Here is a 55,876-nt window from a genome sequence, read left to right as displayed (position 1 = left end):
CGGTAAATGGATATGACTCTGGCAATTGCTCGGTGCCAAAGATTTGATTCACAGCTTCGTTAATTTTTGGCGCATTACGGCGGGTGGTGTTCTGATTTAATGCGGCCGCGTTCATTTCCTTTACCAAGAAAACCTGCGCATCATTAAACAATCTCGGATCTGCGCGACGGAATCGGTAAATCGATTGCTTCGGATCCCCTACGATAAAGACGGTAGGCTTAGACTCATCCTGACCATAACCCTCTAACCATGCCCGCAGAATCTGCCACTGCAAAGGATTGGTGTCCTGGAACTCATCCACCAAAATATGTTTGTACTTCGCGTCTAGCCTCGACTGCAAGTAGGCTGCATTAGCAGCGTCCGCCATTAACTGACTGACACCAATCTCTAGGTCATCAAAGTCCCGCACGCGCATAGATTCTTTAGTCGTATTCACGTGATCCAACATTGCGGTACTCATTGCAAACCATGCTTCATTCAGAGCATAGGCTTCTTGCTCCTTTTTCCAAGCAACAAATTCCAGGAAAGCTGTTGCCCAAGCTTGCTTATAAGTGACATGCTCTAGTTCGCGATCTTGCTCACCCTCTTTTTTGAGATATTTCTTGAGATCACCGGCAACTTTGTCATTCGAGGTGCGATTGGTGTCGTCTTGAGTCAAAAATACGGACTGCAATATTGATGCAATTTCCATCACATCCCCACCGCTAGCCTTGAGATTGATGGCGATTTGAATAATCGGCGCATAGGCCATTTCAGTAGCGCTGCTATTACTAAAGCAGCGATGTAAAAACTCTAAGTCTGCTTTGACGTTGATGGCGTTCCAAATATTATTGAGAGGATTGTCAATCTTCAGTCTGGGCAAATCCGCTTTGAGTTTCTCAATAGGGGTAGTGCCATGCGCTTTACAAGCTTGCGAGAAGAATGTCCAAGCCCCTCTTTGCTTAAAGAGGCTGTAATTGCTCATCAGGAACTTCTGAGTTTCACTTGCGCCAAGCGCCCTTAATAAGGTGTCGTAATGCGCTTGAATGCCTTCGGGTAAATTACCCCACCAATCATCTAGACACTCATCTTGCAAACGCTTTGCATCTTCCCGCAAGCTAAAGCCCGGCTGTATGCCAGTTGAGATTGGCGATGCACCTAAGAGCCTGCCAAACCAACCATGAAAGGTATCAATCACAATGCCTTGGGGGCTTGCCAGAACCTTGGCATAGAGGGATTTAGCGGTAGGTAGCAATGCCTTTGCCGCATCAGCACTCAGGCCGCGCTCAGTTAAATGCCCAGTCAGTTGCTCATCACTCGATTGAGAAAATTCCTCTAAAAGGCGATAAAGGCGATCACGCATCTCTTGCGCAGCTTTACGAGTAAAAGTGAGCGCGAGGATTTCTTGAGGTTTTGCCCCTGCTAACAGCAAGCGGACCATGCGAGTAACTAACAGCCAAGTCTTGCCACTGCCTGCGCAAGCAGACACGATCACTGAGCGATTGGGATCGCAAGCAATATCGACTGGGAACGTAGATTTACTCACCACATCCCCTTTCTGCAAATACCCCTAGCTTCGCAATACTGGCAAACGCTATCCGGTGCGAATGCTTTAAGCGGCTTTCCGGACCAGAGTGATTGAACATCCTCGGTGATTTGTTCAGAAAATTCTTGCATGAGTTCTGGCATTTCTGAAATGACTACAGAACGCTCAGCTTCATCCCCACCTTTTTTTACGTCAGCCTTTAAAGCTACCCACTCGGCTGCATTGACTGCGCGCCCAGGGATTTTTTTACTCTCATTAGAAGCTCTGGCATAGATTAATAGCTGCGGATCATCCAGAACTACCTCGGATCGCCACTCAACTTTAGTGAGACTCTGGTTCTTATAGTCAATCACTGATGCAGCCTTAGGATCATGAATGCTCACATCAAAGCGATCCGCAAAACCCTCAATACGAATATGACGCTCACTTCCATCTACATCAGTGAATGGCAGATCAAAGCCGACCTTCACTTCAGCATCGTAGAACTGCCAACCTTGAGCCTCACGATCTAACTGCCACTGAATAAAACTCGGGATTTGCTTTTGCCAATCCCTCAAGACACCTAAGACTCTAGCGTCACCTTCAATTAAGCGCTTGAAGACCTGCTCGGAAATCAGTGTTAACTGATCTTGCATCCAAGCTCGGCGCAGTTCTGGATCGGCTGTGATTGGTGAGGCGGATTTTTGCGCCTCGCTTTTCATAGCGTGATAGAAATTACGCAAGATTTTATGGAGCGTTTGTCCAGCTAGCGAGGCATCAAAGCCTTCTTCAAAGCCTTTGAGTTTACGTAGACCCAACAGACTGCGAACGTAATATCTATATGGACAGTCACGTAATGCTTTGTAAGCACTCGGACTCATCGAGACTGGCATTGGCAGATCTGAATCTAATCTTGCGATCGCCATTTGTGATGGAGCTGAAGTTGCACTGCGAGGTGCAAATAATGCACTGGCATTTTGCGCCTGCCAATTCGGTAAATCTATTTGGAGCCTCTGAATCCATGCCGAAGGCCTCAGCGGCTCCCCACTCTTGCTCTTGCTTTGCCAAAGTAGATCAACGCTGGGGAACGAGATGAGCAGTTGAGAGAGATCTCGCGCCTGCTGAATAAACTGCGCCTCAATACTGGATCCACCCAAGAGTCGATTTAAAGCATCCGAGAAAAATAATGGCGGCTCAGAAAATGCAGGTAGTTGCTGTTCATCACAACCCACCATAACTACAGATTCAAATTCTCTAAAGCGGGTAGAACTCAACGGTAGGATGCTCAGGCTGGCTGCAGCGCTAACACCCTTCTCTTCATACGACGATTCTTCAATGACTGTTTTTAATAAGCTGAGCCATTCATTAAGGCGCATCGCAATTTGCTGATGCTCGACATCAAAATCAAATGTTTCCAAGAGCTCAAGCAATTGTTTGCCAGCAGAATCTTTTTCTAAGCCCTGAGTCATTCCCATTTGAATCAGGTCATCCATCAGATATTGATGGGCTAGAGCGCAATTGATTTTGACTCCACGCCAACGATTGAGGCGACCACGAATGGATTGCAGTAACTCTAGTAAAAGCGGATTAGGTGCAGCAGAGCCATGTGCGACCGATCCCTCGATCGCCATATGAAAAGTTTCCCAGCCAGATTTAGCCTGGCTAGCAATCAAAATATCTTCGAGCTGCGCCACCAATCCATTTAAAGATTCTGCGTCACGCGTACTGTTGGAGTTAAGACACTTTCCAAGATCTAAGAATGGATTTTGCAAAAACTCCAATAGATCAGCTGCACTCGGACCCTCAGATGGTGCGCGCAATAACTCGAGCCAACTATTGAGCGCTGCAGCTGCTCTGGTGGTGGATAACTTCCAGCCCGTTTCATCTTGAATCTTGAGAGATGGGCCTAGACGTGCCAGCAATGCACGCGCCCTTCTGGCCACGAGACGATCTTGCGCTACCAGGGCGATATTGGTTTTGCCATCTATTAACTGCTGCTCAATGGTTTTAGCTGTTGCCCATGCCAACTCTTCAAATCGCTTAGCGGCAATCAGATTCCAATGCCCTGGATTGGCATTACTGATATTGGCTTGGATGGTTTGTAGCTTTTGCTCTTCAGGAATCTGGGGACTTAATGCCTCTGCCCAGAGTGCTACTGACTCCCAGTTCATCGTCACTTCAACTGCTGGTGCGAACTGTGCATAGTCCGCTAAATATCCCTGAATAAGCTGCTTATCAATCGGAGTGGGGTCTGCAGTCTCCACCCAAATCAAAGGTCTTGTATGTAAAGGTTTTGTACTTACTTTTGAAATTTTCTTAGCAGCCTCAAGATGGGCTGCCATAGCAAATTGCTTTCTAAATGCGGGATCACTTGGGCTGGTGATGTATCTCCAAAATGTCAGCAGCACTTGCGCTTCTTGATCCACTACTTTTCTTGCAAGTGCTGGATATGCCTGCCCAATGGTGCGATCCAATAATGGTTCAAGAGTCTCAATCCAAGATTGCGTATTTTGAGCAATAAGCTCTTCTTGATTTGAGATTAATCGATGTAGCTCTTTTTGAAGGCTGGGCGCTATAGAGTTCGATAAGGTATCGCAGGCTGCGATGATGGCCTGCGCCAATCCCCACGAACCTGCCTCGGTTTCTGCTTTGAACCAGGATTGCAACTGCTTATGTTTGCGCAGTGTCGCGTAAACAGATAACCAACGCTCTAGATCGGTTTGCTTTTTGGGGAACTTCCAGGCGCCTGGCGCTGCTTCAAGCCAGTCGTTAAAACTCATGACTTGCGGCAGGAAGGCAATATGACTTGGTAGATCTTTAGGTCGATACTTTTCTAGGGCAGCTCTCACCCCCAATAATGGGCCTGCGGTACTTAGCACCACTAAGGGGCGCTGATTTGTTTGCATTGCACAATTCCAGATACCCTCGGCGAGCGACTTCAGAGCACTGGCATTGGGCGCTATTGCCCAAGCATATGGCTGTTTTTGCTCATTTAGGGTTGGAAATGGATGCGGCATTGAGGGTGGTTCTGGGGCTGGTTTTTTAGAATTTAGGCAGAAAGTGTGGCTTATTGCTAATATAAGCGTTGTAGTGCAATAACTATATAAAACTAAATAAGACTAATTAAGGAATTTTCATGAGTGCCGGCATCAAATATGTAACTGACGCTTCTTTCGAGCAAGACGTTCTCAAGTCCGATAAACCTGTTCTCCTCGACTTCTGGGCTGAGTGGTGTGGTCCTTGCAAGATGATCGGCCCTATCCTTGAAGAGCTGGCTGGTGAATACGGCGACAAGATCCAAATCGCTAAGATGAACGTGGATGAGAACCAAGGCGTTCCTGCCCAGTTCAATATTCGTGGCATCCCTACATTGATCCTCTTTAAGAACGGCACTGTTGCTGCTCAAAAAGTAGGCGCTTTGGCCAAATCCCAGTTGACTGCGTTTATTGATAGTCATCTGTAAATAGTCCTTGATCACAGGTTCACTGGGTGAGCCTGTGGTTTTCAGCGGTTTTTAGTGTAGTATCTATTTCAACGCACTTTCAGTGCCCCGATTTTCGGCAATATTCCCAGCAATTTTCCCTCCCCCTCTTTTTTAGCAAACTCCCCAAAATTCTGTTTTTCCAATCTGTCTGATGTCCATCTAGACAGCGATACCCCAAAACACATCTACATCCTTATTTACACCCGAGAACCACATGCAATTATCTGAACTCAAAGTACTCCACGTATCCGCTCTGCTTGAAATGGCAGCCAGCCTGGAGATTGAAAATACACAACGTATGCGCAAACAAGAGTTGATGTTTGCCATCCTCAAGAAGCGCGCTAAAGAAGGTGAATCTGTTTTCGGTGACGGTACTTTGGAAGTGCTGCCTGATGGCTTTGGTTTCTTACGCTCCCCAGATGCCTCTTACATGGCTTCTCCGGACGATATCTATATCTCCCCTGCACAGATCCGCCGCTTCAACCTGCACACTGGTGACAGCGTTGAAGGCGAGGTTCGCACCCCTAAAGATGGCGAGCGCTACTTTGCATTGGTGAAAGTAGACAAGATCAACGGTTTGGCTCCTGAAGCCTTGAAGAACCGCATCATGTTCGAGAACTTAACGCCTTTGCACCCAAATCGCGTTGTTCAATTAGAGCGTGACATCAAAGCCGAAGAGAATTTAACTGGCCGCATCATCGACATGATCTCCCCGATTGGCTATGGCCAGCGTGGCTTGATCGTGTCTTCACCTAAATCCGGTAAGACCGTGATGATGCAGCACATTGCTCATGCGATTTCTGCAAACAATCCAGATGCGATCTTGATCGTGCTGTTGGTTGATGAGCGTCCTGAAGAAGTTACTGAAATGCAGCGCTCTGTTCGCGGCGAAGTCGTTGCCTCTACATTTGATGAGCCAGCCGTGCGTCACGTGCAAGTTGCCGAGATGGTGATTGAAAAGGCCAAGCGTTTAGTTGAGATGAAAAAAGACGTCATCATCTTGCTTGACTCGATTACCCGTCTTGCTCGTGCCTACAACACTGTTATCCCTTCATCTGGAAAAGTACTCTCTGGTGGTGTGGATGCAAACGCATTGCAACGTCCAAAGCGCTTCTTCGGCGCTGCACGTAACGTTGAAGAAGGTGGCTCGCTCACCATCATCGCTACTGCCTTGATTGAAACTGGTAGCCGCATGGATGACCTCATCTACGAAGAGTTCAAAGGTACCGGCAACATGGAAGTTCACCTTGAGCGTCGTTTGGCTGAGCGTCGTGTTTACCCATCGATTAACCTCAACAAGTCTGGCACCCGCCGTGAAGAGTTGCTGGTTAAAGCTGAAAACCTCCAGAAAATCTGGGTTTTACGTAAATTATTGGCCGATATGGACGATATTGAGGCGATGAACTTTATCGTTGATAAGCTCAAATCCACCAAAAATAACGGTGAATTCTTCGATTTAATGCGTAAGGGTGGCTAATTTAGACTCAGAGAGACGGTAAAAGTGCGCTTTGTTGTTGATTTCATGGCATAATTTCGCCTTTACCGCTTTAATAATTTGCATTTAACTTGGGTAAGTATTTGGGTCTTTGGACTTAAACGGCTGCCTGCTAATAGGACTTAATAATGAAACCTGGCATTCACCCCGAATATCGTGAAATCGTCTTTGTAGACGTTTCTAACAACTTCAGCTTCAAGACTCGCTCCACTATGTCTACTAAAGAGACAATCAAGTGGGAAGATGGCAATGAATATCCATTGGCCAAGATCGAGACTTCATCTGAGTCACACCCTTTCTACACTGGTACCCAGAAGATTATGGATACTGCCGGTCGTGTTGAGAAATTCCGTCAGAAGTTCGGTACTAAAGCTGTTGCTAAAGCAACTGGCGATGGCGCTGCTAAAACAGCTGAGAAAAAAGCTGCTGCTGCAGAAGCTAAAGCTGCTGAAAAGCCAGCTAAGAAGAAGTAATAGGCTTAATCTACAAAGGGGCTGGGGTTTGGATATTCACTATTCACCCTCCCCTGCGAGATAATCAAGGCAGCGTTTGCTGCCTTTTTTATTGCTAGTTTTTTATGGTCAAACTCACCGCCGCCGCCACCACTTCCATCCCACGCATCATTATTTTTGCGTTGACTTTGGTCTATGGTTTTGCCGGCCTCTTTGCGCGTGACCCCTGGAAGAATGAAGATGCCATCGGATTTGGTGGCATGTGGACTTTGCAACATGGCAAAGCACTCGACTGGATCGTTCCGCATCTATCTGGGCGCGATATCTCGCTTGGCGCACCCTTTCCTTACTGGTTAGGCGCCACCCTCATGGATCTATTTGGTCCATTGATTGGTATGGCAAATGCTGCGCGCCTTTATGCCGCAGTTTGCTTCTTCGCTTCTGCATTAGCCATTTGGTACGCAACTTATCTATTAGGTCGTCGTCAAGAAGTTCAACCGATGGTCTTAGCAGTTGGTGGTCAGCCTGGCCGTAAAAACTATGGCATGACTTTAGCTGATGGTGCGCTATTGATTTTCTTAGCATGCGTCGGTCTTGCACAGCGCGCTCATGAGACTACGCCAATGATGGCCCAACTGATGGGCATCAGCATTGTTTTGTACGGCACAGTGCGCGGCCTAGATAAACCATGGCAAGGTGGCTTATGGACTGGTCTGGGCATTGCGATCGTTGCGCTTTCGAGCAATCTCACACTCAGCCTCATCATCGTCAGCTCCACCATCATTGCAGTCATTGCTAGCAATGCAAAGTTACGCTTTCGCTGGACTTTAACCAGCACGGTTTTAGGTCTCATTGGTTTTGCGATTTGGCCAGCGCTTTGGTATTTCGGCGGCCTCACTCCAGAGTGGCGTCATATCGCTGAAGAAGGCTGGCGCAATATGCCAGAGATGCGCGCAACGCCTTCCATTGAATCTCTCGGATTTTTAAGTGTCAACTTCTGGGCTTATGCCTGGCCAGTTTGGCCATTAGCCATCATCTCCCTCGCCCATTGGGGTCGAGTGAAAGAAGCGGGTCAATGGCGTGCACCCCACCTTTGCATTCCGCTCAGCTTATTTATTGGTTGCTTGATTTATGTTCTATTCAGACTAGAAGCCAATGAGCATGACCTGATCATTTTGATTCCAAGCCTGTCGATCATTGCTGCATTTAGTTTGCCGATCCTCAAACGTAGTCTCATTAGCTTCATCGATTGGTTTGCGATGTTTAGCTTCACCATGATCGCTTTGGCCATTTGGATCATTTGGTTAGCTAAAGTAAGCGGCTATCCAGAATCTACTGCTGCTAATTTGGCGAGACTCTTGCCAGGTTTTCAGGCACAGTTTGACTACATTGGTTTTGTTGTTGCCCTCATCATTACTGGCATCTGGTTGGCCATCGTACGCTGGAGAACTTCACGCGCTCCAAAAGAAATCTGGCGTTGCCTCATCATCTCCGCCTCTGGTACTACCTTGATGTGGGTCTTATTAATGACGCTTTGGTTGCCAACGATTAATTACGCTAAGACCTATCGCTATGTGTCCGATCGTCTGGTGCAAATTATTGCCAACACGCCAGGATGCATTGATACCAGCAATCTGGGTTCTGCACAGTTAGCCTCATTTAGCTACTTCACTAAACTGCCTTTGCGTGATGATCCTAACTGCAATCTCATGCTGACTCATAGTTCTTTAGAGGCTAAGGCATACGCTAGCCTCAATAAAAAGAAAATTGAATTGCTTTGGGAAGATCGCCGAGCATCTGACCGTGATGAGCGTCTGCGCCTCTATCAAATTACCCCTGCTGGTAAAGAATAAATCGTGCTGCACTTTAAGTTATCGCGTTTGCGCGAGGATATCCCCTCCCTATTAAAACTTGCTGGACCATTGCTGATTGGCCAGCTGGCAGTGATTACCTTTGGCGTTTTAGATACCGCCATGACAGCGCGCTACTCCGCTGATGACCTAGCTGCTCTTGCAATGGCATCCGCTATCTTTATCAGCATCTACGTTGGTCTGACTGGCGTAATCTCCGCCCTCGCCCCAATCGCTGGCCAACTTTTTGGTGCGAAACGTTTTAGTGAGATTGGCGAAGAAGTGCGTCAAGCAACTTGGCTAGCGGTGGGCCTCACCTTATTGGGTGGCGCCATTCTGCTCAATGCGGATCACCTTCTGCAAATCTCTCAAGTCACGCCCGATATTGAAGGCAAAGCTAAGTTGTATCTCAATATCCTTGCTATTGGTTTACCAGCCAGTATGGCCATGCGTGTGCTCATGGCGCTACACAATGCGGTTTCAAGGCCAACAGTAATTACCGTGGTGCAGCTGATTGGTTTAGGCTTAAAGCTGCCACTCAATCTTCTATTCATTTATGGCGGCCTGGGTATTGAAGGCATGGGTGGGCCAGGTTGTGCCGTGGCCACTGTCATCATCAATTGGTTCTGGCTCATCATCACTCTGGGCTTTGTGCTCTTTGATGGTTTCTACAAGCCATTTAAGATCTTTGGGCGTTTTAGCTGGCCTGACTGGCATCGTATCTGGACTTTACTCAAATTAGGCGCACCCATTGGCTTTAGTTATTTGATTGAAGTAACCTCCTTCACCTTTATGTCGCTCTTCATTGCGCGCCTTGGCACTACCGCTTTAGCTGGTCACCAAATTGTGGCCAATATGGGGACAGTGATTTATATGGTGCCCTTATCCCTATCCATTGCAACCATGACGCTCGTCTCTCAATCGATTGGAGCCAACAAGCAAGAACGTGCTGAAGAGATTGGTTGGTCATCAGTTTTCTTCACAACCACTTTATGCATCACGATTGGTATTGCAGTGTGGATTTTCCGGGTTCAACTCCTAGATCTCTACGATCCACCCGCAGAAGTGAAAGTGTTTTCGATTCCGCTATTTTTGTTTATCGCTTTTTATCAAGTGTTTGATGCCTTGCAGATTACTGCGGCATTTATTCTGCGGGCGTACCGCATCGCCTTCTGGCCGATGGTGATTTATGCCGGCTCACTTTGGGGCGTTGGCTTAGGCGGTGGCTACTTGATGGGATTCAATGTCTTTGGCAACACGCCAGAGTTTTTACAAGGCGCTAATGGCTTTTGGGCTGGCAACAGCATGAGCCTAGGATTAGCCGCACTGCTTTTGCTCTACCTCTTTAGAAAAACAGCGGCGCGTTTTGAGAAAACGCATCCGCCGGTTGAGGTTTAGTCGGGATTCAATTCCAGCAATACGATTTACTGAATCGGCTTAAATCCATTGGGCGGCATTGATGGTTTGCCTTGTGGAATGTTGTATCCATTGTTGTTTGCGCCATTGCCGCCAAAGTTTTGAGTTGGATAACTAGGCACCTGATTACCTTTGGAATACATACACTGCTGATAGGCGATATTGTATTGCGCCTGCGCCTGATTTTGCTTACCAGAAGAGTTCATGGCACCCATAGCGGCGCCACCAAGTAAACCAATACCTGCGCCTGTGCCAATGTTCTGACTACTTCCGCCCTGAATGACTGCACCAGCTGCCGCTCCTAGAGCTGCACCAATGGCTGCACTAGTTGCACCCTCTTTGAGGGCTGCATTACTAGTGTCCTTAATCGCATTTGCAGCGAACTCACGACATTGCTGATCTTCTTGCTGAAAGACTTCAAACGGCTTACCTTCACGCGGCATGATGGCGACGGTTGGACCGGTTGGCGCAGAGACACAGGCTACTAAAGAGCTGATAAGCGCCAATGTCAGTACGGTACGTTTCATATTGATTCCTTAAGTCGGGTGAATATCTTAATTTTGGATGCGTTGTCTTGTGGGTGCGCTGCCCGATGGTGGCATTGCTGGCTGAGTCTGCCACCCAGATGCGCAACTTTGCACATATGGAAAATATTGCCCACTCGCTTCACAGTAATACCAAACTGGAGGCTGAGGTTGGGAAGCCAAAACCATGGGTTGCTGTGGTGCTGCATAAGTAACTACCGGCGGGCTTGCATAAACCACGGGTGGAGCATAGTAGCCGGCCGCATAGGGATAGCCATAGCCAGCGCCGTAATATCCACCACGCCAACCTGGACCCCAGCCACCACCCCATCCGGGACCGTAAGCTGCTGGTCGCCAACCGGCACCATAGCCACCGCCGTAACCACCCCCAACAGAGACTGCCCAACCCACATTACCCGCTTGAGCAGCTAGCGGAGCAAGGGTAAGTAGGCCTGCCGCCGCAAAGAGCGTCAGAACTGCTTTAGACACAGCTGATTTGTACTGCTTTTGGCTTGTTTTCATAGTGGACCCCATTAATTGGTCGCCTCCTACTACCTTTAACGCTTCACCCAAATCCAGGCTGACAAGATTTGGGCTTTAATTAGAATATTTATCACTTCAGTTTTTTGACTTACTGTTCTAATTTTGCGCCTGATTTGTAAATCACTCTACCCCATTTATTAGTCTCAGCCTGAATCAACTTAGAAAGCTCTTGCGGGCTTCCTGGAGCGGGATCTAAGCCGCTAGCCAGCAACTTGTTTCTGACATCAGGCTGATTGAGGGTTTGGCGCGTTAAGGCATTTAAGCGCTTTTGAACACTTAGAGGAAGATTCGCTGGCGCCATGAGCGAGAACCACGATGTTGCCTCAAATCCAGGCAAGCCTTGCTCAGCCATTGTCGGAATCTCTGGAGCTGCTGGAGAGCGTTTTAAGGTGGTTACTGCCAAAGCCTGCACCTCCCCCGCCTTAATCAAAGGGAGAGATGAAGACAGATTATCAAAGAGCATAGAAATCCGGCCACTAATGAGGTCCGGTAAAGATTGGGCTCTGCCTTTGTAAGGAATGTGGCGAATCTGTACTCCAGTCATTTCTTTAAATAGTTCGCCAGACATGTGTAAAGAAGTGCCAACACCTGAGGACCCAAAAGTAAGCTCATTGGGTTTTGCTTTAGCCAGCTCAATCAGTTCATGCAGATTAGTCACGCCTAGTTTCTTATTCACTACCAGTACATTAGGCGTGCTCGCCAAGAAGCTAATGGGCGTGAAATCATTAATCGGATGAAAGGACATCTTGTCATAGAGCGCGCCATTGATAGCATGGATACCCACTGTGCCAATGAGGAGCGTGTAGCCATCTGACTCACTCTTTGCAACAAGGTCGGCACCGATATTGCCGCCATAGCCGGGACGGTTTTCTACGAGGACTGGCACGCCTAAACTTTGTTGCCAACTCTCGGCCAGCACGCGTGCCAAGATATCAGGGGCTCCACCAGGAGTAAATGTCACCACAATCCGAATCGCTTGTTTAGGCCAGGCGGTATTGGGTTTGGCAGTTTGAGATTGAGCGGTGTTGGCCAGGCCTAAGCAAACTAGTAAAACTGCTAGACCCTTAAGCACCCTAGAGGTGATCGACTTGAGATCACTCACGTGAACTTAAAAACCAAAACGCGTGCGCAACCAGATCCATCCGTCATATTTAACGGGATCATCAGCACAAGGGCCAATGCCGCATTCCAAAAGTGTGGAAGCGAGGTTAGCAAAGACCAGAACAATAAATAGAATGATTAATGTATTGGAAAACAGTGAGCGAGAACGCACATCACGATTCGGCAGCATCAACAGAATCGCAAGGCCAGCCAATAAGCCAACGTATCCTACGTAGGCCCAAGTATAAAAATGTAACTCGAGAAACGTTTTTCCAAATCCTTTGTCACCCGGAAGAATATGCAAGAAAACTTGGCGCAAGGAAACCATCATCCCCGTTAAGCCGCCGATGATGCCCCAGCCGTAGTGAGATGAATGCGCACCACAACGAATATTGAGAACCAGTGCAAAACCGATAATCACAAAACCCATGCGCTGCATGAGGCACAGTGGGCAAGGCAACTCACCGAAATAGAATTGGTCCACAAAGGCATAAGACAACATGCCAATGATCCCAGCCAAAGCAAATTGATTGCCTAGGGCAGCTAATGAAGGAAAAGAATGTTTACTCACGTTCTTTACAAACTGATTTTGAGATGGTCCGTAGCATGAATGCGGAACCAGAACATGAGGATGCCAACAGTAATAGCAAGTGCTACGAGAGCTGCAAGGCGCTTCTCAAACCAAACTAGGACAAGGCCGATAAAGGCTGTCAGGAAAGGTAGGAACATGTACATAAATGAATTCTATCGCAGGTCGTTCTAGAAGCTAAAAACAAGCGGTTTAAAGGGTCTTTTGTATAGAATGCAGTCATGAAGACCACCCCACCCTGCATCGACTTCCAACTCGATGGGCCCATCGCCCGCATTACCTTCAATAATCCTGCGGCACGCAATGCCTTGACCTGGCCGATGTATGAGGAACTCAAACGTATTTGCGATGACTTAGCAAGTAAACCAGAAATCCGAGTGGCGATTTTTAGGGGTGCTGGTGATAAAGCCTTTGTATCCGGTAGCGACATCCAGCAATTTGTAGATCTCCAAGAGAATGAAGCATATGAAGTTGCAGTGGATGCGATTTTTCACTCTTTGCAACATCTGCCTATTCCAACCATTGCGCTGATTGAAGGATTGGCTGTTGGCAGTGGCTTACTCATTGCCACCGCATGCGATTTCAGAATATCGACTGATGATGCGCGCTTTGGTATTCCGGTAGCAAAGACTTTGGGCAATTGTCTATCACCAAGCAATCTGTCATGGATAGCAAACCATTTAGGTGTACCGATGGTGAAACGGATGTTGCTCACTGCGGAGCTGATCAAGGCACCTGAATTACTGAATTCAGGCTACCTGTATCAAACTACTACTCCTGAGGGTATTGCGGAAGCAACGGAATCCTTGGCAGTCAAATTAGCATCACTTGCCCCGATTACTCAGAAGGCAAGTAAAGTGACTTTAGCTCGTTTAATGGAAAGTAATTTACCGGATTGCACTGAACTCATGAGAGAGACTTACAACAGCGTCGACTTCAAAGAAGGGGTTAATGCCTTCCTTGAAGGACGCTCGCCAAAGTGGATTGGCAAGTAGTTTTTTAAGAATGTTTGTGTGTATTAAACAATCTTAATTTTGAGTGGCGTCAGACCTTCGACGCTTCCCTCAAGTACATCACCTTTTTTCACAGGACCAACACCTGCGGGCGTGCCAGACATAATCAAATCGCCTGGCTCGAGGGTGAACAAAGTTGATAAGTAAGCGATGGTGTCAGGGATATTCCAAATCAACTGATTTAAGTTGCCCTCTTGGCGCACTTCACCATTAACCAGTAGCTTTACTACGCCCTTGTTCGGATGTCCGAACTGCGCAGCTGGAGTAATCGCTGCACAAGGAGCAGATTGATCAAACGCTTTACCAGTATCCCAGGGGCGCCCCATTTTCTTGGCTTCGCCTTGCAGGTCACGACGAGTCATATCGAGACCAACACCGTAACCATAAACATGCTCTAGCGCTTTATCCGCTGGAATATTAACGCCACCTTTACCGATAGCAACGACCATCTCGATTTCGTGATGAACATCATTCGATAGGTTTGGATATTGCATATCTTTGCCATCAGCCACGATGGAGTTGGCTGGCTTCATGAAAAAGAATGGTGGCTCACGATCAGGATCATGACCCATCTCACGCGCGTGATCAGCATAGTTGCGACCAACGCAATAAATACGGTTTACAGCAAAACGGCGGGCATCACCCACTACAGGAAGTGATGGGACGATTGGTGGATCAATAACGTATGCAGTGCTCATAAATAGCCTTTCTGATGGATGTCTGATTTTTTTAATAATTATTATGTGAATTAATTATGACATTACTTGGGTCAATGTCATTTATGCCCACTACTTCTGAGCTTGAGCAGCAAAATGCTCAGGGCCAAAGCAAAGGTCAAGGCATTGGCCAAGATCAAGGGCCACTTTTCAATAATTAGGCCGTAAATAAGCCATAAGCCGACGCCTACAGTAAATAAGCTATACATACCCAAGGAGATTCCAGAAAGATCTCGGGTGCGCCAAGATTGAATGGCCTGAGGCAGAAAAGCAATCGTCGTCAAAAAAGCTGCGCAATAGCCAATGATCTCAATCTGATGTGGCTGTAAATTCATCTGCTAATCTGACGGCTTATTACTAGTGCTTCATATTGGATTTGCGTGATTCAATCTCTTTATTGATCGCTGCAAGGGTTTTTGCATCAGGCGTTTTCCAATTACCACCCGCTTTATTGGCCATATAGGCTACGGCATCTGAAAACGTTTCAATAGTCATATTCGGATTGCCACCTTTAGCAGGCATCCCCCTCACACCAACATAAGCGTGCGCTGTTAGAGTCACTTGACCCTCCGCAATCAAAGGAGCCCACTTGGTCTTGTCACCAAACTTAGGGGCATTGAGAACACCAGAAGCATGGCAAGCTGCGCATACTTGCTTGTAAGTGTTTTCACCTGGCTCGGCAAATGCTCCGAAACTAAGGGTTGATGCAGCAATAAAAATAAGAGGGCGAAAAGATAAATTCATAAGAGCACCAATGAGGGGTTAATTGTCATTCATGACAATTTATCTCAATTTTGCATTGAGTGCCTAATTGGGCGCTAGGCTAAGCCGAAGTAGCTCGCAACCCTATAAGTGATAAAGGCTGCCAGATAGGCCAAGCCAAAAAGATAGCTCAGCATGATGACCGGGATCTTCCATCCGCCCGTCTCTCTTTTAACGGCAGCAATCGTTGAGAGGCACTGGGGAGCAAAGACAAACCAAGCTAACAGCGATAAGGCCGTAGCCAGACTCCAGCCTGTAGAGATCAGGGGTACCAAAGCATCGGCAGCATCAACACCCGAACTAGATAGCGCATAGACGGTTGCCAAAGAGCTCACAACCACTTCTCGTGCCGCCATACCGGGAACCAAAGCAATACTGATTTGCCAGTTAAAGCCAATTGGCTCGAAGACTACTGCTAACGCTTGGCCCATCATTCCAGCAATACTGTATTGAATGGCTGAGCCAGTCGCATTTTCGGGAGGAAGTGGAAAACTCGAGAGCGCCCATAGACAGACCGTCATGATCAGAATAATTCCACCAACGCGGCGTAAGAAAATTTCAGCGCGCTGCCAAAGACCAATCGCCAAGTTACCTAAGCGTGGCAAGTGATAGCTCGGCAACTCCATCATTAATGCATTGAGCTGAAACTTTTCACTAGTAAAGCGTTTAAGTATCCAAGCTACTGCCATAGCACCAGCAATGCCTGCAACATAGAGCAGGAATAAAACCAGGCCCTGCAAATCCAATCCCGCCCATAATTTACGCTCAGGAATAAAAGCTGAAATTAACAAGGCATATACAGGTAGACGCGCCGAACAAGTCATCATGGGTGCAATCAAGATCGTTACTAAACGATCGCGTGCATTGGAGATGCTTCTGGTTGCCATGATTCCAGGAATGGCACAAGCAAAGCTAGATAAGAGGGGAATAAAGGATCTACCCGATAGACCAACCCGCCCCATCAATCGATCTAACAAATAAGCGGCTCGCGGAAGATAACCGGACTCTTCTAAAATGAGGATGAAGAAATACAGAATCAAAATCTGTGGCAAGAAAATCAATACTCCGCCAGCGCCGGCCAGAATTCCGTCTACCAATAGGCTACGTAACCAGTTATTGGGAAGCATTTGAGTTAATAAAGCACCCAACCACTCCACTCCAGCTTTAATAAGCTCCATAGGAAAGGTGGCCCAACTAAATACCGCCTGGAAAATGAAGAAGAGCACTGTAGCGAGAATGAGCGGGCCAAAAACAGGATGTAACAATACCGAATCCAGACGATCACTCATATGATCTGGAATGATTTGATCTAAACCGAGATTCTGTAGGATACGCTGGACCTGCAAGTTGTCAGACTCGGTATGAGCCGAGTGATCGACAGAAGTTTCAATGCCCTCATCTATATTGCTCGAACTTAAAGCGGATAAGTTTTTCCAATCGAGCTCACTCAAAAAGTGTTTAAGCTCATCAGCGCCATTGGCATGAATACCTACCGTTGCAATAACAGGAAGACCCAACTCTTGAGAGAAGGCTGCTGCATCGACATTCAAACCTTGGCGCTGAGCAACATCCACCATATTGAGTACCACAACACAGGGCAAGCCTAAGCGCCTTGCAGATAGGACTAAACGCAAATTGCGTCTGAGGTTCATCGCATTGAGAACACAGAGTACGAGGTCAGGACGCTTTTCACCTTGGGCCTTGCCATGAAGCACGTTACAAGTGACTCGCTCATCCAAAGAGCGCGGGTACAAACTATAAGCACCCGGAAGATCCAGAATGCGAATGACTTTTTCAGATTCGAGTGTTAGGCGCCCTTCTTTTCTCTCGACAGTTACACCAGAATAATTGGCGACTTTTTGACGACTACCGGTCAGCAAATTAAAGAGTGCTGTTTTTCCGCAGTTGGGATTACCCAGCAATGCGACTAGGGGCTCACTTGGATAGAAATGGATCTGCGCTTCGGACATACTTAAAGAATTTCTACCTCAACTAATCGCGCTTCAGATTCTCTTAAGGCAAATGTCGATGATCCAACTCGAATCAATATAGGGCCCTGGCCTAACAATCCCTTGCGTAAGACCTCTACCTGCTCGCCAGGAAGAAAGCCAATATCCTCTAATTGACCACGAATATCCTCACGTTGATCACCTGAAGTGGCGATCTTGCTAACACGGGCTCTGACGCCCGGGAGGATTTCTTCAAGATTCATGTCTGGATTGATGGAATGGGTATATCAATTATATCCCCACATGAGAATGAATATCATTCTCTAGGAGTGGCTCATGGGCTTAATCATCGCCTAATTACTAGACCGCCATCTTGATTTAAAACAAAAAGAGTCGAGTTAATCTCGTCAGGGAACGGAATATCCGTTATTACGCAGAATCTGCTTAGCAACAGATCCTTGCAGGTAGTCATACAGCGCGATAGCAATGGGTGCTGGGTCTCGCTTTAAAACCATGCGCTGTTTAATCGGAGCATACAAATTATCTGGCAAGGCGATATATTGAATTTGTTGAGATAGCTCTGAAGACTTTGCTAGAGATAAGGCGGTAATGCCAACCTTAGCAGCTCCGGTACTCACGTAGACAGCGGCAATGGAAATATTTTCTGCAAATATCACCCTACTCTGCAGCTCATCCCATAAACCGATGGCCTGAAGATATTGGACAGAGGCTCTGCCATAGGGGGCCAAATCTGGATTGGCGATTGCAATCTTCTTAGCGGCTCTCAGCAAAGACTGAATGCTATCTGGATCTGAACTTAAGCGAAGACCGGCTGATGTATTTGTTATCAAGGCCAAATGTCCAGATGCATACACCACTCCACGATCACGAGTTAATCCCGCTTCAACCAATCTCAATGGATAAGCCTCATCTGCGGAAATGAATAGCTCATAGGGCGCACCATGTTTCATCTGGCTTGAAAGGTTGCCTGATGACCCATAAACAACGCGAATACTTTTGCTTTGAGGGTTATTCTGACTAAAGCCCTTAAAGATCTCTTCGAAAGCAGGCTTCAGATTGCTTGCCACTGCGACAGTGACTGATTGCGCATAGGCAATAGAACTCAGAAAACTCCAAGCCAGAAACCCCAATACGCAAATACTTTTGATCATGGGGCTAGTTTATAACCAACCGGCAATCTGCTTATTAAGACCAATCGATTTATAGCCCGGGGTTTCACCAGAGAGTGCGCGAATCTTTCGAATGAGCTTAGCAAGCTCTCTATTGGTGCTGAGCTCTTCGCCCATAGCCAGGAAAAAGATTTCGTCTTTTAACTGAATAAAGTCGAGGCCATTCTCAATTGCCACACTTTTGACGCCCATACCTGCGTCTACTTTCTTGGCCAAGATTGCCATCGCAATTGCAGAGTGCGTGAACTCCTCATTCTCATAGCCCTTAATACGGTGATGATCAATACCTTCTTTAGTTAGGATGGTATCAAGCAGGAGACGCGTACCGGAACCTTTTTGACGATTAATAAAGCGAATCTTGGGACGCAACAGGTCCTTGGGGCTATTAATATTTTGGGGGTTGCCTTTAGCGACCATCAAGCCTTGAACGCGCTTCATCACCGGAAAGATTTGCATCCCCTCTTTTTTTAGTCGCCTTGCAATAATTTGTGAGCTTTGCTGATCTGAAACATGGAAGCCTGCAATATCCACTTCATAGTTGAATAGACGCTCAAGCGCTTCACCAGATCCTGCTGTCATTAATTCAAAACCACCGATATCTAATACCGATTTATGAATTATGGGATCACTGCTACTAGCAAGTCGCCACTGTTTTTTTGCCTTCACCCTAAATTGAGCAAAGCCCTCTTCTAAATGAGACAGGCTAGTCTGCCCCAGGCGCATTGTTTTTTGATCAAAATCATCGGTAAATTGAATTAGGTACCTGGCATATTCAGAGAGCTGGGATCCATGCCCTCTAACCCGATCCATCAATTTAAAGCCTAAGGCCTCCTCAACATCGTTGAGCTTTTGCCAAACGTTTCTGTAGGAGAGGCCCATCTTCTTACAGGCGGACATCAAGGTTTTTCCGTGCTCGATGTCTTTTAAGAGGCTGGTTAGCCAGACCAGGTCGACAACAGCCGGATCTTTGGCGTTCTTGTTACCAAAAATAAGGGTGGGTCGGATCTGAATTCTCATATGTAATTTTTTGCATATTGATGTTTTGTAATATGACAGATATTAACCGAACACCCTTAAGGAAGCGAACTCAGATGAAATTCTCATTTACCCGTTTACTGGCATCTGCCATTACCGCCCTAGCGCTTTTAAGCAACTCTGCTTATTCGCAAGAGAAAAGCATTGTTGTGTCATCCACTACATCCACTGAGCAATCCGGTCTCTTTGGATTTATCTTGCCAATCTTCAAAATGAAAACCGGTATCGAGGTCAAAGTGGTTGCCGTTGGAACTGGCCAAGCTTTGGATATTGGCCGTCGTGGCGACGCTGATGTGGTGTTTGTTCATGACAAACCTGCTGAAGAGAAGTTTGTAGCTGAGGGCTTCTCCACAAAACGTTACGAAGTGATGTACAACGACTTTGTATTAATTGGACCTAAAGCAGATCCAGCGAAAATTGGTGGTGGCAAGGATATCAAAGTAGCGTTTCAGAAAATTGCAGCTGCTCAAGCACCATTCGTATCACGCGGTGATAAGAGCGGTACGCATGCTGCCGAATTACGTTACTGGAAAGACGCAGCCATTACAGTTGCGCCTAGCGCCTGGTACAAAGAAACTGGATCTGGCATGGGTCCTGCTCTCAATACCGCATCTGCAATGAATGGTTATATCTTGGCTGATCGCGCTACTTGGCTCTCCTTTAAGAACCGCGGTGATTTGGTCATCTTGGTTCAAGGCGATCCAAAGCTATTTAATCAGTATGGCGTCATGTTGGTGAACCCAGCTAAATTCCCACATGTGAAAAAAGCCGAAGGACAAGCGTTTATTGATTGGCTGATTTCTAAAAATGGTCAAGACGTTATTGCAAGCTACAAAATTGATGGCGAGCAACTCTTCTTCCCTAACGCTAGCAAGTAATTAGCATGAGAAATCCACACCCGTTGTTCAGCGTACTTCTCTCCACTTTATTAATGGGGCTTGGAATGCAAACATCATTGGCGCAATCTAACCCTCCAAAAGTGGAAGCCACCTATGGTCAAGGTGCCAAGAGCTTTAAATTGGCAACTGGCAGCCCTGGAGAGTTAGGCCTACTGCAACAACTGGGTGAGGCTTTCGACAAAAAGGAAGGTGCACGTTTGGTCTGGATTAAGGCCGGAAGTGGTGCCTCCCTTAATCTACTGAAAACACAGCAGGTAGACATGATCATGGTTCATGCACCCGAGGGTGTTAATAAAGCACTTGCTGAAGGATGGGCAACTGGTAGAACGCTAATTGGCTCTAATGAGTTTTATATTGTTGGGCCTAAAGCAGATGGCGCCAAAATCAAGTCCGCTAGCAGTGGCGCTGATGCCTATGCAAAGATCGCCAAGGCACGGGCTAACTTTATCTCTCGTGGCGATAAATCAGGCACACACCAGAAAGAAATGGATATTTGGAAGAAGGCTGGGATTACACCTGAAGGTAATTGGTACATCGTGACCAATGACTTCATGACAGCCTCGCTTAAGCGGGCAAATACTGACAAAGCGTATTTCATGACGGATAGCAGCACTTGGGTGGCGGAGAAAAATGTTGCGCCTGATCTACAGATTCTGTATCGCGGCGACCCCTACCTAGTTAATACCTATGATGCTTTAGTAGCCCCTGTCGGCGCCACTGAGAACCGCGATATTGCCGCTAAGTTCATTCAATTTGTAGCCTCTGATGAAGGTCAGGCCATTATTCGCAACTACGGCAAGGCGCAGTACAAAGAAGCTCTTTACAATGATGCCGTCTACGCCAAACAATACGTTCACTAGGAGAAATCATGGAACTTAAAGTCAAACTCAGCGCACGCAATACTCTCAGCGGTAAAGTAGTTGAACTCAAAATGGGTCAAACCACTTCTCACGTGAAGATAGATATTGGTGCTGGCCACATCGTTACTGCCTCTATTACTAATGAGGCTGTTGACGAACTCAATCTCAAGGTTGGCGATCAGGCTTGGGCAGTAATCAAAGCCTCTGATGTGATGATTGCTAAAGATGCTTAATCTTTAGCTGATAAGCAAAAGGCCCGCAATGCGGGCCTTTTTTCTTTACTGCTCCAGCAGGATTAATGCTGAATTAGTTTTTGATACTTATTTCTTTGGTGTTACGAAACCAATTGCTGTGTCATCAACGAATTCAACCATTACGTCGTCACCAGCCTTGAATTTCTCAAGACCTAAAACGCTTTGGTCTACTTTAACTTTTTGCTTCTCGCCTGATGGCAATGTAAACGTCACAACACGAGTTTTTGCATCGATTGTGCTGATCTTCACTGTTGCATAAACAGTATCAGTAGTCTCTTCAAATGGCTTAGCAGAACCTTTGCCAGCGACCACTACTGAACGAACACCAGAAACACCTGGTTTTGCATCTTTAGGGGCAGCAACCAAACCAACTGCAATCGCTTGCGCATGCTCAACAACAAATACATCGCCCTTCTTCACTTTATCCAAATCATTTACTTGCTTGGATACATTCATTTGAGCCAAGTTACCGTTAGCGTCCTTCAGAACTACGATGCGCTTCTTTACGTCCACTGAATCAACAGTAGCAGTCAATACAATTGCTTCAGCTGCCAAAGGCAACATTTTTGCTGGTGCTTGAGCAAATACTGAACCCGCAACGGCTAAACCGAGTGAGGCGACCAATGTAGCCAATAAAGATTTCTTCAAAATAACTCCTAGATAAAGGTTTGTGAGGGGCACCAATCCTTTGGCACCACCGATTCATTTTAACCATGAAGTGATTAACTTATAAGCCTTAGAGCTAATATTTGAGGCCAAAATAGGTGCGATTTGCTACATTGGAGGTTTGGTAGCCGATTCGCCTTTATATATAGATAGCAGAGAGATAACGCGTGATCTTGATTAAATCCTGGTCGGATGCAGAGAAAGAGGCCTACTCCGTTCGCAAACGCGTCTTTATCGAAGAGCAAGACGTTCCAGAAGAGATGGAGCTCGATGAATACGACCCACTCGCACAGCATGCTCTAGCCTATCTGAACTCAGAATGCATTGGGACAGCTCGCCTTGTCACTCTGCCTGGGAGGATTGGAAATTTTGGCAGAATTGGACGCATGGCGGTATTGCCCATGCATCGAAGACAGGGAATTGGAGGGGGATTGCTCCGTGCCTTGCTAGACCTGAGCAAATCCCAAGGCATTACCCGGCTGGAATTGCACGCCCAACTATCGGCCATCCCGTTTTACGAGAAATTTGGATTTATTGCACAAGGTGATATCTACGATGAAGCTGGCATTGCGCATCGCGATATGATTCTATATATCTAATAGCACCTGGCCACTATGACCCAATCAAGCAACCCCCCTTTCCTCTTTCGTGTTTGCTACTCGGATACCGATGCAGCAGGATTTGTGTATCACGCGCGCTATTTAGAGATCTTTGAAAGAAGCCGTTCTGAATGGCTCCAGCAAAGAGGCTTAAGCCCAACTCAATTGGTCAATGAATTTGGGATCGTTCTTCCCGTCCGAGAAATCACCATGAACTTTCATAGGCCGGGGCGCTTAGATGATCTCTTAAGCATTGACCAAATCATCGAGCACCGTGGTCGCACCCAAATTGCAGTAAAGCAAACTGCAAAACGCATTGTCGAAGGGATGGAACCGGAGCTTCTTGCTACCGCATTACTGCACATTGTCTGTGTTGACACTACCACCCTAAAACCAAAGGGCCTGCCTGACTGGCTCTTTGCAGCAGATCAATAACATCACTACTGAAGAGACTTCAATGCAAGAAGGCAAGCTACTGACTTTTGTTAAAGAACTCGCAACACTTCTAGAGAGCAAGCCGAGTGAGGAAATTGTTTTCTCTAAAGGGAAAAAGCTCTTAGAAAACTTAATTCAGGTTGATGACTGGTTGCCAGAAGAATTTTGCAAACCACACCCGCAGTACTACCAGCAGTACTTGCTCTATGCAGATCCACTGGATCGCTTTTCAGTAGTCAGCTTTGTTTGGGGTCCCGGTCAAAAGACGCCATTACATAACCATACCGTCTGGGGCATGATTGGCCAGTTGCGAGGGCAAGAACGCAGTGCCGACTATTACCAACAGGCTGATGGTAGCTATAAAACCGATGAGTCATTCCTTTGTCAGCCAGGCCAAGTTGCTACCGTATCCCCCAAAACACATGATATCCATGTGGTCGAGAATGCTTTGAGTGACCAAACTTCCATTAGCATTCATGTATATGGTGGAAACATTGGTCGCATCGAGCGCGCTGTGTTTGACCCTATGACGGGCGCAGAAAAATTATTTATCTCTGGATATGCCAATTCAGTGACGCCAAATCTTTGGAAAGCAGTCTGATAGCTTAAAATAGCGACTCTTTCTGCAAACACTGCAAGTGTGGCAGCTCACCCCATTGGCCGGGATAGTCGTTTAATTGAATACGGGCCAATATTTATTTGGTCCCTATGTTATTTACAGATCTTGGTTTATCAGAATCCATTCTTCGCGCTATTAATGAAGAGGGTTACACAAGCCCTACCCCCATTCAAGAAAAGTCTATTCCTGCCGTATTAAAGGGCGGGGATTTACTTGCCGCCGCTCAAACTGGCACCGGTAAAACTGCTGGCTTTACCCTACCGATTCTTCAGCGCTTAAGCAGCACAGCTAAAGCGGGTGGCAAACGTCTGTTGCGCGTTTTGATTTTGACTCCTACCCGTGAGTTAGCCGCTCAAGTTCAAGAGTCCGTTGTGACCTACGGAAAATACACTGGTCTTAAATCCACGGTGATCTTTGGTGGCGTCGGCGCCAACCCACAAATTAAAGCAATCGCTGCAGGCCTAGATATTTTGGTGGCAACACCAGGTCGCCTGCTAGATTTAATGTCGCAGAATTGTGTTTCACTCGCCAATATTGAAATCCTCGTCTTGGATGAAGCGGATCGCATGTTGGATATGGGCTTCTTACGTGATATCAAAAAGATCTTGGCTGCATTGCCAAAGCAACGTCAGAACTTACTGTTTTCCGCAACTTTCTCGACCGAGATAAAAGCATTGGCTGATGGTTTACTGAATTCACCAGCATTGATTGAAGTGGCGCGTAGCAATAGTACTAATGAAGCGATTGCTCAACTCATTCACCCAGTAGACAGAACCCAAAAGCATCCTTTATTGGCACATCTGATCAAAACCAATCAGTGGCAACAAGTTCTCGTATTTACTCGCACTAAACACGGTGCCAATAAATTAGTGACCCAGCTAGAAAAAGATGGCATTACTGCGATGGCGATTCATGGCAATAAAAGTCAAAGCGCGCGCACTAAGGCATTGGCAGAATTTAAAGATGGAAAGATCACTGTACTTGTTGCTACCGATATTGCGGCGCGCGGCATCGACATCGATCAACTCCCCCATGTCGTGAACTATGACTTACCAAACGTATCTGAGGATTATGTGCACCGTATCGGTAGAACTGGTAGAGCCGGCTCAAATGGTGTTGCAGTCTCTTTGGTCTGCGTTGATGAACATCAAATGCTCCGAGATATTGAAAAACTCATCAAGCAAAAACTGCCGCAAGAAGTGATTGCTGGATTTGAGCCAGATCCAAATGCCGTAGCGCAACCTATCCAATTACGCAGCCAACAACACCAACAATCTCGTAAGCCTAGGCCTGGTAATGCTGGTGGTGGCAATGGTGGAGGTAAGCCGGCTGCCAAGCGTGGTAGCCCACCTAAGCGCAGTTTTAATCGTTAAATCTCCGCTAATATTGAATCCATACCATTTGATACATTAAGTTTATTGATATGAATACCCCATCCACCCAAGAACCCCGCTTAACCTCCCTCTCACATGGCGGCGGTTGCGGTTGCAAGATTGCTCCTGGCGTTCTTTCAGAAATCCTGAAAAGCGTTCCACAGTTACCTTTTCCAAAAGAGCTCTTGATTGGCATTGAAACTTCGGATGATGCTGCTGTGTATCAAATTAATGAGTCTCAGGCGATTGTTGCAACAACCGATTTCTTCATGCCTATCGTTGATGATCCATTTGATTTTGGCAAGATTGCCGCCACCAATGCCATCAGTGATATTTATGCGATGGGCGGCACCCCGCTATTTGCATTAGCTCTCGTTGGCATGCCGATTAAGGTGCTTTCGAATGCCACGATTGCACGCATTCTTGAAGGCGGTGCTGAAGCTTGTAGATCAGCAGGCATTCCGATTGCAGGTGGTCATACGATTGATTCTGTTGAACCTATCTATGGTTTAGTTGCCATTGGTATCGTTGATCCTAAGCGCGTTAAGAGCAATGCTGCAGCTCAGGCTGGAGATGTTTTAATTTTAGGCAAACCACTGGGCGTCGGCATTCTATCCGCAGCCCTTAAAAAAGATCTCTTAGGTGACGCTGGTTATCAAGAGATGATTGCCAACACGACCAAGTTAAATTCTGCAGGTCCTGATCTTGCAAAACTACCTGGTGTACATGCACTAACTGACGTTACTGGTTTTGGTCTTGCGGGCCACACCTTGGAATTAGCTCGAGGCTCAAACCTCACCGCACAAATTCAATGGAATCAGGTTCCCCTGCTTTCTAATGTTCAGAGCCTAGCGAATCAAGGCGTCATTACCGGCGCATCAGATCGCAACTGGCAAAGCTATGGAGCAGAGGTTCGTTTACCAGAACAATTTAGCCCTGCACAACAAGCACTATTAACGGATCCTCAAACTAGTGGCGGCTTACTCGTCTCTTGCAGCGCAGATGCCGTGAATACTGTTTTAGAAATCTTCAAACAGCATCACTTTGCTAGCGCTTGTGTCATTGGTCAAATGACGAACAAACAAAATCAGCATCTAGAGGTGTTGCTTTAATCTGCCTTTAGATTAAAGACGCTTGAAAAATCCAGTTGGCCATTTCCTGCTTTGCTGTGCGCTTCGTATAGCTTGCGGGATAACTCCCCCAATGGAACACTCGCCTCTAGATCGCCAGCATTTTCAGTGGCCAAGCCTAAGTCTTTCAACATCAGGTCTACACCAAAGCCCCCTGCATAACCTTTTGAGGATGGCGCGCTCTCCATCACTCCAGGGCACGGGTTATAGAGCTCTAAGGCCCAATTGCGACCAGAGCTCTTTGACATGATGTCGGAGAGCACTTTAGGATCCATGCCATTGGCGATTCCTAGGCGTAACGCCTCGCTTGTCCCCAGCATCTGAATACCCAGCAGCATGTTGTTGCAGACCTTAACGGTTTGCCCACTACCACTTGCGCCCGCATGAAAGATATTCTTGCCCATCTTTTCTAATAAAGGTCGAGCACACTCAAGAGCCGAAGCATCGCCGCCCACCATAAAGGTTAAGGTCCCTGCCTGAGCACCTGCAGTTCCTCCGGAAACTGGAGCATCGATCATGGCAAAACCCTTGATTTTTGCGGCAGCAGCTACAGCCTGCGATACCTTTGGTGAAATTGTGGAGCAATCAATCAGCAAGGCTTTCGGATTGGCCGTAGCAAGCAAGCCAGCATCACCCAAATACAAAGCCTCGACATGGCGCGAGGCTGGGAGCATGCTAATGATGACATCCGCATCCTTGGCGGCCTCTGTTGCACTTTGCACAGGAATACCGCCACCAGCCTTGAAAGCATCAAGCTGGGACTGGACCAAATCAAAACCGTGGACCTGATGCCCTGCTTTAATTAAATTGAGAGCCATTGGCAGGCCCATATTACCCAAACCCAAAAATGCGACTTTCATATACGCCTCGTATGAGATAGTGAATTTCTAAGATCTCACTATAGCTTGCTTATAAACTTGCTGGATAAATTACCGGGAGCTGGAATGACTACTAAAGTGATTGGCCTGATTCAGTTAAATGATCCGGAGGCATTTGAGGAGTACCGGTCTCAGGTAGGAAATACGGTAGCCCTCTATCAAGGGAAAATTACCTCTCGAGGATCATTCAATGCGTTCTTCTGGAATGAATTAGATTGCGATTCCTTTAGTGCATTTGTTGAGTTGGAGTTTCCGGATTTAGAACACGCTCAGTCTTGGGCTAATAGCCCTGAGTATCAAAGCTTGCTAGACATTCGGAGCAAAGCCATGAAGCTCACTTTATTTTCGGTAAGCGTATAAAAAATAAAGCCCGGCTCCTTTTGGGGGCCAGGCTGAATTCATTTCAGAGTAAGAAGAATTACTTCTTAGCTTCCATCGCTTCTTTAGCGGCTGTAATTTCTTTACGACGCTCTTTACATGCGCCAGCAATTTCTTGCAGAGCTTTACGAGCACGCGCAGCAGATGCCTTAACGCCTTTTTCAATAAACTTTTCGTTTTCCGCTTTGTAAGTTTCGAAAGCAGCCAACAATGTATCGTGTTGTGACATCTTGTCTCCTATATGTCTAATCAAAGTGTGAGTATTGAGCTCGGAATCAGTATATCCCTAGAAAAACCGGAGGAATTCAGGGTTGATCTCAGGGATAACTCTTATATCCAGCAAATCCTCTACATTAGGGAAAACTACTAAAAACCAACGGAGACAAACGTGAAAATCAGAAATATCCTTGTTTTATTGGCTGGCGCACTACTTAGCCTGCAATCCTTTGCCCAAGCTAGCAATTGGCCAATCCCCAATAAGCCTATTACCTTTATTAACCCATTCCCCCCTGGTGGTGCTGTGGATGCTTTTGGACGCCCCCTAGCAAAGCAGATCTCTGCACAAATGGGCACCTCAATCATTGTCGATAACAAAGGTGGTGCTGGTGGCACTGTTGGCGCAGCGGCAGCTGCAAAAATGGCTCCAGATGGCTATACCTGGCTTCTTGGCGCAGTGCATCACTCAATTGCCCCAAGCATGTACACCAACCTTTCTTACGACATCACCAAAGATTTTGAGCCGGTTGCCATCATTGGCAGCGTGCCCCATGTCATTGTGGTCAACCCAAGCAAGTTTCCAAAGAATGATCTGAAGTCGATCATTGAAGAAATTCGTAAGAATCCAGGAAAGTACAACTACGCATCAACTGGTAACGGCACATCCCAGCATTTGACTGGTGAATTATTTAAGATGCAAAATAAGCTGTTCATCACCCACATCCCCTATCGCGGTACTGGTCCAGCCCTGCAGGATTTGGTAGCCGGTCAAGTGGATATGATGTTTGACACCCTCGCTGGTGCAGCGCCTTTCATCAAAAACGGTCAGTTGATTGCTGTTGCAGTGGCAACACAAAAACGTGTGGACGCTTTCCCCAACGTACCAACTGCACAAGAGCTTGGCATCAAAGACTTTGTGGTTTATAGCTGGTATGCGATGTGGGCCATCAAAGGAACGCCTAAAGAGATCGTCGACAAGATGAGTGCCGAAGTGCAGACTGCCCTCGCCTCACCTGAGATCAAAGAACGTTGGGCATCCATGGGTGCTACCGCTCCAAAAATGAGCCGCCCTGAATTGGCTAACTACATCAACCAAGAGATTGTTCGCTGGGCTGAGGTAGTAAAAAAATCCAACGCTAAATTAGATTAATACATAGATCAATAAGAACAAAAATACAGAAGAGAATTTATGTCGATCAAAAAACAAGATTACGCATTTGTTAGAAACAAGCTGCTAAAAAAAGAAGAGGTTGCCTTGTTGGATGTGCGCGAGGAGGACCCACACGCGCAGGAGCATCCTTTATTTGCAGCCAATTTTCCACTCTCTCGCATTGAGGTCGATGCACTGAGCAAGCTTCCCAGAAAAGATGTGCCGATTGTCACCTTGGATGATGGTCAAGGTGATGCGCAACTTGCGGCAGAAAGACTTTCGGCACTGGGCTATGTTGATGTTGCTGTATTTGAGGGCGGCGTTAAAGCCTGGATAGCTGCTGGTGGTGAAGTATTTAAAGATGTGAACGTACCGAGTAAATCTTTTGGTGAGTTTGTGGAATCCAAAAGGCATACACCCTCCCTATCTGCGCAAGAAGTAAAGAAGTTAATTGATGACAAGGAAGATGTGGTGGTCGTTGATGTCCGTCGCTTTGATGAATATCAAACGATGAGCATCCCTACCGGGATTAGCGTCCCCGGTGCTGAGTTAGTCTTACGAGTGCCTGAGTTGGCACCAAACCCAAAGACCAAAATCATTGTGAACTGCGCAGGACGAACCCGAAGCATCATCGGCACCCAATCCTTGATTAATGCTGGCATCCCAAATGAAGTAAATGCATTACGCAACGGCACGATTGGCTGGACTCTAGCTGGTCAAGAGCTCGATAAAGGGCAAAGTCGCAAATTCAAAGAAGTCAGTGAAGGTACTGCCATGGTCGCAGCTGACCGTGCGCGAAGCGTTGCCGATCAAGCCGGAGTTAAACGGGTAAAGCTTGCCGATATCGAGCAGTGGAAATCCCAAACTGAGCGAACGACGTATTTCTTTGACACCAGAACGCCTGAAGAATACGAAGTTGGACACCTCCCTGGATTTCGCTCCACTCCTGGCGGGCAGTTGGTACAAGAAACGGAAATGGTCGCCCCTGTTCGTGGTGCCCGTATTGTTTTGTCAGATCCTAGCGGAGTGAGAGCCAATATGCCTGCATCATGGCTTGCTCAGATGGCTTGGGATGTATACGTTATCGATGACATCAAAGCTTCAGATCTCACTGAAAAAGGTGCTTGGATTGCCCCACTTCCAGCGGCACCTCAGATTCAAACAGTTGATGTCAAGACATTATCAGGATGGTTGCAGAATGACAAGGACACCATCTGCGTAGACCTCAGTACGCATGCCAACTATGTGAAGGGTCATATTCCTGGTAGCTGGTTTGCACTTCGCTCGCAATTTTCGAAGGCCTTAGAACAATTGCCAAAAGCTAATCGCTACGTACTCACTAGTACTACTGGTGAGCTTGTTATATTTGCGGCGCCTGAAATTCAAAGCCTAACAACATCAGAAGTGCTGGTATTGTCTGGTGGCAATAAAGCTTGGATGGATGCCGGCCTCGATATTGAAAAAGGTCCGACTCACTTAGCATCTCCGCCATTAGATCGTTACAAGCGACCTTATGAAGGAACTAGCGTAGATCCAGCAGCAATGCAGGCCTATCTAGACTGGGAGTTTGGCTTGGTAGAGCAACTTGGCAAAGATGGCACCCATCACTTTTGGGTGCTTTAATCCGTATTGGTGGCGCTGCATTAGCGCCACCAACTTAGAATATTTATGTATAAAACAATTACCCTTGTAATTCTGTCTATAGGCCTTATGGCTTGCGAAAGAGAAACCTATACCACTTGGTCATGTGTAGATAGCTCTGGATCAAAATCCACCATGGTGCTCAAAAAAGCCCAGATGCAGTTTCAGGATTGGCAATACAACTACTGCGGAAGTCTAGGCCCCGTGAGTTACTTTGATTTAAAGTGTCCCGCCCAGACTAAAGACTCAATCTACAGCTTCACCCCTGACTCAGGAAAACTCATCAGCAGTACAAATGAATTTCAGTGCAATGCCCTCTAAAGAACAAAACCCCCTCAACCCGAAGAAGCTACTGCTCACCAAATGGACGGCGGTCAAGCCCATTCAGAAGCGAAAGCATTTTTTAGTGAGCAAGGTCATTCTTCCAGAGCTTCCTGAGAGTGCAATTGAGTTTATCGAGATTGAAGCGGTATTTGATAAGAAGACAGAGCTAATTCCCTGGCGCGATCTAAAAGATACCGATGTCTGGCTTCAGGGCTGGGTATAAAAAAAGCCACCCTACTTGGGTGGCTTCTTGCTACTAAGCTTACGAGAGGTCCAATTACTTAGACTTCTTCTTTGTTTCGGATGGCTTTCTGAGATGCTCCTCTATGTTTTTCTCAGCAGCATCGGCCACCTGATTCACAATTTTTCGACCTTCTTTAAACATCTTTTGTCCTGCAGTCGACATATCGTGAACCACCTTAGATAGCTTATCAGCATGACCTGGAATTTTGTCTTCCACATCTTCGAGCCAGCTCACTAGGGAGCTACGTACTTTTTCTAGATGTTTTTCAGTGCCATCAGCTGCATCTTCGCCAATATCTCTTAGAACGGACTTCACCTTCTTTTGATATACGGTTGCGCGCTTTGCGGCTTCCTTTGTCGCAGATTCTTGCAACTCTTTAAGCTTGGCGAGATCATTCTTGGCTGCAGACTTAGCACTCTCCATCGCATTTTTCATGCCCCACTGCATCTCTTCAAGATGGTGCGCACTCAGATCTTTAGCGGCATCCAGCAATTTATGAGAGTACGCAAATAACTCTTTTGCTTTTTCCTGTTGCCATGCTTGTATATCTTTTTTATCCATTACCGCTCTCCTTCAGGTGTATTAGGGGTTTAAGTAACTAGTAAAGCCATTCTTCCACTCTATACCCAAAACGGAGACTTGCCAATTCCCTGCTTTATAGGCATTAAAATTGGGGCATGAGTGAACGAAAAAACCCTTACGAGATTATTGGTGGCGCTGCAAAGGTTGAGGAATTGGTCGACCGTTTCTATGATTTGATGGCACTAGAAGAGCCCTTCGCAGAATTGCGGGCCATGCACTCTGAAGATCTCACGAACTCAAGGGATAAGCTCAAGCTCTTTTTATCGGGATGGCTGGGAGGTCCAGACGTCTATTCTCCCAAATATGGTCACCCAATGCTGCGAGCTAGACATCTGCCTTTTAAGATTGGTCTTAAGGAACGCAATCAATGGTTGGCCTGCATGTATCGTGCGATGGAAGATTGCGGTATTGGTGGCCAGATTGGCGCTCAGCTAGAAGAGTCTTTCTTCAATACCGCCGACTGGATGAGAAACCAGCCAAACTAATACATTACTGGGATTTTTAAGAAATCCTTAAAGGGATTGGGCGCAAGCAAAGCCACTAGCCCAGGCCCACTGGAAATTATGGCCACCAAGGTGCCCAGTGACATCAACACACTCACCAATGAAATACAGGCCAGGCTGATTACGAGCCATCATGGTTTGCCCATCTAGGTCTTTGGTATCGACTCCACCCAACATCACTTCAGCCTTTTTCCAGCCCAGCGTTCCTGCGGGTTTTACCGACCAATTAGTGATGAGCTCTTTGAGCGCCTGACGGTCTTTTTTAGAAACCTCAGCCCACTTTTTTCCTAAGAGGCTTTTCTGTTCAGCAAACGCTTTTGCTAAGCGTAGTGGCATCACCGAGGCTAAGATATTTTCAGTAAGTTTGAGGCGGTTATCCTCGTTATCGAATAACTCATCGCAGGTAAAGCGCCCATTGGCCTCCACGGCACCAAGCCAATCAATGTGTATTGCCTCACCCTCAGCCCAATAGCTACTCGCCTGCAACACTGCGGGCCCTGAAAGACCTTTATGCGTTAAGAGTAGATCTTCATTAAAGCGGCAAGCGCCATAGCGATGACCCTTTGATCCTGAAGCGATACGAACCGGCAAACTGAGGCCAGATAACTCAATTAAATTATCAAACTCACCTGAAGTAAATGACAGTGGCACCAATGCAGGACGTGGATCAACTACCTTCAATCCAAATTGCTCAGCAATATCCAAGGAATAAGCTGTTGCGCCAATTGCAGGAACCGGCAAGCCACCTGTTGCCATCACGATAGACTTGGATCTTTCTGTACCAGCACTGGTTTTCACAATCCATGCGCCAGCTTCATTGGATATCGACTCCACCGTAACCGGATGACGAATATCAACACCTCCCTTAGCGCACTCCCCTAGCAACATCTCGATGATCTGTTTGGCAGAGTCATCACAAAATAGTTGCCCCTGATGCTTCTCGTGATAGGCAATACGATAAGACTGCACTAGCTTAATGAACTCTTTTGCGGGGTAGCGAGCTAAAGCACTTTTTACAAAGTTCGGATTTAAGGAAAGGAAATTTGCTGGACTGCTGTGTAAATTGGTGAAGTTACATCGACCTCCACCACTGATACGAATTTTTTCACACAAGATGTCGGCATGGTCCAGTACCAATACTTTTTTACCCAGCTGGCCAGCAACGCCAGCGCAAAATAGCCCAGCTGCACCACCACCGATGACGATGGCATCCCATGTTTTACTCATTACTTACTTAAAGCGCTCAATGACTTCAGACGGTAGCTGAAGTTTTTGCATGTGCAAACGGGTATAGGCTTGACGAAAATTCTTAGTCATGGAGATCATGACGGATGCAGTCCAAGCAAAAGCAAACATTCCGGAGAAGGCAATAATGACCGCCAACATCTTCCAGCCACTTGGCAGGAGGTCGTCCATAAAGCCCATCGCTGTATAGGTGCTGCCACTAAACAAAATGCTCTCACCTAAGTTTGGCAAGAGATTAAATGCTCTTAATGAAATTCCCCAAAGAATGATCTCAAAGATATGGATCAAAAATAAACACAGTACGCTGACATAAAACACGAAAGCCACCGAAGAGTACTTATGCTCTGAAAGATACAAAAAGGACTTTACCTCGTAGCGCTTTGCAATTTGAAGCAAGGCCACTCCATGTACCAGCATCACAACTAAAAGCATAGCAATGCCGAATAAATAGGCCGGCAGATCTAGTTCGGAGGTCAGGTGTACGGTATTAGAGATAGTCATAGTGTCTGAGTGCCTATTTTACAGTTCTCATGCGTATTTAGGCCAACTGGTACCAGTCGCGAATCACCGTCCAAGCCTCTGGGGCAGTCTCTACAAAGTGGATTAAATCCATATCTACCTTGTCTATCACCCCATACTCCAGCATCTGCTTGAAGCTAACAACCTCTTGCCAAAACGTCTTGCCCACCAAGATGATTGGAAAACGTTCCACCTTTTTGGTTTGCATCAAGGTTAAAACCTCAAACAACTCATCAAAAGAGCCGAAGCCTCCCGGATAAGCAACAATCGCCCTCGCCCTAAGCATGAAATGCATTTTGCGAATAGCGAAATAATGGAAGCGAAAACTTAAGCCCGGAGTGAGATAGGGGTTGGGATGCTGCTCTCTCGGCAAGCTGATATTAAAACCAATACTCTGATCCCCAGCCTCAAAAGCACCACGATTTGCAGCCTCCATAATTCCAGGGCCACCGCCGGTAGCAATATGTAATTTATTCCGATCTTCAGATTGGGTGGCGTTATAGCCTGCAACGATTGCTCCAAATTCTCTTGCAGAATCGTAGTACTTACAGTGAAGCAATGCTTGTTTAGCCTCAGCTATGGCTTCCGGTGTTTTTGCATTCTTTTCCAACTCCTGCGCTTTTTCAGAGCTCACAAAGCGGGTGGATCCAAAGACGGTAATCGTGTGCTCAATGCCACGCTCATGCAGGAGTATTTCCGGTTTCAATAACTCCAGCTGAAAGCGCAGACCTAAAGTTTCGCGGCGCGCTAAAAAGGCCTGATCATCAAAAGCAAATCGATACGAGTCTTCAGAAGTGTCTTCCGCCATTTGGCTTTTCTGGAGATTCAGAAAATCAGTGATCGTTTGAGAGTTATTTACTGGGAGTCTTGGACTCATATTTGCACCTTTATTCCAAGCTTTAAGAGTGGCCTACCTTGAATTCCGATCATTATCACTGAGCCAATGAAGCCAAGGAAGATCGCTTCTAAATCAGTATTACTACCTAGAATATTGCATTAATTGGGTATCTAGGGCTTATTCGGATTTACCGCCAGCGCTTCAGGAGTTAATATTGGAAGATATTAACCAAACCGAAGGAAAAGCAATGAGCAACCGTTCAATCATCATCATGGTACTAGTATTAGTTGGTGCCACAGCCTATTTACTCCTCAAAGGCGACGGCGACATTGATATGGGTGGCGAGAAGCATGGTGCTGAAGCAGCACACATGGAAGAAGCTAAGAAAGATGCTCCTGCAGCTCCAGTTGCACCTGCAGCAGCTCCAGCAGCTGACGCTAAGAAGTAATCTCTTCTCGAGAAAAATAAGCCGCGGTTCGCCGCGGTTTTTTTGTAACTATTTTTATTCACCCCTCTCTCACATGAATAGACTTGACCCTTCATTGCTCAGTTCTTTTGCCCCAACAGGTAGCTTGCGAGTGGGCATCAATTTAGGTAACCCTCTTTTGGCCAGCCTAGATGGGGATGCCCCCAAAGGAATTACTGTTGACATAGCAAATTACATTGCAAGTCAGCTACAGCTTCCAATTACTTTTACCTGCTATCAAATGGCTGGGGCTACCGTTGATGCAGTTAAAGCGGGGGATGTGGATTTGGTGTTTGTGGCAATTGACCCTGTTCGTGGGGCCGACATCAGTTACACCCCTGCATACATCCAGATTGAAGGCGCTTATATGGTCAAGGAGTGCTCGCCATTGATGACGAATGAAGATGTTGATGCTGCTGGTAATGAGATTGTTGTTGGCAAAGGCAGCGCCTACGATCTTTACCTTACCCGTGAAATCAAACAAGCCAGCCTGCTACGTTCCGCCAATTCTCAAGCAGTAGTAGATGACTTTATGTCTGGGTCCGGAAACGTTGCCGCCGGCGTGAAGCAGCAATTAGAGAGTGATGCGCAACGTTACGAAGGTTTACGCATGCTGCCCGGTAGATTTATGGTGATCAATCAGGCCATTGGTACGCCTAAAGCACGGGTCGATTTTGAAAAAATAACCGCCTACCTCAGTAGCGTGATTCAAGAACTCAAAGCATCTGGATTTATTGCCGATGCAATGCTTCGCCATAAGGTTCAAGGCGCTAAAGTAGCTGATTAAGAATCAGCGAGTGTAGGTATGTAAGCGCTCTGGAATAATGACATTCTTCCACTCTAACTCTTCCCGGATGGATTGAGCCAAGACGGCAGAAGCCTCGGGCTCTCCATGAACTACAAATACGGATTGCGGCGCTGATTTAAAACCTCGCAACCAATCCAATAATCCAGCCTGATCCGCATGGGCGGATAAGCCACCAATTGTATGAATCGAAGCGCGAACCGCAACTTCTTCACCGAAGAGGCGAACCTTGGCCGCCTTATCTACCAAGCGACGACCTAAGCTGCCATAAGCCTGAAATCCAGTAATCACAATTGCATTTTGTGCGCGCGGCAAATTATTCTGCAGATGATGAACAATGCGCCCTGCATCACACATACCACTTGCTGAAATAATAATTGCCCCACCCTTGATTTTATTTAGTGCCTTAGATTCTTCTACGTCTGCTATGAACCTCAGATCCACTGCACCTGGGTTCTTTTTGAACCATTCAAAAGTTGACTGTGACTCTTTGTCTAACTGCGAAAAGAAATGCTGAGTCAAATGGGTAGCGGCGGTTGCCATTGGAGAGTCAACCCAAATACTCAGATGAGGCAACAAATTGCGCTTCACCAAATCAATTAATAGAAACAAAATCTCCTGAGTACGACCCACAGCAAATGCGGGGATCACAATATTGCCATGCGCACTTAAGGTGCTAGTTACGACATCAATTAATTCAGACTCGGTATCTGCCAAAGTTTTATGTAGTCGATCACCATAGGTTGACTCCACTACCACCACGTCTGCCTGTTCGATCCTAGTGGGATCGGGCATCAATAGCTTTCCCTTCATGCCAATATCCCCAGAAAATACACAGCGCTTTTTCTTGGCATGGTCTTCGGTAACATCGATCACGGCAATTGCCGATCCTAGAATATGGCCCGCATTCTGAAACTCGAGATGAATACCCTGGCCCAGTTCTAGCGTTTTTCCATAAGGGAGTATTTGACATTGCCCAAGAGCAAGCTCAGCCTCCTCCATGGAGTACAAAGCCACTGGTAGCTCACCGCGCCACTTGCCCGCCTTTTGTCTACGTTCTGCCCGCTCTACATCGGAGCGCTGCAAATGCGCGCTATCGGGGAGCATAATTTTTAGCAACTCAAATGTCGCATCAGTGCAATAAATGGGGCCAGCAAAACCTTGGGCACAGAGTCTAGGTAATAAACCGCTGTGATCAATATGTGCATGTGTTAGCACGACGAAATCAATTTCTTTAGGCGGAAACGGTAAAGGCTCAAGATTCTTTGCGGTGGCCTCGCGCCCGCCCTGAAACATACCAAAGTCCACCATGAAGCGGACTTCACGACCACCCACAACAGCCTCAACAGAATGCCTCGAACCAGTAACCTCACCTGCAGCACCAAGAAATTGTATTTTCATTGCTACAGGATACTCCCGATAAAATCCATTGTTAAGCCACTCATTGGAGCGATACTATTCAAATGAATCCCCCTACCGAACTGAGATCTCTCGAGCTTATCACTCGTCTTAAGCGAGCCCCCTCAGAACACAAAGGAAATGCCGGCAAAGTCCTACTGATTGGTGGTGCACCTGGTATGGCTGGCGCCCTGATGTTATCTGGTAGCGCAGCACTCCACTTAGGAGCTGGCTGGACCATTTTAGAAATGCTCGATCCGACAGCCGCCCATGCCATGCCAGAACAGGCTGAGCTCATGGTTCGCTTGGCCAGCTTTAATGCACAAGAACAATTAGAAGCTACCGCACCTGATGTGATTGCGATTGGACCTGGCTTAGGTTTTTCTGCGCTAGCTAGGGATTGGCTGATAGCCTCTCTGCGCTACCCAAAAGCTCCACTAGTGATCGATGCCGATGCGCTCAATCTCATTGCTGATACCCCTGAATATCTAGATCTACTGAAGGAACGTAATCAAGTACTTCCGGGCATGAGTATTTTGACTCCGCATCCTGGTGAAGCTGCACATCTTCTAAACAGGACAGCCTCGGATATCCAGGCAAATCGCCTTGGAGCCCTATCTGACTTAGTGAGCCTCACCAACTCCATTGTGGTTCTCAAAGGCCAACATACGTTGATTGCTTCTCCTACTCATTTAGCAGTGCAATGCACAGAAGGCAATCCCGGTATGGCTGTTGGCGGAATGGGTGACGTGTTAACCGGCACGATTGCGGCGATTGCTGCCCAAGGACTGCAGCACAATCTCAATCTGTGGGAGGCTGGCTGTCTTGGGGTTCAACTCCATGCATCCGCTGCAGATAGTTTGGTGGCCAAGCACATTGGTCCGATTGGGCTTACTCCCTCAGAGGTCATTTTGGAGATGCGGAGTCTTCTGAATAAGCTGTTATAAAACAGCATGCAATCAGCTAGCGGAATTCTGCAACATCGTCGTTATGTGTATGGCCTCTTTATGGCCGGCTTAGGCTCAGTCCTGTTTTCAGGAAAAGCGATTCTGATCAAGCTCGCATTTGGCTATGGTGCAAATGCAGAGACTTTAATTGCCTTACGGATGCTGATGGCCCTCCCTCTTTTCTGGGGAATTTACTGGTGGCAAGCACGCAGACAAGCCATGAGTCCGCTAACTTGGCGAGATCAGATCAAGATATTTGCCTTGGGATTTATGGGTTACTTTCTTTCAAGCTACCTAGACTTTCTAGGGCTGCAATATATCTCAGTAGGACTGGAGCGAATTGTTCTTTACCTCACCCCTACTATCGTCTTATTGATTTCTTATTTTGTACTGAATAAATCCATTAGTCGCTTGCAATGGTATGCGCTTGTTGTTGGATATCTTGGCGTGATTGTGGTCTTCATTCAGGATGCCAGCTCGACGGGTTCTTTGGCCGTGCTCGGCATGTTGCTGGTTTTTGCCAGCGCATGCTCCTATGCAATCTACATGATTGGTTCCGGAGAAATGGTAAAGCGCGTAGGTAGCGTGCGCTTAGTGGTCTACGCCAGTTCTGCATCTGCGCTTCTCAGCGTGATTCAAATTCTGATTTACGATCCTGCGGCCGTATTTGTACAGATTCATCAGATCTATTGGCTCAGCCTACTTAACGCCAGTCTGTGTACCGTCATTCCGATGCTGTTAATCATGATTGCGATTAATCGCATCGGCTCACCCCTCGTTGCACAAGCCGGAATACTGGGCCCCGTTTCAACGCTATTTATGGGCTGGATTGTGTTGTCTGAACCAATCACCTGGATTCAGGTGGGCGGGATGAGTTTGGTGATGGGGGCAATGTGGCTACTGGTACGCAACAATCCGCCAGAAAAGCAAAAGGGGTTAAATTCCACAAAGCCCTTAGACCTTGAGGGATCCGACCCCCTAACTTAATTACCAGGAATTTATTGCTGCGGAGCTGCTGCAGGCTCTTGTGCGGCTTTAGCTTTTTTCTTTGATTTCTTCTTAGCCTTCTTCTCTGCTTTTTTATCCTTCTTAGCCTGCTTCTTAGACTTCTTAGCAGCCTTCTCTGGCTGAGCTGCAGGTGCTGGAGTAGCAGGCGTTGCTGCTGGAGCTGCCGCTGGCGCAGGAGCTGGTGCTGGATCGGCCGCCATCACGGTCAGCGGTGATAAACCAATAGAGGCGGAAATGAGTGTGGCCAAAGTGAGTTTTGCAAAGCGAGTATTCATTTGAGACTCCATAAGGTTTGTGGATAATTTGATAATACTCAATTATTTGCCATTAATGCTCCATTTAACCAAGGCGTCCGCATGAACTCTTTTCCCGCTGATATCTATACAGAGCCCCAGGGATACTCAATCAATACCCTCGAAAACCTAGGGCCCCTTACCCGTCTTGCTGGGATCTGGGAAGGTCAGCGGGGATTAGACATTAAGCCCAAAGCTGAAGGTCCAAAGAAGCAGGTTTATACCGAGCGTATTGAGATGCAGCCAATTGATCCGCAAACAAATGGGCCACAGTTGTTTTATGGCCTGCGCTATCACCTGCACATCACCAAGCCAGATCAAGTCAAAACCTATCATGATCAAGTTGGCTATTGGCTTTGGGAGCCTGCAACTGGATCCATTGTTCACACCCTTACGATTCCTCGCGGCATGATCACGATGGCAACAGGAAAAGCCTCTGCTAGCGCAACCCAGTTTGAATGCGTTGCCAAAATTGATGATCCAACTGCTGGGATCTCTTCAAGCCCTTTCTTGGACTACGCATTTAAAACCATTGAGTACCGCATCATGGTAACCATTTTGGAAGATGGCACTTGGTCGTACGAGCAAGACACGGTCATGATGATCAAAGGTCAAGATGAGCCCTTTCATCATCTGGATACGAATGTACTCACTAAGGTAGGTGAAGCTACCCCCAACCCTTTGGCGCTAGAGGCAATGAAAAAGCCGTCCTAAGACGGCTTTCTAATTACTCTTTTTTCTTACTCTTTTTTGCCACTTAAGCTGGTTGGACTTCAGTCTCAGTAATTTTTTCTAGAGCTGCTGCAAGATGACCAACAGTACGGTCAACATGAGCCAACTTCTCTAGGCCAAACAAACCGATTCGGAAAGTGCGGAAGTCTGGGCGCTCATCACACTGCAATGGCACGCCAGCAGCAGTCTGCAAACCCAGCGCAATAAATTTCTTACCTGATTGAATATCTGGATCCTTGGTGTAGCTCACTACTACGCCAGGAGACTGAAAGCCTTTTGCTGAAACTGAGTGATAGCCATTCGATACCAATAAAGCGCGAACCTTGTCACCCAACTCCTGTTGCTTCGCTTTCAGTGCAGCAAATCCCAAGGCCTGAGTTTCTTTCATTACATTGCGCAAGATTTTGAGTGCGTCTGTTGGCATAGTGGTGTGATACACATGACCACCCTTTTCATACGCTTCCATAATTTGGAGCCACTTCTTGAGGTCCATGGAGAAACTGCTGCTCTGTGTGGACTCAATACGCTCACGTGCTCTATCGCCCATGGCAATCAAGGCACAGCAAGGTGAACTACTCCAACCTTTTTGAGGTGCAGTAATCACCACATCAACATTGCAAGCCTTCATATCTACCCACATTGCACCTGAAGCGATGCAATCCAGCACAAATAAACCATTGACTGAACGAACTGCTTCACCAACCGCTTTGAGATAGTCATCCGGCAAAATAATTCCGGCAGAGGTTTCCACATGAGGAGCGAAAACAACTGCTGGCTTTTCTTTCTTAATGAAGGCCACTACTTCTTCAATCGGTGCTGGAGCAAAAACACCCTGCGCAGTATCTTCTAACTGCTTACCTTTGATGACAGTAACGTCCTGAGTAATATTGGCCAGATCAAAAATCTGAGTCCAACGATAACTAAACCAACCGTTGCGCAATACAAGGCACTTTTCATTGTTAGCAAATTGGCGGGCAACTGCTTCCATACCGAAAGTGCCGCTACCCGGAACGATGACAGCCGAGCTAGCGTTATAAGCATCCTTCAGGACACTAGAGATGTCCACCATGACTTTTTTGAATTCTTCAGACATGTGGTTCAGCGAGCGGTCTGTGTAAACAACCGAAAACTCTAATAAACCGTCTGGATCAACATTCGGGAGTAAGCCTGGCATAGTAATTTCCTAGTAAATCGTGTGGTTAGCCCTAAATGATACTGATTTAGTGCTGTTTGGGTACTCAGCCTCTGAAAATGGGCTTTTCGAGCAAATGAGATGGGTTAACTACTTTTTTTAGCCGTAGAGGAGACCAGTATTCCGATAACAATGAGGGCAAAAGCCAGGCCATGAAAAAGCTGGGGTGGATCACCCAAAATAGCCGCCGAGAGTAATGCTGTGAATAAGGGAATGAGGTTGGCAAAGAATGCCGCTACGGTTGGACCGGCACCGTTGACCCCCAAACCCCAGCATCGATAAGCAATTAATGATGGCCCAATTGCTACAAAAATGATCAATGCGCCAGTCCAGTAGTTGAGATCAATAAAGGCATGTCCCGTGACAATCTCAGCACCCTCAAACAACATCGTCCACATAAAACCAATTAAGACCTGGGCCATCAAGAACTCAGCCCATGGCCATTGCCGTTCAGTACTCTCCCCTGGACGGCTAATCATCCAGCTGTAGAAAGCCCAAAGAATTGTGGCCAACATAATGAGTAAATCACCCATTACCACTTCCATACTCAGCAGACTGGTAGGCTCGCCACGCGTCAGAACAATGGTAACCCCCACCAAAGAAACAACTGCACCTAGCATCTGCAGCAGCGTTGGCCTCACCTTGTAAAAAACGGCGCCGATAAAGAGCATCCAAATCGGCATGCTGGCACCAATGAGCGTGACATTAATTGCAGTAGAGGTTTGCAGGGCAAGATAGAGCAGCACGTTATAGCTACCCACACCCAAAAGACCCAAGACTAAGAAGCGACCTTTGTTTTGCCAGAGGGCACTGCTCGGCTTCAATACCTTCCAGCCTAAAGGAAGCAACATAAGAGCTGCCAGACCCCAACGAACTGCACTTAAGGTGATTGGAGAAATACTTCCCACCAATACCCGTCCAGAGATCGCGTTACCCGCCCAAAGCAAAGTAGCTAGCGTTAAATAAAAGACGGTCGACAGGGGTATTTGAGGCATTCAGGAGGATTTAGGTGAATAAATAGGTATTTTGAGCCCCAAGAAGGGCTTTGCCTACGCATTGTAGAAACAAATTGCCTGGTATTGCTAAGATAGAGCTTAAATTAGCGCCAGACATCTGGCATTGGCAATATACAAAGGGGGTTTTAGTGGCAATCATCACCAATATTGAAGATTTACGAGTTCTGCACCAAAAACGCACCCCTAAGATGTTCTATGACTATGCAGACTCTGGCTCATGGACTGAATCTACCTACCGAGCCAACGAATCGGATTTTCAGAAGATCAAACTGCGTCAGCGCGTTGCCGTAGACATGACCAACCGCACGACCAAAACAACCATGGTGGGTCAAGAGGTCGCAATGCCTGTAGCACTTGCACCAACTGGTTTGACTGGTATGCAACACGCCGATGGTGAAATCCTGGCCGCCCGTGCCGCTGAAAAGTTTGGTGTTCCCTTCTGCTTATCCACCATGAGTATTTGCTCGATTGAGGATGTGGCAGAACGCACCACTAAACCGTTTTGGTTTCAGCTCTATGTCATGAAAGACCGTGGCTTTATTGAGCGCCTCATTGAACGCGCCAAAGCTGCCAAGTGCTCTGCCCTTGTATTGACGTTGGATTTACAGATTTTGGGACAACGCCATAAAGATTTAAAAAATGGTTTGTCTGCACCTCCAAAGCTGACCATTGCCAACATGATCAACATGATGACCAAGCCACGCTGGTGCATGGGCATGACAATGACTCCTCGCAGAACCTTTCGCAATATTGTTGGTCACGCTACTGGTGTTGGCAATATGTCCTCCCTCTCCTCTTGGACTGCCGAACAGTTTGATCCAGGCCTAAGCTGGGATGATGTGGAGTGGATTAAAAAACTCTGGGGTGGCAAGTTAATCATTAAAGGCATCTTGGACGAAGAGGATGCGCGCTTTGCTGCAAACTCCGGCGCCGATGCCTTGATTGTTTCCAATCATGGTGGCCGTCAATTAGATGGCGCCATCTCTAGCATCAAAGCTTTGCCTGGCATCGTTAATGCGGTTGGCAAGGATATTGAGGTTTGGATGGATGGCGGTATTCGGTCTGGACAAGACGTATTGAAAGCTTGGGCACTTGGTGCACGCGGTACGATGATTGGCCGCCCTTTCCTCTATGGCTTGGGTGCCATGGGCGAAGCTGGCGTGACTAAATGCCTCGACATTATTCACAATGAATTGGATATCACGATGGCGTTTACAGGACATCGTGATATTCAGAATGTGACTAAAGATATTTTGTATCCAGGAACTTTTTAATATCCCACACTTAGCCAACTCTCCTGAATTAGTATTTGCCATTTCCGCTGTAGTCCTTTCGGGCTCAGTGTGGTTTGGTAACGCCGTATTGAGCAAGTACCGCACAAAGGATACTGAGACCTCGGCGGATTTAGGAATCATCCAGACGGCCACACTCACTCTGCTGGGTTTGATCATTGGCTTTACCTTCTCTATGGCCATTGCTCGATATGACTTAAGACAGACTTATGAAGAGGCTGAGGCAAATGCAATTGGTACTGAGTTTTTAAGGGCAGATCTTCTGCCCAGCAAAACTGCAGAGACCATTAAAGGCTTGCTGAACGAATACCTGGATCAGCGTATCTTGTTCTATTCCAAGCAGGATCATGAAACTGCTAGGCAAATTACGCAGCGTACGATTGCACTAGAGAATGCCATGTGGAATGAGTTACTCCCTGTTGCACGTACACAATCAACACCCACTACTGCGCTAGTCATCTCAGGGATGAATGATGTGATTAATTCCCATGGATACACTCAGGCTGCCTGGTGGAATCGTATCCCGACCGCTGCCTGGTGGTTAATGGCGGCAATCGCGATTGGCGCCAATATGTTAGTAGGCTTTGGCGCAAGAAACTTTAAGCGCAATGTCGGCCTCTTTATGATTTTTCCAACGATGATTGCCATCTCTTTCTTTTTGATTGCAGACATCGATAGCCCTCGTGGTGGCGTGATTCGTATCGATCCACGAAATTTGATTGATTTAAAACACAATATGAACGCCGGTCATAGCTCGGCACTCACCATGGGCGGTAAAAAATGAAGCGCGTTGTAGATGTATACAAAGATAGAGGCCGTGAATTGGTATGGACTTACGTCATTCACTTGGGCAATATTGAATTTCATCCAGCTCAAATTGATTTTGAGCAAGAGGCCCTTAGACTTTCTCAGATCGATAAGCGCGGAGCCCCAAATGAGCTGAGCGCCAGAGCCAGACTTTCCGTTAGATAATTTTTACTGGAATTCCGATATATGAAACCCTTAAGCAAAAAAGCCAAGATGGCGGTTGGCTGGACCATCCTAATGACGGTAATCGGAACTGCCATGTTGCATCAATGGCAATTCTTTGCCATGGGTTGCGCATCGATTGCACTCCTACTCGTTGCGAACCACTACGATCTATTGAAAGATCCCGAAGACAAAAAATAAGACCCCCATCTTTCGATAGAGGCCCTATAAATAGTTATTTAGATTAGAGCGTTGGGTAGTCGGTATACCCTACTTCTGCTCCACCGTAGAACGTTGCACGGTTGTAGGCATTGAGTGCAGCACCCCGCTCAAAGCGCTCAGCTAAATCTGGGTTGGCAATATACAAACGACCATAAGCAACTGCATCGGCTAAGCCAGCTTCAAGAACAGCCTCTCCCATAGCTTGGTCATATCCACCAGCACTAATGAATTTACCTTTGTATGCATTTCGGAAGATCTCAGAAGTGATTGGGGCGCCCGCATCAATCTGATCGTTACCACCCGCAGTCGTTGAACGCGGTTCAATCATGTGTACATAGGATAACTGGTAGCCATTAAGCTTTTGAATGACGGCATTAAACAAAGCGATAGGATCGCTATCGGCCATATCGTTAAAACTACCATAAGGTGAAAGTCGGACACCGATGCGGTCGCTTGGGAATACCTTAGCAACCGACTCAATCACCTCGCCCAATAGACGCACACGGTTTTCGATAGAGCCGCCATACTCATCAGTACGTTGATTGGTTTTGTCTTGTAAAAATTGATCCAGCAGATAACCATTTGCGGAATGAATTTCTATACCGTCAAAACCCGCCGCTTTTGCATTAGCCGCAGCCAATTCAAAATCCTTTAATAGGAGCGCAATATCTTCAGTCGTCATTGCTTTAGGAGTTTCATAGTCATGCAACTTCCAATCGGCGCCATAGGTCTGACCAGCAGGTGCAATTGCAGAAGGCGCTTCAGGGGCACCCTGCTCAGGATGTAATGAGGAATGAGAAATACGACCCACATGCCAGAGTTGGGCAACCATCTTGCCGCCCTTCGCGTGAACAGCATCGACGATATCTTTCCATGCGGCAGTTTGCTCAGCAGAATAAATTCCAGGGGTGGCAGGATAGCCTTTTCCAATTGGGGAAATTTGTGTTGCTTCGCTGATGATGAGGCCAGCACTTGCTCTTTGTTGGTAGTATGTTTTTGCCAAAGGACTTGGCACATCCCCATCGATAGCGCGCATTCTTGTTAGCGGTGCCATCACCAGACGGTTCTTTAACTCAATAGAGCCAAGCTTGACAGGGGTAAACATGATTTCTTTTCCGGACATGAGACTCTTTCTTTTTTACTGATAAATTATTTGATCATGGACTGTAGCAAGAATGGTGCATTCTTGCTGAGCACAGCTTAATCCTTGCGTAAGCCCTTCACCGCGCCACGACTACTCTTGGCGCCCTTCTTGAATCTCTCCTGAATGCAATCAGAAAATGCTTGGAACTCCTCTATGTGAGCCGTGGATGAACGAGCTACCAAGGCAATCACTCGCTTAGGAGCAGGCGGTGCCAATGGACGAGCTTCCAAGCTAGTGCCATTTAATAAACCACCCCTCACCGCCATCTCTGGCAACAATGCAATTCCCATTCCGGAGTCCACCATCTGTAGCAGTGTTAGTAAGCTCGTGGCTTCCATACCGTCCGCTTTGCGAATATCTGAGCGCTTGCAAGCTTGCAATGTGTGTTCGCGTAAACAGTGCCCCTCTTCTAAAAGTAGTAGTCTCTCCGCCATTTTTGCCGGCAGATAAATCTCCTTGCCCTTGAGTGCTGGATCATCTTCCCTGGCAACCAGCCAAAACTCATCATCAAATAATTCTTTAACCAATAAACCTGAGGTCTCATAGGGCAAGGCAATCAAAATGAAATCCAATTGATGCTCAGCCAATCTAGTTAAAAGATTGGCCGTCAGGTCCTCGCGCAAGGCAATCTTCAGACTCGGAAAGCGGGTCCGAATATCTGGCATCACATTTGGGAGTAAGAATGGTGCGATGGTTGGGATCACACCGAGGCGAATAGTCCCAGCCATGGGCTTGCCTGCAGCATCGGCGTATTCCACCAAATCTTGGGATGAAGCTAAGATCGTCTTCGCCCTCTCCAGAATCTCAAGGCCGATCGGTGTAATTGCTACATTTTGACGATCCCGCTCCACCAAGCGGATGCCCAGGCCATCCTCAAGCTCTTTTAAGCCTGCACTCAAAGTGGATTGGCCCACGAAACAGACTTCTGCTGCTCGGGTGAAATTAAGCTCTTGAGCAATTGCTACAAAATAGCGAAGCTGACGCAATGAAGGTAGAGCAGCCATAATCTGTAGATGTCCCTATAATCAATTTATTAGATAAATAATATCATTATTATTTATTGGACTGATCATCATTTGAGGTTCAGAATTCATTCCATGGTGTTTAAACATCACTGACCAACATAAATAAAAAGGAATGAAAATGGCTCGCCCAGAAATTAAAACCATCCAAAACTTGGAATCCGCATTTGCGGGTGAATCCATGGCACATATTAAGTATCGCTATTTTGCTAAATTAGCACGTGCTGCAGGCGATATTGATACGGCCGAAATCTTTGAGGCAACTGCAGATCAAGAAGTCATGCATGCTTTTGGCCATCTCGACCTACTCTATCCCGCTAGCTCGATTACCCCGCAGCGCGCCTTAGAAATTGCGATTGAGGGTGAAACCTATGAATACACAGAAATGTACCCAAACTTTCGTAAAACAGCAGTAGAAGAGGGCAATACAGCAGCTGTAGCTGAAATCGATGAGCAAATTGCCGAGTCAAAAGAACACTCCGAGCAGTTTCAGGCAATGCTGGCAAAGGCGGCCAAACGGTTTGCAGCCTTGGCCAATGTAGAGGAGCGTCATGCTAATCACTACAAAAATGCCTTAGAAAAGGCAAAAGTATTTGCGGCATCCTAAGCCACTTCGGAAATAAAACGGAATTAAATTTAAACTGATCGAATTATCTTTAAGGAAATATCATGAAATCTTGGCAATGTATCGTATGTGGCTTCATCTATGACGAAGCAAAGGGCTTACCGGAAGAAGGCATTCCTGCTGGCACTGCTTGGGCCGACATTCCTGAAGATTGGGAGTGCCCAGACTGTGGCGTAGCAAAATCTGACTTTGAAATGGTTCAAGTTTCTTAATTCAAAACTTACATCAATCGTATAACCGCATTACTAGGGAGTTCAGCTTTGGATCAACAGAATCAAGCATCACCATCAGGAATAGTCATCATTGGTAGCGGCTTAGCTGGATATACCCTTGTTCGTGAACTTCGCAAACTCGACAAGACTGCACCCATTACGCTAGTGACTCGGGAGCCAGGCTACTTCTATTCGAAGCCTATGCTCTCTACCGCCCTCGCCAGCAATAAATCAGCAGAGCAATTAGTCTCTACAAATGCTGAAGGAATGGCAACGCAGTTGGAGATGACTATTCTGGGTGATGCTGATGTCACAGCAATTGATACTGCCGCCCAGATAATTACAACTTCCAAAGGAAACATTCCTTACGGTAAGTTGGTGCTGGGCTTAGGCGCAGATCAAATTCGCCTACCTTTACAGGGCAATGCAGCTAATGAAGTAATCACCGTTAATGATCTTGAGGAATATGCCCAGTTTCGTAAAACGATTGAAGGCAAAAAACGTATTGCCATTCTTGGGGCTGGACTCATTGGCTGTGAGTTTGCAAATGATTTAGTTTTAGGTTCTTACGAAGTTGATGTGATTGATTTGGCGCCACAGGCTCTGGGTCGACTACTTCCCGAGGCGGCAGCACAAGCTCTGCAAGAGAAGCTAAGTGATGCTGGAGTTCGCTGGCACTTTGCTACTACCGTGCAATCGATCGATCGTAACGCAGACTCCCTCACAATCACCCTTGCTAATGGATCGACAATTACTAGCGATGTGTTTCTATCGGCTGTTGGTCTAAAGCCTAGACTAGAGTTGGCTAAGGCCGCTGGAATTGCCACGAGCGCAGGCATCACCGTTAATCGCCAACTAGAAACTAGCGCTAAAAATGTATTTGCTATTGGCGACTGTGCTGAAGTGGATGGCTTGGTTTTACCTTATGTCATGCCTATCATGCAGGCAGCGCGCGCTTTGGCGCCAAACTTGCTTGGACAGGCAGCAGCCCTCACCTACCCCGCCATGCCAGTGATGGTGAAGACACCTTCACTACCGACCATTGTTTCGCCACCAGCAAAGGGTGCGGTTGGCGATTGGAAGATTATTCCCGTGGAAGGCGGCCTCGAGGCCCGCTTTGAATCAAGCGATGGAAAATTACTTGGCTTTGCTTTGCTTGGATCCGCGACGGCGCAACGTGGCGCCCTCACAAAAGAATTACCGCCAATCCTGCAATAGAAGCAAGTCTTTGCGACTACCTGCCTATTCATTCAAACGGATTTAGGAATAAGAAAAGGCCCGCATCTGCGGGCCTTTTAGATGATCTACTACGGTCTATTTATCAAACGATAACAAACCAAGTTGAGTTATGTGATTGAGCAACCATCAAAAACAACATTGGTACAGAAAGCATCGTATTGAAGCGTGAAGTCAACATTGCAACACGTGCTGACTTGGCTTTAACGTCCGGCTCAACTGCCACGATGCCTAGGGCACGTTTTTGATTTGGCCAAATAATGAACCAAACGTTGAAGGCCATTAGCAAAGCAATCCACATACCTAGGCCGATGGCACGGAATGGCGCTTGCAATGTAAATGCTTGATGAGCATAACCATTCAATACAGCCAAAATTAAACCGCTAACAACGGTAAATAAAGCTGCCCAGCGGAACCAAAACAAGGCTGTTGGAGCAATTACTTTGCCAATAGCAGGCTTCTGCTCATCCGGGATTTTTGGCATAGAAGGAATCTGCACAAAATTGAAGTACCAGAGCAAGCCAATCCACATCACGCCAACCATCACGTGAATCCAGCGGAACAAGAACGGCAACTCAATTGAGCTGAGGTTTGCACCTAAAGCCAAAACAATTAAGGCAAGAAGCACAAAGCCAGCGAAAACTGTGCGCCCCAATGAGGTAAAGATGGATGACATAAGTACTTTCTAATGGAAATGAATGTATTAGCGAGAATTAAGCAAAATTCTCGCTAGCAAAATCCCAATTCACTACATTCCAGAAATTTTCTAAGTACTTTGGACGAGCATTGCGAGTATCAATGTAATAAGCATGCTCCCAAACGTCACAAGTCAGCAAAGCTTTGGCATCAGTAGTCAGTGGTGTAGCTGCATTGCTAGTTGAAACCAAATCAAGTGAGCCATCAGCTTTCTTAACCAACCATGCCCAACCAGATCCAAAGGTACCTACTGCGCACTTTGTGAACCCTTCTTTGAACTTATCAAAAGAGCCCCACTTCGCATTAATTGCATCAGCCAATGGGCCAGTTGGAGCGCCACCGCCATTTGGCTTCATGCTATTCCAGTAAAAAGTATGGTTCCATACTTGAGCGGCGTTATTGAAAACACCGCCAGCAGATTTTTTAACGATGTCTTCTAGGGAAGCATTTTCAAACTCAGTACCTTTAATCAAATTATTTAAATTGGTTACGTAGGTTTGGTGATGTTTGCCATAGTGAAACTCGAGAGTTTCTTTTGAGATAAATGGTGAAAGCGCATCTAATGCGTAAGGTAACTGAGGTAATGTATGTTCCATCATTTTTTCCTTGTAAATCGAGTTAACAAATAGCCATAGCAGCCATATTTGCACTAACTATAGACGATTCTGGCAATTTTGTTTGGGCATGAAGATGGGGGGATTACCTTGAATCACCCCTCCCTTGGGGTTACTGGGCTGTCCAGCCGCCATCCATGTTCCAGGCTACTCCGCGCACTTCAGAGGCATCGGGACCGCAAAGGAAAACAGCCAATGCAGCCAATTGCTCTGGAGCCACGAATTCACCTGAAGGCTGCTTCTCTGAAACCAGGGCTATTTTGGCCTCGTCATTAGAAATCCCATCGCGTTCCGCGCGCGCATCCACCTGCTTCTGGACCAGAGGGGTAAGAACCCATCCCGGGCAAATTGCATTGCAGGTAATTCCAGATTTAGCATTCTCGAGTGCAGTCACTTTAGTTAAGCCAACGATGCCATGCTTAGCAGCAACATAAGCAGATTTTTGGATAGAACCAACTAGACCATGAACCGAGGCAATATTAATAATGCGACCCCAATTACGCTTCTTCATTCCAGGCAAAGCATGGTGAGATGTGTAGAAAGCTGAACTTAAGTTAATCGCAATGATCGACTCCCACTTATCGGCCGGGAAATCTTCGACATTGGCTGTGTACTGGATGCCCGCGTTGTTCACCAAGATATCCAAGGAACCAAAACGCTTTTCAGTTTGCTGAATCAAGTCTTCAATCTCAGCAGGTTTGCTCATGTCAGCGCCGTGATAATCAACCTCAACACCACAAGCTTTGATGGCAGCAATAGCAACATCTTTCTCGCCAAAGCCATTCACCATAATATTGACGCCCTGCTTTGCCAATCCAATGGCCATCGCCAAACCAATGCCACTGGTGGAGCCGGTGACGAGAGCTGTTTTACCTTTTAAATGGGACATATTCTTTTCGCTATATCAAGTTAATGGCAAACCCCCTGATGGGGATTTGCGGGTGATCAAAACTTGATGTTACAGGATGCGACATCCCCAAGGGTACGGGGAATGCACCAATACAAAAGAGCTCTCAATTAGACCTTGCCAAGGGCCTTCAAAATCTTTTCGCAGGTAATGGGCTGATCAAACACGGCAGTATTAAATGGCGCCAGAGCATCGTTAATCGCGTTTTGGACGGCTCCAGGAGCCCCCGCAGTTCCAGCCTCGCCCGCACCTTTAGCCCCCAACTTGGATGACTGGGTTGGCGTCTCCACGTGAGCCACTTCAATATCCGGCATTTCATTGGCCATTGGGACCAAATAATCTGCCATGCTGCCGTTCCTCAGCAAGCCACTATCGTCATATAGACACTCTTCAAAAAGAACTCCCCCAATACCCTGAACAATAGCGCCTCGCACTTGCTCATCGACCAACATAGGATTTAAAACGCGACCGCAATCCTCAACCGCCCAATGCTTCAGGAGTTTTACAAACCCTGTATCCGGATCCACTTCAACATAAGACGCCTGAACACCATTGGTGAAGATGAATGGATATTCTTTTTGCGTGTAATGGCGTGTAACCATCAAATCTGCAGAGAATCCCACGGGCAAAGTGTCGGTACGGAAATAACCAATACGGCCAATCTCACTAAATGGCAGCAACTGTTCGCAGCTGGCTTTATCCAAAACGTGTCCACGTCGCACTGATAACTCCTCAGGCGATCTATTCAAAATAGCACCAGCAAGCTTTAAGATATTTTCCTGAAGTGCCTGACAGGCCAATAACACCGCTTCACCACCAACCCCAGCACCACGAGAGGCCCATGTGCCGCCACCGTAAGGTGTGACATCGGTATCACCAGTAATGATACGAACATCTTTAATAGAGAGTCCAACAGCATCGGCTGCAATTTGAGCGTAGATACCTTCAGTACCCTGGCCCTGTTCACCAACGCCAATCAGTATTGAAACTACGCCACTAGGATCCAATCGCGCAGAGGCGCCATCCTGAGATGCGATGCGAGCACCACCCACACCATAGAAAGCTGGACTTGGGTTTGTTAACTCAATTAATGTAGCGAAACCAATTCCGCGATAAATGCCTTTTTTGCGAAACTCAGCCTGCTCTTTGCGCAAAGCTGAATAGTCCATCATCTTTTCAATGGTTCGCAAGCATTGTTCATGCGATAACACTTCCAGCTTAATTCCTGAAATGCCAGAGCAGGGATAAGCATCATCAGGAATCACATTGCGCTTACGGAACTCCAAAGGATCCATATTTAACTTTTGCGCAGCCAAATCTACTAGACCTTCAGTTACAGCGCAGGCAATCGGATGCCCCACTCCACGATATTGGCAGGTAGGTGTTTTATTCTGAAACACCACATTCAATTTGGCTCTGTAATTTTGATGTTTGTAAGGGCCGCCAACCAAGTTAACTACTTGATTACCTTCAATCGCACTCGTTCTTGGGAACATGGAGTACGGGCCAATGGCGGTGAGATCGTCGATCTCGAAGGCCAGGATGTCGCCCTCCTTGTTAGCCGCAATACGGCCCTTAATTCGATGCTCACGCGCATGAATATCACTCGTAAATGATTCAAGTCGGTCCGCAACAAATTTGACTGGGCGTTCCAACATCATAGCTAAACCCACTGTTGCAAAATCATCGGGATATGCGTGAACCTTAATACCAAAAGATCCGCCCACATCTTTACAAATAACATGAACATCAGACTCAGACAAACCAAACTGACGGCAATATAAGTCTTGCATCATATGCGGCGCTTGCTGGGAGTGATAAACCGTCAGACGACGATCTCCAGGGTTGTAATCGGCAATTTGGCAACGAGGCTCCAGAGTCACACCAGTGTGGCGACCAAAACCAAAAGTAGCCTCCGCAACTACATCCGCAGATGCAAACACTTCATCAACCTGACCAACATCCAAGCTACGTGTAAAACAGAGGTTATCGCCAAGCTCAGGATGAATTACTGGTGTCTCTGCATCCAACGCCGTTTCCATGGAGACTACTGCGGGCAACTCCTCCCACTCAACGTCAATTAATTGCAAAGCATCTTCTGCTTGAGCACGCGTTTCAGCAACCACGGCGACTACAGGCTCACCTTGCCAGCAAGCCCTATCAATTGCTAATGCATATTGAGGAGCCGACTTCATACCAGCCAGATGGCCTAAAGTGGCAACCCATGGCTTGCAAAGCTCTGCCATCTTTACGCCATCAACTATGGCAAGCACACCCGGCATCTTGCTTGCTTGTTCCGTATGAATTTTTCCAATCTTCATATGAGCTACTGGAGAACGCCAATAGACCACATGCCCCATTCTGGGCAATTGAATATCGTCGACATAAGTACCTTGGCCCTCGATGAGTCGACGCGCCTTATGTCTGGGTTCGCTATTGCCTATATAGCGTTGATCATTGGTTACCGGATCAAGCATCAATCCTTTGAGGTCTGCTGGTTTATTCATATTCAGTTTTCCCAGTCTTTTTAAGCGAGAGCAACAACAGGTTTAATTTTTTCACCTTTGGCGCGAGCTTCAAGCACCGCCATGATGGCATCTACGATGGAGTGGTAACCAGTACAACGGCAGTAGTTTCCAGAGATCCATTCACGCACTTCTTCGCGCGTAGCTTTGGGCTGTTTTTCAACCAACTCCGCAGCGGCAAGCAACATACCAGAAGAGCAGAATCCGCATTGCATTGCGTTATGACGCATAAAGGCTTCCTGCAGGTCTGCTAATGCACCACTTTTTGTTAGCCCCTCAATCGTCTCCACAACGCATCCATCAGCTTGCACGGCCAGGTATAAGCAGCCACGAATAATTTGTCCATCTACCTTAACAGTACAGGCCCCACAAGCGCCCTGCTCACAGCCTAAGTGCGGGCCCTTCAAATGAAGGTCTTCGCGTAAAAAATCCACCAAATGGCGACGCGGTTCAATCTCAGCATTTACCACTGAGCCATTAACGGTCATCGTAATTTTTTTCTTTAAGCTCATTTCAATCTCCGAACTTGATTTATTTTTTTAATAATGAGTTAAGCAATTAAATGCTTTAAGCCACGCTCCAACAAAACACCAATTAAATGTTGTTTTGTCTCTGCACTGTTAGTGATATCTGCAATCGCCTCAATCTCCGCCCTTGCGGCATCAACTGCTTTACCAATCAACTCATCACTAAGAGGTTTACCGTCGACTAGTGATTGAGCCTTTGTTGCCATGACAGGCGTAGCGCCAACGGAAAAGAAGGTGAAAGTGCAATCACTCAGAACATTACCAGCTTTATTTGCAACTAAGGCAACTCCCGCAACCGCATAGTCACCATGACGACGCGCTAGTTCATGGAAATAAAAAACTTGATTGGGGTTTGCAACGGGAATTTCAGTCGCGATCAGAATTTCATTGGGCTCCAAGGAGGTGGTGTACAGATCAATGAAAAAGTCTTGCGCTGAAATGCGACGCTCGCCATCTGGGCCTGCAATCAACATAGTTGCATTCAGCGCCAAACTACATGCAGGCCACTCAGCCGCGGGATCTCCGTAAGCAAGGGAACCGCCCCAAGTCCCTAGATTGCGGATCGCTCTATGGGCAATATGCGGGACAGCAGCCTTCAGGAGTGGCGCATGCTGCGCAATCAACTTGGAATCTTCAATCTCGGTGTGGGTGACTAAAGCCCCAATTCTTAATTGGTCGCCGATGACGGCAATGCCCTTGAGTTCATCTAGATTAGTAATGTCAATCAGGATGCTAGGCTCGGAGAGGCGCAGATTGAGCGTAGCCAAAAGCGTCTGGCCACCGGCAATCAAACGCGCATCTTCACCAGCCTCAGCCAGCAAAGATAAAGCCTCGCTGAGAGCCTTTGGTTTTGCATAATCAAATGCTGCTGCTTTCATTACGTCTCCTCCACTACTTTTATATTTATGTCGCCAAACCTTATTCGGCCTGTGCGCCTGACTCTAGCGGCACTACCTCGCCACCCAATTCTTTTGCAAATCGTTGAAAAAAATCATCTGCAATTTTTTTGGCAGAAGCGCTGATTAAGCGTCCACCAATTTGGCCTAACTTGC

Annotated in this window: 65 protein-coding genes (2 of these 65 cut by a window edge); 31 read left to right on the top strand and 34 right to left on the bottom strand. The window is 46.9% G+C overall.

What is annotated here, in order from left to right; all coding sequences use genetic code 11:
• On the bottom strand, positions 1-1,525 hold the 5' portion of the coding sequence (locus ICN11_RS08175) for a UvrD-helicase domain-containing protein (protein WP_370623617.1). The gene continues 1,982 nt to the left of window position 1, outside the view; 1,525 of the gene's 3,507 nt are visible here — the first part of the coding sequence; the start codon lies at positions 1,523-1,525; its stop codon lies beyond the left edge, outside the window.
• On the bottom strand, positions 1,522-4,410 hold the full coding sequence (locus ICN11_RS08170) for a PD-(D/E)XK nuclease family protein (protein WP_255539918.1): 2,889 nt from the start codon (positions 4,408-4,410) through the stop codon (positions 1,522-1,524). Before ICN11_RS08170 ends, ICN11_RS08175 begins: the two co-directional genes overlap by 4 nt.
• Before the next feature lie 230 nt (positions 4,411-4,640).
• Here ICN11_RS08170 and trxA point away from each other — a divergent pair, with 230 nt between their 5' ends.
• From trxA to ICN11_RS08145, 5 genes are all read left to right on the top strand, one after another.
• Positions 4,641-4,967: a thioredoxin TrxA gene (gene trxA, locus ICN11_RS08165; RefSeq protein ID WP_062309025.1), complete on the top strand. Its 327-nt coding sequence runs from the start codon at positions 4,641-4,643 to the stop codon at positions 4,965-4,967.
• 235 nt (positions 4,968-5,202) lie between these two features.
• Positions 5,203-6,465 (top strand): transcription termination factor Rho, encoded by a 1,263-nt coding sequence (rho, locus tag ICN11_RS08160; RefSeq protein WP_216229940.1) that lies wholly within the window; start codon positions 5,203-5,205, stop codon positions 6,463-6,465.
• A 146-nt stretch (positions 6,466-6,611) separates the two neighbouring features.
• Positions 6,612-6,956: a type B 50S ribosomal protein L31 gene (locus ICN11_RS08155; RefSeq protein ID WP_015421284.1), complete on the top strand. Its 345-nt coding sequence runs from the start codon at positions 6,612-6,614 to the stop codon at positions 6,954-6,956.
• A 104-nt stretch (positions 6,957-7,060) separates the two neighbouring features.
• Complete coding sequence (locus tag ICN11_RS08150) at positions 7,061-8,788, top strand: glycosyltransferase family 39 protein (protein ID WP_216229939.1); 1,728 nt, start codon at positions 7,061-7,063, stop codon at positions 8,786-8,788.
• A gap of 3 nt (positions 8,789-8,791) precedes the next feature.
• Positions 8,792-10,183, top strand: coding sequence for an MATE family efflux transporter (locus ICN11_RS08145; protein WP_216229938.1), 1,392 nt, complete (start codon positions 8,792-8,794; stop codon positions 10,181-10,183).
• Positions 10,184-10,209: 26 nt separating this feature from the next.
• On the opposite strand, the gene ICN11_RS08140 is transcribed toward ICN11_RS08145, so the two are convergent.
• The 5 genes from ICN11_RS08140 to ICN11_RS08120 all read right to left on the bottom strand — a co-directional run bounded on the left by ICN11_RS08140 (position 10,210) and on the right by ICN11_RS08120 (position 13,098).
• The gene (locus tag ICN11_RS08140) at positions 10,210-10,728 is read right to left on the bottom strand and encodes a hypothetical protein (RefSeq protein ID WP_216229937.1); all 519 of its coding nucleotides are present in this window, start codon (positions 10,726-10,728) and stop codon (positions 10,210-10,212) included.
• Positions 10,729-10,755: 27 nt separating this feature from the next.
• Positions 10,756-11,247, bottom strand: coding sequence for a hypothetical protein (locus tag ICN11_RS08135; protein WP_216229936.1), 492 nt, complete (start codon positions 11,245-11,247; stop codon positions 10,756-10,758).
• A 109-nt stretch (positions 11,248-11,356) separates the two neighbouring features.
• Positions 11,357-12,370, bottom strand: a complete 1,014-nt coding sequence (locus ICN11_RS08130) for a Bug family tripartite tricarboxylate transporter substrate binding protein (protein ID WP_370623616.1) — start codon at positions 12,368-12,370, stop codon at positions 11,357-11,359.
• A gap of 6 nt (positions 12,371-12,376) precedes the next feature.
• Positions 12,377-12,940 (bottom strand): disulfide bond formation protein B, encoded by a 564-nt coding sequence (locus tag ICN11_RS08125; protein WP_216229935.1) that lies wholly within the window; start codon positions 12,938-12,940, stop codon positions 12,377-12,379.
• Between the two features lie 5 nt (positions 12,941-12,945).
• On the bottom strand, positions 12,946-13,098 hold the full coding sequence (locus tag ICN11_RS08120) for a DUF5993 family protein (protein ID WP_216229934.1): 153 nt from the start codon (positions 13,096-13,098) through the stop codon (positions 12,946-12,948).
• A gap of 81 nt (positions 13,099-13,179) precedes the next feature.
• Here ICN11_RS08120 and ICN11_RS08115 point away from each other — a divergent pair, with 81 nt between their 5' ends.
• The gene (locus ICN11_RS08115) at positions 13,180-13,953 is read left to right on the top strand and encodes an enoyl-CoA hydratase/isomerase family protein (protein ID WP_216229933.1); all 774 of its coding nucleotides are present in this window, start codon (positions 13,180-13,182) and stop codon (positions 13,951-13,953) included.
• A 23-nt stretch (positions 13,954-13,976) separates the two neighbouring features.
• On the opposite strand, the gene ICN11_RS08110 is transcribed toward ICN11_RS08115, so the two are convergent.
• The 7 genes from ICN11_RS08110 to ICN11_RS08080 form a co-directional block, all read right to left on the bottom strand.
• Entirely contained in the window at positions 13,977-14,669 is a 693-nt protein-coding gene (locus ICN11_RS08110; RefSeq protein ID WP_216229932.1) for a fumarylacetoacetate hydrolase family protein, read from the bottom strand.
• A gap of 77 nt (positions 14,670-14,746) precedes the next feature.
• A complete protein-coding gene (locus ICN11_RS08105; RefSeq protein WP_216229931.1) occupies positions 14,747-15,022 on the bottom strand; it encodes a SemiSWEET transporter in 276 nt (91 codons plus the stop codon).
• A 22-nt stretch (positions 15,023-15,044) separates the two neighbouring features.
• Entirely contained in the window at positions 15,045-15,431 is a 387-nt protein-coding gene (locus ICN11_RS08100) for a cytochrome c5 family protein (RefSeq protein ID WP_216229930.1), read from the bottom strand.
• Positions 15,432-15,505: 74 nt separating this feature from the next.
• Positions 15,506-17,419 (bottom strand): ferrous iron transporter B, encoded by a 1,914-nt coding sequence (locus ICN11_RS08095; RefSeq protein WP_216229929.1) that lies wholly within the window; start codon positions 17,417-17,419, stop codon positions 15,506-15,508.
• A gap of 2 nt (positions 17,420-17,421) precedes the next feature.
• Entirely contained in the window at positions 17,422-17,661 is a 240-nt protein-coding gene (locus ICN11_RS08090; RefSeq protein WP_216229928.1) for a FeoA family protein, read from the bottom strand.
• A 144-nt stretch (positions 17,662-17,805) separates the two neighbouring features.
• Positions 17,806-18,570, bottom strand: coding sequence for a molybdate ABC transporter substrate-binding protein (modA, locus tag ICN11_RS08085; protein ID WP_216863167.1), 765 nt, complete (start codon positions 18,568-18,570; stop codon positions 17,806-17,808).
• 9 nt (positions 18,571-18,579) lie between these two features.
• Positions 18,580-19,605 (bottom strand): substrate-binding domain-containing protein, encoded by a 1,026-nt coding sequence (locus ICN11_RS08080; protein WP_216229927.1) that lies wholly within the window; start codon positions 19,603-19,605, stop codon positions 18,580-18,582.
• A gap of 74 nt (positions 19,606-19,679) precedes the next feature.
• On the opposite strand from ICN11_RS08080, the gene ICN11_RS08075 reads away from it, so the two are divergent.
• The 3 genes from ICN11_RS08075 to ICN11_RS08065 all read left to right on the top strand — a co-directional run bounded on the left by ICN11_RS08075 (position 19,680) and on the right by ICN11_RS08065 (position 21,615).
• A complete protein-coding gene (locus ICN11_RS08075; protein WP_216229926.1) occupies positions 19,680-20,501 on the top strand; it encodes a substrate-binding domain-containing protein in 822 nt (273 codons plus the stop codon).
• 65 nt (positions 20,502-20,566) lie between these two features.
• Entirely contained in the window at positions 20,567-21,382 is an 816-nt protein-coding gene (locus ICN11_RS08070; protein WP_216229925.1) for a substrate-binding domain-containing protein, read from the top strand.
• A gap of 8 nt (positions 21,383-21,390) precedes the next feature.
• The gene (locus tag ICN11_RS08065; protein ID WP_216229924.1) at positions 21,391-21,615 is read left to right on the top strand and encodes a molybdopterin-binding protein; all 225 of its coding nucleotides are present in this window, start codon (positions 21,391-21,393) and stop codon (positions 21,613-21,615) included.
• An 87-nt stretch (positions 21,616-21,702) separates the two neighbouring features.
• On the opposite strand, the gene ICN11_RS08060 is transcribed toward ICN11_RS08065, so the two are convergent.
• A complete protein-coding gene (locus ICN11_RS08060; RefSeq protein ID WP_255539917.1) occupies positions 21,703-22,284 on the bottom strand; it encodes a hypothetical protein in 582 nt (193 codons plus the stop codon).
• Positions 22,285-22,469: 185 nt separating this feature from the next.
• Between ICN11_RS08060 and ICN11_RS08055 the strand changes: the two genes are divergently transcribed.
• From ICN11_RS08055 to selD, 5 genes are all read left to right on the top strand, one after another.
• Positions 22,470-22,901 (top strand): GNAT family N-acetyltransferase, encoded by a 432-nt coding sequence (locus ICN11_RS08055; protein ID WP_216229923.1) that lies wholly within the window; start codon positions 22,470-22,472, stop codon positions 22,899-22,901.
• A 15-nt stretch (positions 22,902-22,916) separates the two neighbouring features.
• Complete coding sequence (locus tag ICN11_RS08050; RefSeq protein WP_216229922.1) at positions 22,917-23,336, top strand: YbgC/FadM family acyl-CoA thioesterase; 420 nt, start codon at positions 22,917-22,919, stop codon at positions 23,334-23,336.
• A gap of 22 nt (positions 23,337-23,358) precedes the next feature.
• Positions 23,359-23,937: a hypothetical protein gene (locus ICN11_RS08045; RefSeq protein WP_216229962.1), complete on the top strand. Its 579-nt coding sequence runs from the start codon at positions 23,359-23,361 to the stop codon at positions 23,935-23,937.
• 107 nt (positions 23,938-24,044) lie between these two features.
• Positions 24,045-25,328, top strand: a complete 1,284-nt coding sequence (locus ICN11_RS08040; RefSeq protein ID WP_216229921.1) for a DEAD/DEAH box helicase — start codon at positions 24,045-24,047, stop codon at positions 25,326-25,328.
• A 50-nt stretch (positions 25,329-25,378) separates the two neighbouring features.
• Positions 25,379-26,440 (top strand): selenide, water dikinase SelD, encoded by a 1,062-nt coding sequence (gene selD / locus ICN11_RS08035; RefSeq protein WP_216229920.1) that lies wholly within the window; start codon positions 25,379-25,381, stop codon positions 26,438-26,440.
• On the opposite strand, the gene mmsB is transcribed toward selD, so the two are convergent.
• Positions 26,437-27,318, bottom strand: a complete 882-nt coding sequence (gene mmsB, locus ICN11_RS08030; RefSeq protein ID WP_216229919.1) for a 3-hydroxyisobutyrate dehydrogenase — start codon at positions 27,316-27,318, stop codon at positions 26,437-26,439. The genes selD and mmsB overlap by 4 nt on opposite strands.
• Before the next feature lie 84 nt (positions 27,319-27,402).
• Between mmsB and ICN11_RS08025 the strand changes: the two genes are divergently transcribed.
• Entirely contained in the window at positions 27,403-27,696 is a 294-nt protein-coding gene (locus ICN11_RS08025; protein ID WP_216229918.1) for a DUF1330 domain-containing protein, read from the top strand.
• Positions 27,697-27,754: 58 nt separating this feature from the next.
• Here the strand turns inward: ICN11_RS08025 and ICN11_RS08020 are convergent, their stop codons facing one another.
• Positions 27,755-27,943 carry a hypothetical protein gene (locus ICN11_RS08020; RefSeq protein WP_173942993.1) on the bottom strand — a complete coding sequence of 63 codons (189 nt, stop codon included), beginning with the start codon at positions 27,941-27,943 and terminating at the stop codon, positions 27,755-27,757.
• Between the two features lie 159 nt (positions 27,944-28,102).
• Between ICN11_RS08020 and ICN11_RS08015 the strand changes: the two genes are divergently transcribed.
• From ICN11_RS08015 to ICN11_RS08005, 3 genes are all read left to right on the top strand, one after another.
• A complete protein-coding gene (locus tag ICN11_RS08015) occupies positions 28,103-29,080 on the top strand; it encodes a tripartite tricarboxylate transporter substrate-binding protein (protein WP_216229917.1) in 978 nt (325 codons plus the stop codon).
• A 39-nt stretch (positions 29,081-29,119) separates the two neighbouring features.
• Positions 29,120-30,703, top strand: a complete 1,584-nt coding sequence (locus ICN11_RS08010) for a rhodanese homology domain-containing protein (protein WP_216229916.1) — start codon at positions 29,120-29,122, stop codon at positions 30,701-30,703.
• Between the two features lie 313 nt (positions 30,704-31,016).
• Positions 31,017-31,268, top strand: coding sequence for a TIGR02450 family Trp-rich protein (locus ICN11_RS08005; protein ID WP_255539916.1), 252 nt, complete (start codon positions 31,017-31,019; stop codon positions 31,266-31,268).
• A 54-nt stretch (positions 31,269-31,322) separates the two neighbouring features.
• Here the strand turns inward: ICN11_RS08005 and ICN11_RS08000 are convergent, their stop codons facing one another.
• The gene (locus tag ICN11_RS08000) at positions 31,323-31,850 is read right to left on the bottom strand and encodes a phasin family protein (RefSeq protein ID WP_216229915.1); all 528 of its coding nucleotides are present in this window, start codon (positions 31,848-31,850) and stop codon (positions 31,323-31,325) included.
• A 116-nt stretch (positions 31,851-31,966) separates the two neighbouring features.
• Between ICN11_RS08000 and ICN11_RS07995 the strand changes: the two genes are divergently transcribed.
• Positions 31,967-32,356, top strand: coding sequence for a group II truncated hemoglobin (locus ICN11_RS07995; protein ID WP_216229914.1), 390 nt, complete (start codon positions 31,967-31,969; stop codon positions 32,354-32,356).
• Between the two features lie 27 nt (positions 32,357-32,383).
• Here ICN11_RS07995 and ICN11_RS07990 read toward each other — a convergent pair whose 3' ends face one another.
• From ICN11_RS07990 to ICN11_RS07980, 3 genes are read right to left on the bottom strand one after another with little or no spacing between them, the layout of a single operon-like run.
• Entirely contained in the window at positions 32,384-33,601 is a 1,218-nt protein-coding gene (locus ICN11_RS07990) for an NAD(P)/FAD-dependent oxidoreductase (RefSeq protein WP_216229913.1), read from the bottom strand.
• A 3-nt stretch (positions 33,602-33,604) separates the two neighbouring features.
• On the bottom strand, positions 33,605-34,120 hold the full coding sequence (locus ICN11_RS07985; RefSeq protein ID WP_216229912.1) for a hypothetical protein: 516 nt from the start codon (positions 34,118-34,120) through the stop codon (positions 33,605-33,607).
• Positions 34,121-34,157: 37 nt separating this feature from the next.
• Positions 34,158-35,015, bottom strand: a complete 858-nt coding sequence (locus ICN11_RS07980; protein ID WP_216229911.1) for an LOG family protein — start codon at positions 35,013-35,015, stop codon at positions 34,158-34,160.
• Positions 35,016-35,223: 208 nt separating this feature from the next.
• Between ICN11_RS07980 and ICN11_RS07975 the strand changes: the two genes are divergently transcribed.
• Entirely contained in the window at positions 35,224-35,424 is a 201-nt protein-coding gene (locus ICN11_RS07975; protein WP_216180804.1) for a hypothetical protein, read from the top strand.
• Between the two features lie 73 nt (positions 35,425-35,497).
• Entirely contained in the window at positions 35,498-36,229 is a 732-nt protein-coding gene (locus tag ICN11_RS07970) for an ABC transporter substrate-binding protein (RefSeq protein WP_216229910.1), read from the top strand.
• Positions 36,230-36,232: 3 nt separating this feature from the next.
• On the opposite strand, the gene ICN11_RS07965 is transcribed toward ICN11_RS07970, so the two are convergent.
• Positions 36,233-37,648 (bottom strand): MBL fold metallo-hydrolase RNA specificity domain-containing protein, encoded by a 1,416-nt coding sequence (locus tag ICN11_RS07965; protein WP_216229909.1) that lies wholly within the window; start codon positions 37,646-37,648, stop codon positions 36,233-36,235.
• 62 nt (positions 37,649-37,710) lie between these two features.
• Between ICN11_RS07965 and ICN11_RS07960 the strand changes: the two genes are divergently transcribed.
• A complete protein-coding gene (locus ICN11_RS07960) occupies positions 37,711-38,592 on the top strand; it encodes an NAD(P)H-hydrate dehydratase (protein ID WP_216229908.1) in 882 nt (293 codons plus the stop codon).
• A gap of 6 nt (positions 38,593-38,598) precedes the next feature.
• Complete coding sequence (locus ICN11_RS07955; RefSeq protein WP_216229907.1) at positions 38,599-39,579, top strand: DMT family transporter; 981 nt, start codon at positions 38,599-38,601, stop codon at positions 39,577-39,579.
• 11 nt (positions 39,580-39,590) lie between these two features.
• Here the strand turns inward: ICN11_RS07955 and ICN11_RS07950 are convergent, their stop codons facing one another.
• Positions 39,591-39,875, bottom strand: a complete 285-nt coding sequence (locus tag ICN11_RS07950; RefSeq protein WP_216229906.1) for a protein tyrosine phosphatase — start codon at positions 39,873-39,875, stop codon at positions 39,591-39,593.
• Positions 39,876-39,956: 81 nt separating this feature from the next.
• On the opposite strand from ICN11_RS07950, the gene ICN11_RS07945 reads away from it, so the two are divergent.
• Entirely contained in the window at positions 39,957-40,607 is a 651-nt protein-coding gene (locus ICN11_RS07945) for an FABP family protein (protein ID WP_216229905.1), read from the top strand.
• Positions 40,608-40,650: 43 nt separating this feature from the next.
• Here the strand turns inward: ICN11_RS07945 and ICN11_RS07940 are convergent, their stop codons facing one another.
• A complete protein-coding gene (locus tag ICN11_RS07940) occupies positions 40,651-41,799 on the bottom strand; it encodes an aminotransferase class V-fold PLP-dependent enzyme (RefSeq protein ID WP_216229904.1) in 1,149 nt (382 codons plus the stop codon).
• 104 nt (positions 41,800-41,903) lie between these two features.
• Complete coding sequence (locus ICN11_RS07935) at positions 41,904-42,812, bottom strand: DMT family transporter (protein ID WP_216229903.1); 909 nt, start codon at positions 42,810-42,812, stop codon at positions 41,904-41,906.
• A 149-nt stretch (positions 42,813-42,961) separates the two neighbouring features.
• Here ICN11_RS07935 and ICN11_RS07930 point away from each other — a divergent pair, with 149 nt between their 5' ends.
• The 4 genes from ICN11_RS07930 to ICN11_RS07915 all read left to right on the top strand — a co-directional run bounded on the left by ICN11_RS07930 (position 42,962) and on the right by ICN11_RS07915 (position 45,295).
• Positions 42,962-44,107: an L-lactate dehydrogenase gene (locus ICN11_RS07930; protein WP_216229902.1), complete on the top strand. Its 1,146-nt coding sequence runs from the start codon at positions 42,962-42,964 to the stop codon at positions 44,105-44,107.
• 88 nt (positions 44,108-44,195) lie between these two features.
• Entirely contained in the window at positions 44,196-44,909 is a 714-nt protein-coding gene (locus ICN11_RS07925; protein WP_216229901.1) for a hypothetical protein, read from the top strand.
• Entirely contained in the window at positions 44,906-45,097 is a 192-nt protein-coding gene (locus tag ICN11_RS07920) for a hypothetical protein (RefSeq protein ID WP_216180772.1), read from the top strand. The genes ICN11_RS07925 and ICN11_RS07920 overlap by 4 nt, the downstream gene beginning before the upstream one ends.
• 21 nt (positions 45,098-45,118) lie before the next feature.
• A complete protein-coding gene (locus ICN11_RS07915) occupies positions 45,119-45,295 on the top strand; it encodes a hypothetical protein (protein ID WP_161484699.1) in 177 nt (58 codons plus the stop codon).
• Between the two features lie 43 nt (positions 45,296-45,338).
• Here ICN11_RS07915 and ICN11_RS07910 read toward each other — a convergent pair whose 3' ends face one another.
• Both ICN11_RS07910 and ICN11_RS07905 read right to left on the bottom strand, forming a co-directional pair.
• Positions 45,339-46,439 (bottom strand): alkene reductase, encoded by a 1,101-nt coding sequence (locus tag ICN11_RS07910; RefSeq protein WP_216229900.1) that lies wholly within the window; start codon positions 46,437-46,439, stop codon positions 45,339-45,341.
• A gap of 77 nt (positions 46,440-46,516) precedes the next feature.
• Positions 46,517-47,464: a hydrogen peroxide-inducible genes activator gene (locus ICN11_RS07905; protein WP_216229899.1), complete on the bottom strand. Its 948-nt coding sequence runs from the start codon at positions 47,462-47,464 to the stop codon at positions 46,517-46,519.
• A gap of 139 nt (positions 47,465-47,603) precedes the next feature.
• On the opposite strand from ICN11_RS07905, the gene ICN11_RS07900 reads away from it, so the two are divergent.
• The 3 genes from ICN11_RS07900 (at position 47,604) to ICN11_RS07890 (ending at position 49,537) form a co-directional block, all read left to right on the top strand.
• Positions 47,604-48,089 carry a rubrerythrin family protein gene (locus tag ICN11_RS07900; protein ID WP_216229898.1) on the top strand — a complete coding sequence of 162 codons (486 nt, stop codon included), beginning with the start codon at positions 47,604-47,606 and terminating at the stop codon, positions 48,087-48,089.
• A gap of 62 nt (positions 48,090-48,151) precedes the next feature.
• Entirely contained in the window at positions 48,152-48,319 is a 168-nt protein-coding gene (locus ICN11_RS07895; protein ID WP_216229897.1) for a rubredoxin, read from the top strand.
• Between the two features lie 48 nt (positions 48,320-48,367).
• Positions 48,368-49,537 carry an NAD(P)/FAD-dependent oxidoreductase gene (locus ICN11_RS07890; RefSeq protein ID WP_216229896.1) on the top strand — a complete coding sequence of 390 codons (1,170 nt, stop codon included), beginning with the start codon at positions 48,368-48,370 and terminating at the stop codon, positions 49,535-49,537.
• A gap of 103 nt (positions 49,538-49,640) precedes the next feature.
• Here ICN11_RS07890 and ICN11_RS07885 read toward each other — a convergent pair whose 3' ends face one another.
• From ICN11_RS07885 to ICN11_RS07855, 7 genes are all read right to left on the bottom strand, one after another.
• The gene (locus tag ICN11_RS07885) at positions 49,641-50,231 is read right to left on the bottom strand and encodes a urate hydroxylase PuuD (protein ID WP_216229895.1); all 591 of its coding nucleotides are present in this window, start codon (positions 50,229-50,231) and stop codon (positions 49,641-49,643) included.
• A gap of 37 nt (positions 50,232-50,268) precedes the next feature.
• Positions 50,269-50,847 carry a superoxide dismutase gene (sodB, locus tag ICN11_RS07880; RefSeq protein WP_216229960.1) on the bottom strand — a complete coding sequence of 193 codons (579 nt, stop codon included), beginning with the start codon at positions 50,845-50,847 and terminating at the stop codon, positions 50,269-50,271.
• 130 nt (positions 50,848-50,977) lie between these two features.
• Complete coding sequence (locus ICN11_RS07875; protein ID WP_216229894.1) at positions 50,978-51,754, bottom strand: 3-hydroxybutyrate dehydrogenase; 777 nt, start codon at positions 51,752-51,754, stop codon at positions 50,978-50,980.
• A gap of 128 nt (positions 51,755-51,882) precedes the next feature.
• Positions 51,883-54,279, bottom strand: a complete 2,397-nt coding sequence (locus ICN11_RS07870; protein WP_216229893.1) for a xanthine dehydrogenase family protein molybdopterin-binding subunit — start codon at positions 54,277-54,279, stop codon at positions 51,883-51,885.
• 20 nt (positions 54,280-54,299) lie between these two features.
• A complete protein-coding gene (locus ICN11_RS07865) occupies positions 54,300-54,809 on the bottom strand; it encodes a (2Fe-2S)-binding protein (protein ID WP_015421339.1) in 510 nt (169 codons plus the stop codon).
• 38 nt (positions 54,810-54,847) lie between these two features.
• Positions 54,848-55,702 carry a xanthine dehydrogenase family protein subunit M gene (locus ICN11_RS07860; protein WP_216229892.1) on the bottom strand — a complete coding sequence of 285 codons (855 nt, stop codon included), beginning with the start codon at positions 55,700-55,702 and terminating at the stop codon, positions 54,848-54,850.
• Positions 55,703-55,742: 40 nt separating this feature from the next.
• Positions 55,743-55,876, bottom strand: the final stretch of a protein-coding gene (locus tag ICN11_RS07855) for a CoxG family protein (protein ID WP_216229891.1). The gene runs 343 nt beyond the window's last position; only the last 134 of its 477 coding nucleotides appear in the window; its start codon lies beyond the right edge, outside the window — the gene reads right to left on this strand; its stop codon occupies positions 55,743-55,745.

The sequence above is a fragment of the Polynucleobacter sp. 78F-HAINBA genome, assembly GCF_018882325.1.
Classification (GTDB): Bacteria; Pseudomonadota; Gammaproteobacteria; order Burkholderiales; family Burkholderiaceae; genus Polynucleobacter.
Note: the sequence above shows the minus strand (reverse complement) of the source record. Positions and strands in the feature narration are given on the sequence as shown.

Excerpts from the sequence above, each read along its gene's own strand:
- ICN11_RS08170 (WP_255539918.1), bottom strand. The coding sequence starts at position 4,410 with ATGCAAACAAATCAGCGCCCCTTAGTGGTGCTAAGTACCGCAGGCCCA.
- trxA (WP_062309025.1), top strand. The coding sequence starts at position 4,641 with ATGAGTGCCGGCATCAAATATGTAACTGACGCTTCTTTCGAGCAAGAC.
- rho (WP_216229940.1), top strand. The coding sequence starts at position 5,203 with ATGCAATTATCTGAACTCAAAGTACTCCACGTATCCGCTCTGCTTGAA.
- ICN11_RS08155 (WP_015421284.1), top strand. The coding sequence starts at position 6,612 with ATGAAACCTGGCATTCACCCCGAATATCGTGAAATCGTCTTTGTAGAC.
- ICN11_RS08150 (WP_216229939.1), top strand. The coding sequence starts at position 7,061 with ATGGTCAAACTCACCGCCGCCGCCACCACTTCCATCCCACGCATCATT.
- ICN11_RS08140 (WP_216229937.1), bottom strand. The coding sequence starts at position 10,728 with ATGAAACGTACCGTACTGACATTGGCGCTTATCAGCTCTTTAGTAGCC.
- ICN11_RS08135 (WP_216229936.1), bottom strand. The coding sequence starts at position 11,247 with ATGAAAACAAGCCAAAAGCAGTACAAATCAGCTGTGTCTAAAGCAGTT.
- ICN11_RS08120 (WP_216229934.1), bottom strand. The coding sequence starts at position 13,098 with ATGTTCCTACCTTTCCTGACAGCCTTTATCGGCCTTGTCCTAGTTTGG.
- ICN11_RS08115 (WP_216229933.1), top strand. The coding sequence starts at position 13,180 with ATGAAGACCACCCCACCCTGCATCGACTTCCAACTCGATGGGCCCATC.
- ICN11_RS08110 (WP_216229932.1), bottom strand. The coding sequence starts at position 14,669 with ATGAGCACTGCATACGTTATTGATCCACCAATCGTCCCATCACTTCCT.
- ICN11_RS08105 (WP_216229931.1), bottom strand. The coding sequence starts at position 15,022 with ATGAATTTACAGCCACATCAGATTGAGATCATTGGCTATTGCGCAGCT.
- ICN11_RS08100 (WP_216229930.1), bottom strand. The coding sequence starts at position 15,431 with ATGAATTTATCTTTTCGCCCTCTTATTTTTATTGCTGCATCAACCCTT.
- ICN11_RS08095 (WP_216229929.1), bottom strand. The coding sequence starts at position 17,419 with ATGTCCGAAGCGCAGATCCATTTCTATCCAAGTGAGCCCCTAGTCGCA.
- ICN11_RS08090 (WP_216229928.1), bottom strand. The coding sequence starts at position 17,661 with ATGAATCTTGAAGAAATCCTCCCGGGCGTCAGAGCCCGTGTTAGCAAG.
- modA (WP_216863167.1), bottom strand. The coding sequence starts at position 18,570 with ATGATCAAAAGTATTTGCGTATTGGGGTTTCTGGCTTGGAGTTTTCTG.
- ICN11_RS08080 (WP_216229927.1), bottom strand. The coding sequence starts at position 19,605 with ATGAGAATTCAGATCCGACCCACCCTTATTTTTGGTAACAAGAACGCC.
- ICN11_RS08075 (WP_216229926.1), top strand. The coding sequence starts at position 19,680 with ATGAAATTCTCATTTACCCGTTTACTGGCATCTGCCATTACCGCCCTA.
- ICN11_RS08070 (WP_216229925.1), top strand. The coding sequence starts at position 20,567 with ATGCAAACATCATTGGCGCAATCTAACCCTCCAAAAGTGGAAGCCACC.
- ICN11_RS08065 (WP_216229924.1), top strand. The coding sequence starts at position 21,391 with ATGGAACTTAAAGTCAAACTCAGCGCACGCAATACTCTCAGCGGTAAA.
- ICN11_RS08050 (WP_216229922.1), top strand. The coding sequence starts at position 22,917 with ATGACCCAATCAAGCAACCCCCCTTTCCTCTTTCGTGTTTGCTACTCG.
- ICN11_RS08045 (WP_216229962.1), top strand. The coding sequence starts at position 23,359 with ATGCAAGAAGGCAAGCTACTGACTTTTGTTAAAGAACTCGCAACACTT.
- ICN11_RS08040 (WP_216229921.1), top strand. The coding sequence starts at position 24,045 with ATGTTATTTACAGATCTTGGTTTATCAGAATCCATTCTTCGCGCTATT.
- selD (WP_216229920.1), top strand. The coding sequence starts at position 25,379 with ATGAATACCCCATCCACCCAAGAACCCCGCTTAACCTCCCTCTCACAT.
- mmsB (WP_216229919.1), bottom strand. The coding sequence starts at position 27,318 with ATGAAAGTCGCATTTTTGGGTTTGGGTAATATGGGCCTGCCAATGGCT.
- ICN11_RS08025 (WP_216229918.1), top strand. The coding sequence starts at position 27,403 with ATGACTACTAAAGTGATTGGCCTGATTCAGTTAAATGATCCGGAGGCA.
- ICN11_RS08020 (WP_173942993.1), bottom strand. The coding sequence starts at position 27,943 with ATGTCACAACACGATACATTGTTGGCTGCTTTCGAAACTTACAAAGCG.
- ICN11_RS08010 (WP_216229916.1), top strand. The coding sequence starts at position 29,120 with ATGTCGATCAAAAAACAAGATTACGCATTTGTTAGAAACAAGCTGCTA.
- ICN11_RS08005 (WP_255539916.1), top strand. The coding sequence starts at position 31,017 with ATGAATTTCAGTGCAATGCCCTCTAAAGAACAAAACCCCCTCAACCCG.
- ICN11_RS08000 (WP_216229915.1), bottom strand. The coding sequence starts at position 31,850 with ATGGATAAAAAAGATATACAAGCATGGCAACAGGAAAAAGCAAAAGAG.
- ICN11_RS07995 (WP_216229914.1), top strand. The coding sequence starts at position 31,967 with ATGAGTGAACGAAAAAACCCTTACGAGATTATTGGTGGCGCTGCAAAG.
- ICN11_RS07990 (WP_216229913.1), bottom strand. The coding sequence starts at position 33,601 with ATGAGTAAAACATGGGATGCCATCGTCATCGGTGGTGGTGCAGCTGGG.
- ICN11_RS07985 (WP_216229912.1), bottom strand. The coding sequence starts at position 34,120 with ATGACTATCTCTAATACCGTACACCTGACCTCCGAACTAGATCTGCCG.
- ICN11_RS07980 (WP_216229911.1), bottom strand. The coding sequence starts at position 35,015 with ATGAGTCCAAGACTCCCAGTAAATAACTCTCAAACGATCACTGATTTT.
- ICN11_RS07975 (WP_216180804.1), top strand. The coding sequence starts at position 35,224 with ATGAGCAACCGTTCAATCATCATCATGGTACTAGTATTAGTTGGTGCC.
- ICN11_RS07970 (WP_216229910.1), top strand. The coding sequence starts at position 35,498 with ATGAATAGACTTGACCCTTCATTGCTCAGTTCTTTTGCCCCAACAGGT.
- ICN11_RS07965 (WP_216229909.1), bottom strand. The coding sequence starts at position 37,648 with ATGAAAATACAATTTCTTGGTGCTGCAGGTGAGGTTACTGGTTCGAGG.
- ICN11_RS07960 (WP_216229908.1), top strand. The coding sequence starts at position 37,711 with ATGAATCCCCCTACCGAACTGAGATCTCTCGAGCTTATCACTCGTCTT.
- ICN11_RS07955 (WP_216229907.1), top strand. The coding sequence starts at position 38,599 with ATGCAATCAGCTAGCGGAATTCTGCAACATCGTCGTTATGTGTATGGC.
- ICN11_RS07950 (WP_216229906.1), bottom strand. The coding sequence starts at position 39,875 with ATGAATACTCGCTTTGCAAAACTCACTTTGGCCACACTCATTTCCGCC.
- ICN11_RS07945 (WP_216229905.1), top strand. The coding sequence starts at position 39,957 with ATGAACTCTTTTCCCGCTGATATCTATACAGAGCCCCAGGGATACTCA.
- ICN11_RS07940 (WP_216229904.1), bottom strand. The coding sequence starts at position 41,799 with ATGCCAGGCTTACTCCCGAATGTTGATCCAGACGGTTTATTAGAGTTT.
- ICN11_RS07935 (WP_216229903.1), bottom strand. The coding sequence starts at position 42,812 with ATGCCTCAAATACCCCTGTCGACCGTCTTTTATTTAACGCTAGCTACT.
- ICN11_RS07920 (WP_216180772.1), top strand. The coding sequence starts at position 44,906 with ATGAAGCGCGTTGTAGATGTATACAAAGATAGAGGCCGTGAATTGGTA.
- ICN11_RS07915 (WP_161484699.1), top strand. The coding sequence starts at position 45,119 with ATGAAACCCTTAAGCAAAAAAGCCAAGATGGCGGTTGGCTGGACCATC.
- ICN11_RS07910 (WP_216229900.1), bottom strand. The coding sequence starts at position 46,439 with ATGTCCGGAAAAGAAATCATGTTTACCCCTGTCAAGCTTGGCTCTATT.
- ICN11_RS07905 (WP_216229899.1), bottom strand. The coding sequence starts at position 47,464 with ATGGCTGCTCTACCTTCATTGCGTCAGCTTCGCTATTTTGTAGCAATT.
- ICN11_RS07900 (WP_216229898.1), top strand. The coding sequence starts at position 47,604 with ATGGCTCGCCCAGAAATTAAAACCATCCAAAACTTGGAATCCGCATTT.
- ICN11_RS07895 (WP_216229897.1), top strand. The coding sequence starts at position 48,152 with ATGAAATCTTGGCAATGTATCGTATGTGGCTTCATCTATGACGAAGCA.
- ICN11_RS07885 (WP_216229895.1), bottom strand. The coding sequence starts at position 50,231 with ATGTCATCCATCTTTACCTCATTGGGGCGCACAGTTTTCGCTGGCTTT.
- sodB (WP_216229960.1), bottom strand. The coding sequence starts at position 50,847 with ATGGAACATACATTACCTCAGTTACCTTACGCATTAGATGCGCTTTCA.
- ICN11_RS07875 (WP_216229894.1), bottom strand. The coding sequence starts at position 51,754 with ATGTCCCATTTAAAAGGTAAAACAGCTCTCGTCACCGGCTCCACCAGT.
- ICN11_RS07870 (WP_216229893.1), bottom strand. The coding sequence starts at position 54,279 with ATGAATAAACCAGCAGACCTCAAAGGATTGATGCTTGATCCGGTAACC.
- ICN11_RS07865 (WP_015421339.1), bottom strand. The coding sequence starts at position 54,809 with ATGAGCTTAAAGAAAAAAATTACGATGACCGTTAATGGCTCAGTGGTA.
- ICN11_RS07860 (WP_216229892.1), bottom strand. The coding sequence starts at position 55,702 with ATGAAAGCAGCAGCATTTGATTATGCAAAACCAAAGGCTCTCAGCGAG.